Raw genomic sequence first — 56145 nt, forward strand, 5'->3', positions numbered from 1 at the left:
CGTCGGCCTCCGCCCACGAGAACGTCGCCAGACTCATCGGCGAACCATGATCAGTCCAGTTCACCATGTCCGCCGACGAGAACACCCGCCAGTCCCTCATCGTGAAATACGTGGACCCGTCCTCGTCGTGGCCGGTGTAGAGGTACACCCGGCCGTTGTGAACGATCGGGGCGGGGTCGGCGGTGTAGATCGTCTGCACGATCGGGTTGTCCGCCCGCGCCGGAGCGGCGAACAGCGTCGAGACGCAGAGCAGGATCGCGACCCAGGCGACGCCGCGCCTGATCCGGGTACGGGTCGCGGGTGGACGTGCGGCTGTCATCGTCATCTCCTGGTGGTGGTGTGACGGGCCGTCGACGGGTCGGAACCCGACCCGAACAACTGTGAGCGATAACATAGGCGACAGTCAAGATTTAACTACGCGGATACGAGGCAACCCACCGAGCGGGCATTGATATGACGTCTTCGCGCCGCCAGGGCCGCCCAACCATGGGCCGGGCACGACAGACGTGCCGAACAACGGACATAGCGATCATTGACGTTACGCGCAGGAAACCTTTAACGTCTGATGTCTCACCGTGCTGGGCGCCACCACACCACCACCGCCCGCTCCGCCTCTGGAGGGAGCTTCATGTCCCGTCCCTCGATCTCCCGACGTTCGCTGCTGGCCGCCCTGGGCGTCACCGGCGCCGCCGCCGGCGGCCTGATCCGCCCCTCCCCCGCCTCCGCCGTCATCCCCGGCCCGGGCAGCTACGCCGAGAGCTGGGCCTCGGTCGGCCAGCACCCGGCCGCAGCCGAGTGGTTCCAGGACGCCAAGTTCGGCATCTACTACCACTGGGGCGTCTTCAGCGTCCCCGCGTTCGCCAACGAGTGGTACCCGCGCAACATGTACAACAACGGCTCCGGCGAGAACAACCACCACAAGAGCGTCTACGGCGATCCGTCGGTGTGGCCGTACCACAACTTCATCAACGGGGCCAACGACAGGTCCGGCCGCTTCGTCCAGTTCGCCCCCAGGCTCAGGTCGGCGGGCGGCAACTTCGACCCCAACGAGTGGGCGCAGTTGTTCGTCGACGCCGGGGCGAGGTTCGCCGGCCCCGTCGCCGAGCACCACGACGGCTTCTCCATGTGGAACAGCCGGGTCAACGAGTGGAACTCCGTGGCCAAGGGCCCCCGCCTCGACCTGCTGAAGCTGCACACCGACGCGATCCGGGCCCGCGGCCTCAAGGTCCTGGTCGCCATGCACCACGCGTTCAACTTCACCGGCTTCTACCAGTGGGCGCCGCAGCAGACCGACGCGAGCCTGCGCAAGCTCTACGGCCAGCTCGGCACCGCGGCCGAGGAGCAGCTCTGGTACGACAAGCTCCGCGAGATCATCGACCAGTCCCAGCCGGACGTCATCTGGCAGGACTTCGACCTGCGCCGCATCAGCGAGGCGCAGCGGCTCAAGTTCCTGGCGTACTACTACAACCGGGCCGTCGCGTGGGACAAGGAGGTCGTCGCCACCTACAAGGACGGCCTGGAACAAGGCGGCGCGGTCTTCGACTACGAGCGCGGCGGGCCGGCCGACCTGCGCAGCCCCTACTGGCTGACCGATGACAGCATCAGCAGTTCGAGCTGGTGCTACACCACGGGGATCGGCTACTACACGCTCCACCAGATGCTGCACTCGCTGATCGACCGGGTCAGCAAGAACGGCACCATGGTGCTCAACATCGCGCCGATGGCCGACGGCACGATCCCGTCCGGGCAGCAGACGATCCTGCGCGGCATCGGCGACTACCTGCGCCGCTTCGGCGAGTCCGTCTACTCCACCCGGGCCTGGACGACGTACGGCGAGGGCCCGACCCAGATGGGCGGCGGCTCCTTTACCGAGCCGCGCGCGGGCACGCCCCAGGACATCCGGTTCACCCGCAGCAAGGACAACCGCGTGCTGTACGCGACGATCCTCGGCTGGCCGGGCAGCTCCGTCACCATCGCCACGCTCGCGTCCAGCCGGATCGACCTCAGCTCGCTGGCCGGCGTGCAGTTGCTCGACACCACCGCCGGCAGCTACGTCAACCTGCCCACCCGCACGCAGGACGCCAACGGGCTGCGGATCACCCTGCCGTCGGCGGGCGCGCCGTTCGGCGCGCCCGCGTACGTGGTGAAGCTGACCTTCAACGGGCCGATCCCGACCCCCGGCGGCGGGCCCACCGTCTCCGCGCCGGTCAGCGTCTACGCCAACACCGGCTACGACACCGGCGTCAACCTGTCGGTCGGCAGCCACACGGCCGCGCAGTTGCAGTCCGCCGGCATCGGGCTGCGGACCATCTCGTCGGTCCGGGTCACCGCCGGCCACCAGCTCGTCGGGTACGCGAACGACAACTTCTCCGGCACCAGCTGGACGTTCACCGGCGACAACGCCGACCTGCGCAACACCGGCAACAACGACGCGATCGCCTCGCTGCGGGTCACGTTCAACCCGGCGACGTACCAGCGGATCACCAACGTCACCAACGGCCTGGCGCTGGACAGCGGCGGCAACGTCGCCGCCGGGTCGCCGCTGAAGCAGTGGAGCTGGGACGGCAGCGCCAACCTGCAGTGGCAGCTCGTGACCTGGGCACCGGCTACCACCGGATCGTCAACCGCACCAACGGCATGGTCGTCGACGGCTTCGGCCTCACCACGAGCGGGGCCGCGGCCCAGCAGGCGGCGTGGAACGGCGGCAACAGCCAGCAGTGGCAGGTCACCGACCAGGGCAACCGGCGGTACCGGATCGCCAACCGGGCGACCGGGCTGGTGCTCGACGGCGGCGGGCAGGTCCCCTCCGGCTCGACCGTCAAGCAGTGGAGCTGGGACGGCAGCACCAACCTGCTCTGGACCATCACCGCCGCCTGATCCCCGCAGCGCACCGCCAGAGAGGCAGAGAACATGATGAACCGAAGGAACCTGGTGGGCACCGGGCTGACGTTGCTGCTCGGCGCGACGGCCGCCCTCACCGCCGGCTGCGGTGGCCAGGCGGGCGACAGCACCGCCTCGGGCGGCGGCAGGCCCCTCGTCGGGGTCGACTACCCGCGCTCGGACACCGACTTCTGGAACTCGTACATCACGTACGTGCCGAAGTCCGCCGAGGAGCTGGGCGTCGAGCTGAAGACCACCAACTCGCAGAACGACATCGCCAACCTCATCTCCAACGCACAGACCTTCATGAGCCAGGGCGTCAAGGGGGTGGTGATGGCCCCGCAGGACACCGCCGCCATCGCGCCGACCCTCGCCCAGCTCGACAGCCGCAAGATCCCGGTAGTCACCATCGACACCCGGCCGGACACCGGCAAGGTGTTCATGGTGGTACGCGCCGACAACCGCGCCTACGGCACCAAGGCGTGCCAGTTCCTGGGCGCCAAGCTGGGCGGCAAGGGCAAGGTCGTCATGCTCCAGGGCGGCCTGGACTCCATCAACGGCCGGGACCGCACCGAGGCGTTCAACGAGTGCATGCGCAAGGACTTCCCCGGCATCACCGTGTTCGGCGAGGCCACCGACTGGAAGGCCGACGTGGCGGCGTCGAAGCTGCAGACCCGCTTCGCGTCGGACCCGGACGTCAAGGGCATCTACATGCAGTCCTCGTTCGCGCTGTCGGGCACCCTGCAGATCCTCAAGCAGCGGGGCCTACAGGTGCCGCCGACCGACCCCAGGCACGTCTTCGTCGTCTCCAACGACGGCATCCCCGAGGAGCTGAAGAACATCGGCGACGGCCTGATCGACGCCACCGTCAGCCAGCCCGCCGACCTGTACGCCCGCTACGGCCTCGAATACGCCAAGGCGGCAATCGAGGGCAAGACGTTCCAGCCGGGCCCCACCGCGCACGGCAGCACCATCATCCAGGTGCGCGACGGCCTGCTGGAGGACCAGCTCCCCGCGCCGCTGGTGACGCTGGACGGCGCGCCGATCGCGGGGCAGCCCACCCTGAAGTTCGACGACGCGTCGCTGTGGGGCCGTAACGCATGAGTGCCGCCCCGCACCGCCCCGGCGACGGGTTGGCCGGCGGCGGCCAGCCCGTCGTCGAGGCCGTGAACATCACCAAGCGCTTCGGGTCCACGCTCGCCCTGTCCGAGGCGGGCATCCTGGTCCGCCGCGGCGAGACGCACGCCCTGGTGGGGCGCAACGGCGCCGGCAAGTCGACGCTGGTGAGCATCCTCACCGGGTTGCAGGCCGCCGACGCCGGCGCGGTGGCCTTCGACGGGCGTCCGGCCCCACCGTTGGGTGACCGCGACGCCTGGCGGCAGCGGGTGGCCTGCGTCTACCAGAAGTCGACGATCATCCCCACCCTCACCGTGGCGGAGAACCTGTTCCTCAACCGGCACGCGCGGGGCCGCGGCGGGCTGATCCGCTGGTCGGGCCTGCGCCGGGAGGCGGAGCAGTTGCTGGCGGCGTGGTCGGTCGACGTCGACGTGCGCCAGCCGGCCTCGACGCTCACCGTCGAGCAGCGGCAGTTCGTGGAGATCGCCCGGGCCCTGTCCTTCGGGGCCCGGTTCATCATCCTCGACGAACCGACCGCCCAGCTCGACGCCGCGGGCATCAGCCGGCTGTTCGCCCGGATCCGGGACCTGCGGGCGCACGGGGTGACGTTCCTGTTCATCAGCCATCACCTCCAGGAGATCTACGAGCTCTGCGACCGGGTGACGGTCTTCCGCGACGCCCGCCACGTCGTCACCGCCGACGTGGCGGGCTTGAGCCGGCAGGCGCTGGTCGCCGCGATGACCGGCGAGGACGTGACGATGCCGGAGGCCGCGCACCGGCGGCTGCCGTCCGGCGCGCCGGTGCTGCTGTCGGTGCGTGACCTGGTCACCTCGTCCGGCGCGCGGCTGTCGCTGGAGGCCAGGGCGGGCGAGGTCGTCGGCATCGCCGGTGGCGGCGGCAGCGGCAAGGTGGAGGTCGCCGAGGCGATCGTCGGCCTGGCCCGCCCGGCGGGCGGCACGGTCGCCGTCGGTGGCCGGGCGCTGCGGCCCGGCAGCGTGCCCGACGCGCTCGACGCCGGCGTCGGGCTGGTGCCACAGGACCGGCACCGGGAGGGCCTGGTGCCGGCGCTGTCCATCGCGGAGAACGTCACGATGACCGTGCCGGAGCGCGTCGGGCGCTACGGCCTCATCTCGTCGGCCCGGCGCGACGCTCTGGCCCGGGACACGATCGCCGGCCTGGCGATCAAGGCGTCCGGCCCGCAGGTGCCGGTGTCCGACCTGTCCGGCGGCAACCAGCAGAAGGTCGTGATGGGCCGGGCGCTGGCCAGCGATCCGCGGGTGCTGGTCCTCATCACGCCGACCGCCGGGGTCGACGTGCGGTCCAAGCAGACCCTGCTCGGCGTCGTGCAGGACGTGCGCGGCCGGGGCAGCACCGTGTTGGTGGTCTCCGACGAGCTCGACGACCTGCGGATCTGCGACCGCGTGCTGGTGATGTTCCAGGGCCGGGTCGTCGGCGAGATGGCCCACGGCTGGAGCGACAACGATCTGGTAGCCGCCATGGAAGGGGTGGACCTCCACCATGTCTGACACGCTGTCCACCGCCAAGGCGTCGTCCCCGGCGCCGCCGCCGTCGCGCCCGTCGTCGCCGTCACGGAGCCTGGTCGTCGCCCGGCTGCGTGACCTGGCGCTGGTGCCGGCGATCATCGCGGTCGCCATCGTCGGGTCGATCGTCAACCCGGTCTTCCTCAGCTCCGACAACATCATCAACGTGCTGCAGAGCATGTCGGAGATCGCCATCCTGGTCCTCGCCCAGACCGTCGTGCTGATCACCGGCAAGATGGACCTGTCGCTGGAGTCCACGTTCGGCCTGGCGCCCGGCATCGCCGCCTGGCTGATCGTCGACCCCGCGCTCACCCGGGGGCTCGGGCTCGGCGTGCTGCCGGAGGGTTGGGCGGTCCCGGTGGTCCTGCTCGTGGGCGCCCTCGTCGGCGCGTTCAACGGGCTGCTCATCGTCCGGTTCGGCCTCAACGGCTTCGTCGTGACGCTGGGCATGCTGATCATCCTGCGCGGGCTGCTCACCGGCATCTCCGGCGGGCAGACCTTCTTCGCGCTGCCCGAGTCGATGACCTACCTGGGCTCGGCGAGCTGGTTCGGGGCGCCGGCGTCGATCTGGGTGTCGCTGCTGCTGTTCGCCGCCGGGATCGTGGTCCTCGGGTACACCCGCGCCGGCCGGGCGTTGTACGCGATCGGCGGCAACGCCGACGCGGCGCGCGCGGCGGGCATCCGCACCGATCGGGTGCTGTGGATCGCGCTGGTCGTGGCCAGCGTGCTCGCGGCGCTCGCCGGCCTGCTGATCAGCGGGCGGCTCGCGGCGGTGCCGTCGGCCCAGGGCAGCGGCGCGATCTTCCAGGTCTTCGCGGCGGCGGTGATCGGCGGCGTCAGCCTCAACGGAGGCAGGGGCACGGTGTTCGGCGCCTTCACCGGCGTGCTCCTGCTCTTTATGATCATCAATGTGCTCACTCTGGCCGGGGTGCCCGCGCAGTGGACGAACTTCCTCAACGGCGCCGTCATCCTGGTGGCCCTGGTGGTCTCCCGCATCACCGGGGGCAAGGCGCAGACGTGAGGAGACCCGGCCCGCCGGTCGGGCCCGTCGCGAGGCAGACCCCACGAGCCGGGCATCCACCGGCCGACGTTCTATCCCCCAGGAGTTCCGGTGACTGAGCGCATCACGTCCGTGGCCACCATCGACGTACGTTTCCCCACCTCCCGGCACCGCGACGGGTCGGACGCGATGAACCCGTTCCCGGACTACTCCGCGGCGTACGTGATCCTGCGGACCTCGGCGGGCGCCACGGGCCACGGCCTCGTCTTCACCGTGGGCCGCGGCACCGAGATCCAGGTCGCGGCCGTGCAGTCGCTCGCCCCGATGGTCGTCGGCCAGCCGGTCGACGAGCTGACCGCCGACCCGGGCGCGCTGGCCCGCCGGCTCGTCGGCGACAGCCAGATCCGTTGGCTGGGCCCGGAGAAGGGCGTTGTGCACATGGCCGCCGGTGGCCTGGTCAACGCCGTGTGGGACCTCGCCGCCCGGCGGGCGGGCAAGCCGCTGTGGAAGCTGCTCGCCGACCTCACCCCGGAGCAGCTCGTCGCGCAGGTCGACTTCCGCTACCTGCGCGACGCCCTCACCGAGGACGAGGCGCTCGCGCTGCTGCGGGGGGCCGCCGCCGGCCGGGCCGAACGCGAGCGCCGGCTGCTCGCCGAGGGCTACCCGGCGTACACCACGACCCCCGGCTGGCTGGGCTACGACGACGAGAAGCTGGCCCGGCTCTGCGCCGAGGCGGTGCGCGACGGGTACGGGCTGATCAAGCTCAAGGTCGGCGGGAACCTGGCCGACGACGTGCGCCGGATGGGCATCGCCCGGCGGGCCGTCGGGCCGGACGTGCGCATCGCGGTCGACGCCAACCAGATCTGGGGCGTGCCGGACGCGATCCGGTGGATGCGCGAGCTCGCCGCGTTCGACCCGTACTGGATCGAGGAGCCGACGTCGCCGGACGACGTGCTCGGGCACGCCGCCGTGCGCAAGGCGCTCGCCCCGGTGAAGGTGGCCACCGGCGAGCACGTGCACAACGCGGTGATGTTCAAGCAGCTCCTCCAGGCCGACGCCGTCGACGTGGTGCAGATCGACGCGTGCCGGGTCGCCGGCGTCAACGAGAACCTGGCGGTCCTGCTGCTCGCCGCGAAGTTCGGGGTGCCGGTCTGCCCGCACGCGGGCGGGGTGGGGCTCTGCGAGCTGGTGCAGCACCTGGCCATGTTCGACTTCGTCGCGCTCAGCGGCAGCACCGACGACCGGTCCATCGAGTACGTCGACCACCTGCACGAGCACTTCGTGGACCCGGTGCGGGTCACCGGTGGGCGGTACCTGGCGCCGACCGCGCCGGGGATGAGCGCGGAGATCGTCGCGGCGTCCGTGACCGACTTCCGCTACCCGGACGGCCCGCAGTGGACGCGCCGGCCGGCAGCGGCGGGAGCGCGGACGGCATGATCATCGACGCGCACCACCACCTGTGGCGGCCGGAACGCGGCTACGCCTGGCTCGACGCGCCCGAACTGGCGACCATCCGCCGGCCGTTCACCCCGGCGGACCTGACCGCCGAGCTCGCCGCGGCCGGCGTCGACGGCACCGTGCTGGTGGAGGGGGGCCGCTGCCACCCCGACGAGGCGGCCGAGTTCCTCGGCTACGCCGCCGACACCTCGGCGATCCTCGCGGTCGTGGCCTGGCTCGACGTCGCGGCCGGCGACGTCGCCGCCACCGTCGCGCGCTACCGCGGGCTGCGGGGCGGCGAATACCTGGCCGGGGTGCGCTCGCAGGTGCAGGGCGAGGCGGACCCCGACTACCTCGACCGGCCCGACGTGCGGCGCGGGCTCGCCGAGCTCGCCGCCGCCGGGCTCGTGTTCGACCTGGTGATCCGCGCCGACCAGCTGCCGGCGGCGGCCCGGGCGGCCCGGGCGGTGCCGCAGCTGCGGTTCGTCCTCGACCACCTCGGCAAGCCCCGCATCGACGAGGGCGGGGCGGGCCTGCGCCGCTGGCGCGGGCCGCTGGCCGACCTGGCCGCCTGTCCCAACGTCACCGCCAAGCTGTCCGGCCTGGTCACCGAGGCCGGGCCGGACTGGACGCCGGACCAGCTACGCCCGTTCGTCGAGGTGGCGGTCGAGGAGTTCGGGCCGCAGCGGCTGATGTTCGGCTCGGACTGGCCGGTCTGCCTGCTCAGGTCGGACTACGCGGGCGTCGGCCGGGCGTTGGCGGCGGCGCTGCCCCCGCTGTCGGCCGCGCAGCGGCACGAGATCCTCGCCGGCACCGCCGTGCGCGCCTACGACCTGGCGCGGCGGATCGGGCAGCTCCCCCCGACGCCGGCCGGCGAACCACACTCGACCGGAAGGGCATGACGTGCGACGCTACGGCTGGGTGATCCGGCTGCGACCGGATCACCGCGAAACCTACCTGCGGCTGCACGCCGCCGTCTGGCCCGGCGTCGAGCGGCGGCTGCGCGAGGCGAACATCCGCAACTACAGCATCTTCCTGCACCAGGACCTGCTGTTCGGCTACTACGAGTACGTCGGCGAGGACCACGACGCCGACCAGCGCCGCATCGCCGAGGACCCGCAGACGCGGGCCTGGTGGAAGCTGACCGATCCGTGCCAGGAATCGCTCGCCGAGCCCGGCTCGGGGCACTGGTGGGCCCCGATGCGCGAGGTCTGGCACCTGACCGAGGAGGCGTCGTGAACCGCAGCGCGCAGTACGTCGGCGACAACACCTTCGTCGTCGCCGAGACCGACCCCGTGCCGCCCGGCCCCGGCGAGGTGCGCCTCGACGTCGCGTACACCGGGATCTGCGGCACGGACCTGCACGTCGCGCACGGCGCGATGGACCGGCGGGTCCGGGTGCCCGCGGTGATCGGCCACGAGATGGCCGGCCGCGTCGCCGAGGTCGGCGCGGGCGTCGAGGGCCACCGGGTGGGCGACCCGGTGACCGTCATGCCGCTGGACTGGTGCGGCGAGTGCCCGGCCTGCCGCGCGGGTCACCGCCACATCTGTCACCGGCTCAACTTCGTCGGCATCGACTCGCCGGGCTCGATGCAGCGCTCCTGGACGGTGCCCGCCCGGCTGCTGGTGCCGCTGCCCGGGGACCTGCCCCTGACCCACGCCGCGCTGGTCGAACCGACCGCGGTCGCCGTGCACGACGTGCGGCGCTCCCGGCTCGCCGCCGGCGAACACGCGGTGGTCATCGGGGCCGGCCCGGTCGGGCTGCTCATCGGCACGGTCGCCAGGGCGGTCGGCGCCGAGGTGACGGTGCTCGAACTCGACCCGCACCGCCGCGAGCTGGCCGCCGAGCTCGGCCTGCGCACCCTGGACCCGGCGGCGGTCGACGTCGTGCGGCACGTCCACGAGGCGACCGGCGGGGCCGGCGCCGCCGTGGTGTTCGAGGTGTCCGGCTCCGCCGCCGGGGTCCGCACCGCGACCGACCTGCTCGCCGTGCGCGGCCGGCTGGTGGTCGTGGCGATCCACCCCACCCCGCCGCCGGTGGACCTGCACCGCGTCTTCTGGCGCGAGCTGGAGCTGATCGGCGTGCGGGTGTACGAGCGCGACGACTACGTCGAGGCGGTCCGGCTGGTGCACGGCGGGCAGGTGCCTGCCGCGCGGCTCATCACCCGGATCGTGCCGTTGACCGAGGTGGCCGAGGCGTTCCGGGCGCTCGCCGCCGGCGGCGAGGTGAAGGTCCTCGTGGACTGTGGAGGTGCGGCGTGAACCCGTTCGACCTGAGCGGCCGGCTGGCCGTGGTGACCGGCTGTCGGCGCGGGATCGGCCTGGCCATGGCGGAGGCCCTGGCCGCGGCCGGCGCGGACATCGTCGGCGTCAGCGCGGCGCTGGAGGAGTCCGGCAGCGAGGCTGGCCGGCGGGTGGCGGCCCACGGCCGGTCGTTCGAGGCGTACCGGACGGACCTGTCCGACCGCGCCGCCGTCCGCGCGCTCGCCGAGCGGCTCGGGCAGTTGCCCCGGCCGGTCGACATCCTGGTCAACAACGCCGGCACGATCCGCCGCGCCCCCGCCGCCGAGCACTCCGAGCAGGACTGGGACCACGTGCTGGAGGTCAACCTGTCCGCACCGTTCCTGCTCGCCCGGGAGGTCGGCCGGGAGATGGTCCGGCGCGGCAGCGGGAAGATCATCTTCACGGCGTCGATGCTGAGCTTCCAGGGCGGCGTGACCGTGCCGGGCTACGCGGCGGCGAAGTCGGCGATCGCCGGGCTGACCCGGGCGCTGGCCAACGAGTGGGCCCCGCACGGGGTCAACGTCAACGCGATCGCGCCGGGCTACATCGACACGGACAACACCCGGGCGCTGCGCGAGCAGCCGGAGCGCAACCGGGCGATCCTGGAGCGGATCCCGGCCGGTCGCTGGGGTCGGCCCGACGACCTCGCCGGGGCCACCGTCTTCCTCGCCTCCGACGCGGCGACGTACGTCAACGGGGCCGTCATCCCGGTCGACGGGGGCTGGCTCGCGCGCTGAGCCGCCAGGGGCCGGCAGGCCGTGCGCCGGGCCGGGGGCGTCGCCCCCGGCCCGGCGTCGGTCACGGGGTGGTCAGGTCGAACCGGCGGACGGTGACCGCGCCGCCGAGCGCCTGGGTGGCGTAGTTGAAGACCGCGAAGCGGTAGCCCATGAAGAACTGCCAGGCGTTGTTCAACGTCAGCGCGTTGCCCAGCGGGACGAAGTTCACCCCGTCGGTGCTGTAGGAGAAGGACGCCTGCCGCCCGCTGCCCGGCCTGATGTCGGCCTTCGCCCGCAGCCAGATCCGGCCGCCGCTGACCGCCGCGCTGGCGATCTCGGTGCCGGTGCTGGTGGTCCGCCAACTGCCGTCCATGGTCAGGCCGTTGGTCATCACCACCCGGGTGGCCCCGTTGTCCCGGCGCACGCCGATCCAGGCCGACGAGTCGCGGAGCATGGCCAGCCCGGAGCGGTCGCCGTCGCGCATGGTCGAGTAGTCCAGCTCGATGGTGGCAGTGGAGGTGGGCCCCTGGATGCGCCGGGTCGCGGTGTTGCGGGCGCTGTAGAGGTCGTTGGTGACGGTGGCCGTCTGCAGGCGCAGCCCGCTGCCGGTCGACCACTTCGTGTTGTCCGGGTTGTGGTTCCACTCCCACTGCGGGCTCAGGGTCGTGCCGGTGAAGGTGTCCGCGCCGGTCATCGGCGCGACCGGCCGGGCCGGCAGCGGCGACGGGTAGCTGCTGCCCCAGGCGCCGTTGACGGTCTGGATCTGCGGCCAGCCGTCGGAGGTCCAGGTGATCGGTGCCAGCGCCGGCACCCGGCCACCGGGGTACGCGTCGACGAAGGCCATGTAGTACCACTGGCCGTTCTGGGTCTGCACCAGGCCGCCCTGGTGTGGCACGCCGCCGCCGGAGATCGGGCCGGGCATGTTCAGCAGCACCTGCCGCGTCTCGTAAGGGCCCCAGGGGCTGGTCGAGCGCAGGATGTACTGCCCGTTGGCCGGCCTGGTGACAAAGATGTAGTAGTAGCCGTTGCGCTTGTAGAACCGCGAGCCCTCCAGCGTGCCGATGCTCGACGGCGTGGTGTAGACCTGCTGCGTGCGCACCTGGCTCAGCCCGTCCGCCGACAGCTGCGCCACGTGCAGGGTGCTGTTGCCGTAGGCGACGTACATCGTGTCGTTGTCGTCGATCAGCAGCCCCGCGTCGTAGTAGCAGTTGTTGATCTCCGAGCGCTTCTGCCAGGTGCCGCTGACCGAGGTCGACGTGTAGACGTACGACTTGGCGAAGTCGATGCAGCCGATCCAGTAGAACGTGCCGTTGCTGGCGCGGTAGTTGAGCGTCGACGCCCAGATGCCGTTGACGTAGGCGCGGGAGGTGGAGCTGGGCAGGTCGTACTTGGTGCCGAAGTCCAGCCGGGGCACCGAGTGACCGACGAACTCCCAGTTGACCAGGTCGTACGAGCGCAGCACGGGCGCGCCCGGGGAGTAGTGCATGGTGGACGAGGAGAGGTAGTAGGCGTCGCCGACGCGGATGATGTCGACGTCGGCGAAGTCCTGCCAGACGACCGGGTTGGTGTACGTGGAGCCGCCCGGGTTGCCGCCGTCGCCGACGCGGACGAGCTGCCACTGCTGGTTGTTGCCGCCCCAGTCGGCGTACTGGACCACGTTCCCGCCGTCGGCGGTGGAGGCGTTCTGGATCTCCACGGCCTTGGTGGAGTGCCGGGCGATCAGCCGCACGTACCCGCCCGCGGAGTCCGCCAGGCGGAACTGCTGGTTGGCGCCGTTGGTGTCCGACCACTGCACCACCGCCGCGCCGTCGGCGGTCGACGCGCCGGAGACGTCCAGCACCTTGCCCGAGTGGCGCGACTTCAGCCGGTAGTAGCCGCCACCGGAGTCGACGAACTGCCACTGCTGCCACGCGCCGTCGTTGCGCGTCCACTGGGTGATCCGCGCCCCGTCGTTGGTCGCCTGGTTGTACAGGTCCAACGCCTTGCCGCTGTTGCGGTTCACCAACACGTACCACGCGGTGGTGTCCACCGTCGCGGCCACGGCCGCCGACGGCACCACCGCGACGATCCCCGCGCCGAGCAGCATCGCCAGCATGGCGGCGGCGACCCGGGACAGCCGGCCGCGCCGTCGCGCGCCCGGCACGACCTGTCCGATGAGTGCCATGTCCCTCCTTCGTGGACGGTCGATGAACGGGCCGAGGCCCCGCCATCAGATCCTGTTAGCGCTCACATCGAGCAGATTGACTGTGAGCGATAACACGGCGGACGTCAAGGCGTAACCTTCACGTGCCCTGGCCGGCGAGGAGGCGCGGGTACGCCCGGCACCGGGAGCCCGCCTCGCGCGTCCCGGGGAACCCGGAAGGGCGCGGGTGGCACACGGCCAGACCGTCTCCCGCCGGGCGGTCACCGGAGAGTTCGGGCTCGTTCGCCGTCGGCAGCGGGCGGACGCCCCGGCGTAGTGCTGATCATCGCGGTGCCGGGACGGCCGCCCGCCGCCCGTCAGCATCCACCAGTTGCCAATACTTTGCAACAACCACCTTGCGGCAGGAGCTGTCGCCGGGATCGCGGGCGGGCGAGGGCCGCGGGCGCGGCCGTTTACCCCCGCGACACCCGCAGGCATTGACATCGATTGCGCATCCCGGCAGGCTTTGGGAAACCGTCTGGGGGCAGGCGGCGAACCGGTTTGTTCGAGTTGCTCCGAGTAACGCCGATTTGATGTTTCCCTCAGCGACGAGGGAAAACGCGTAGCGCTTCGTAGTAGTGCCTGGACGTCGACGGTCCTTTCGCCTGCCGGGCGTTTATCGCCCGTCCGGCGGGCGGAGCCCTGCCGTTCGTGCGTCTCCTTTCGATGGATCGGAGATCTGATGCGCGTTGCCCTGCTCACCACGACTCAGCACGGTCACCTGAACCCGTATGTTCCGGTGGTCAATGCGCTGCAAACTGCTGGCAGTGAGGTGGCGCTGTTGCTGTTGTCCGCCGACGGTGGCGCGCTCGACGAGCAGCGTCGCCGGGCCCTGGGCAAGGCGCAGGTCCACGGGGTCGGGCAGGTCGAGATGGCGCCGTGGAGCGGCGATCCGGCGAAGATCGGCCCGATGCTCCGGTCGTCGCCGGTGGCGGACCAGACAACCGAGGCGATCCGTGCGGCCGAGCCGGACTTCGTGCTCGTCGACTCGCTGCCGGTCACGGCGGCGGCCATGGTCGGCGCACACGCCTCCGGCGTGCCGTACGGAATGATCTGGGCCAACCTCGGCGGAGTGTGCCCGGCCGAGCACCGACGGGGCCGCTGGGCGTACGACGAGCAGGTCGGCGGCTATCTGACCGGGCACGGGGTGCAGTGGTCGACCCGGACCCACTCCGCGCGGTCGCCGATCCTCAACCTGATGCCGACGATCCCCGCTCTCGTCGGGGCCGACGCGGTCACCGACGACGGTGTGCAGCTGGTCGGGTTGCCGGGCGCGGCGGGAGCCCGCGGCGACGAGGTCGCCTTCTCGGGCCTGGACCGGCTCGACCCCGACCGCCCGGTGGTGTTCGTCTCCTTCGGCACCATCTTCTACCGGCGGCCGGACCTGCTGCGCACGGTGATCCTCGGTGCGGCGGCGACCGGCGCGCAGGTGATCGCCGCGGTGGGCGACCTCGCCGCGGAGCTGGCGCTGCCCGACGACGTGCTCACCGCCCCGTACCTGCCGCAACGTGAGGTGCTCGAACGCGCCGACGTGTTCGTCACCCACGGCGGCTACAACTCGGTGGCGGAGTCGATCCGGGCGGCGACACCGATGCTGGTGATCCCGCTGGCGGTGGACCAGCCCATCCAGGCGCACTTCGTGGGTCGCGCGGGCTTCGGCACGGCGTTGGAGCCGGCCGGCGTCACCGGGGAGACGGTCGCCTCCGCCGTCGCCGACCTGCTCGATCCCGCCCGGGACTACCGGGCCCGGCTACGCGCCGCGCAGCCGGAGTGCGGCGACTCCGCCGCACGCACTGCCGAGCTGGTCGTCAGCACGGTCGAGACGCTGCGACGGCAGGTGGCCCGGTGACCATCGAGCTGCAACGGCCGGTGCACGACCCGATCGTGCTCGACGAACCCGAGCGCCTCTCCTTCCGGGTGGACCGCCGCGCCTACACCGACGAGGACGTGGCCGCCCGGGAGCTGACCAGGATCTTCGACCGCTGCTGGCTGTACGTCGGGCACGAGTCGGAGGTGCCCGGGCCGGGCTCGTACGTGGCCCGTGACGTCGGCGGGCGTCCGGTGGTGATGGCGCGCGGATCCGACGGGGTGATCCGGGTGTTCGCGAACAGTTGCACCCACCGCGGGGCCCTGATCTGCTCCCAGCCGGCCGGGCAGGTCAAATCGTTTCGGTGCCCGTACCACGACTGGACGTTCTCCAACCGGGGCGACCTGGTCGGGGTCCCGATCCCCGACGGTTACGGGCCGGGCTTCCGAAAAGCGGACTTCGGCCTCGCGCGGCACCGCAGCGACAGTTACCGCGGATTCGTGTTCGTCACCTTCGATCCGCAGCAGCCCCGCACCCTGACCGAATACCTGGCGGGCGCGACGGAATACCTCGACCTGATCGACGACCAGTCCGAGGTCGGGATGGAGGTGATCCAAGGCGCGCAACTGCACGGGGCCCGGGCCAACTGGAAGCTCATGATGGAAAACAGCGTCGACATCTACCACTTCCGGGCCCTGCACAAGCGGTACGTCAGCTACATGGAGTCGCTGGGATCGGTGCCACCACGACGACGGGGCGGCTTCGGCCGCGCCCTCGGGCTGGGGCACGGGGCCAACGAGCTGCCACCGGCGGCGGCCCGCCCGCTCGCCTACTGGACGCCGATGTTCGGTGCCGAGGTCCGGCCCCGGATCGAGGCGACGGCCGCCCGGTTCGTCGACCGGTTCGGCCCCGAACGCGCCCAACGGATCACCGGCACCAACCGCGCGCTGCTGGTCTTCCCCAACCTGATGATCATCGACGCGATCGCCATCACGATCCGCAAGATCGACCCGGTCGGCGCCGACCGGATGGCCATCACCTCGGTCGCCCTGGCCCCCAAGGACGAGGACCCGGACATCCGGGAGCTCCGCAAGAGCCACTACCTGACGTTCCTCGGCCCCGCCGGCTTCGCCACCCCCGACGACATCGAGATCATCGAGTCGTGCCAGCGCGGCTACCTCAACCGCACGGTCCGCTACTCGGACCTGTCCCGGGGCATGAACAAGGAGGTCCCGGAGACGACCGACGAGCTTCCCGCCCGCGAGTTCTGGCGGCAGTGGGACAGGCTGATGCACGGCGACGACGGCCACCACGAGGCCGCCGCCCGGGCCGCGACGCAGGGGACGGGACCGCGATGACCATCGAGCTGACCGTCGACGAGGCGGCCCAGGTGCGGTTGTGGCACCGGGTGAACCAGTTCCTGTTCCGCGAGGCGCGGCTGCTCGACGAGTGGCGGCTGCGCGAGTGGTACGACGAGATGCTGACCGACGACATCCGCTACCGGGTGCCGGCCACCGACGTCCGCGACGCGACGGCCGACGCGCTCGGGCTCGTCGACGACGACGCCGCCCGGCTGCGCCAGCGCATCGAACAGCTCCTCAACGACGAGGTGTGGTGCGAGAACCCCCGGTCGCGCACCAACCGGATGATCGGCAACGTGGAGATCCTGGCCGATCGGGGCACCCACCTCGACGTGGCGGCGAACGTCGTCGTGCACCGGTTCGGGCACGGGCGCTCCGACGCGTACGTCGGGAAGTACCGGTTCGAGCTGGTCGTCGAGGGCGAGTCGTTCCGGGTCCGGCGGCGGGTCGTGGTGCTCGACCACGAGACGTTGTACGAGCACGGAAAGCTCAGCATCATCCTGTGACCGAGCAGTGACGACGGCCGGCACCGGCAGCGTCCCATCCGCTGCCACCGCCCAGCCGGGTCTCCCCCGCGAGGTCTACGTCCTCAGTGTCGTCGGTGGCTGCGTCATGCTCGGCCTGGGGCTGGTGCTCCCGGTGCTCCCGGTGTACGCGGCGACGTTCGGGGCCGGGCCCACCCAGATCGGCGTGCTCGTGGCCCTGTTCGCGTTGCTGCGGCTGGCCGCGAGCCCGTTCTGCGGCCGGCTCGGCGTCCGGTTCGGGGAGCGGCGGGTCCTGGTCGCCGGCCTGCTGCTGTGCGCCGCCTCCTCGGCCCTCACGGCGTTCGCCGGTTCCTACGGGCAGCTGCTCGTGTTCCGTGGCCTCGGCGGCGTCGGCTCGGTGCTGTTCTCGGTGTCCGCCCTGGCGATGCTCCTGGCGATCGCGCCGGCCGACCAGCGGGGCCGGGCCAGCGCCGTGTTCGAGGCGGGCTTCCTGCTCGGCGGGGTCTGCGGGCCGGCGCTGGGCGGGTTGCTCGCCCTCGTCGACCTGTCCACGCCGTTCCTGGCGTACGCCGCGCTGTTGCTGGCCGCCGCGGCGCTGACCCTGGCGGTGCTGCGCGCCGGCCGCGCCGCCGGGGCGGAGCCCGGCCGGGACGCCGTCGGGCTGTCGGTCCTGCTGCGGGACCGCCGCTACGTGGTGGCGTGCCTCGCGGCGTTGGCGCAGGGCTGGGTCCTGTTCGGGCTGCGCAGCGCGCTCGTCCCCACGGTGGTGGTGGCGTGGCGGCACGACGTGACGTGGGTCGGGTGGGCGTTCACGACGTCCGCGGTCGTCCAGGCGCTGCTGATCGTGCCGGCCGGCCGGGTCGTCGACGGGGCCGGCCGGCGGCCCGCCATGGTCGCCGGCACCGGGGTGGCCGCGGCGGCGATCGCCGCCCTGGTGTTCGTGGGCAGCTATGCCTGGCTCGTCGTCCTGCTCTGTGTGTACGCGGCGGGATCGGCGCTGCTCAACGCCGCGCCGGCGGCGCTGGTCGGTGACGTCGTCGCGGGCCGCGCCGGCAGTGGTGTCGCCGTCTTCTCGATGTGCACCGACGTCGGCGCCGTGGTCGGGCCGGTCGTGGTCGGGCTCGTCGCCGAGCGGGTCGGTGTTCCGGCCGCCTTCGGCAGCGGCGCGGCGCTGCTGGTCGCCGCCTTCGTGGCGTCGTGGGCGTTGCCAACTGTTCGGCCTATCCGAAGGAGTTGATCGATGAGTCAGCCGGATGTCCGCCACGAGCGGGGCGTGGCCATGTTCCAGCAGGTCTTCGGCCGTGAACCGCGTCCGGGCTCCTACCCGGAGTTCCTGCGGATCACCGTCGACCACCTGTTCGGCGAGATCTGGACCCGCCCGCACCTCAGCGTCGAGGAGCGCGAGCTGGTCGCGCTGACCGCGGTCGCGCTGGCCCGGACCGACTGGGAGCTGCGCGGCCACATCGGCGCCGCCCTGCACCTCGGCATGTCGCGGGAGAAGATCGTCGAGGTCATCATCCAGCTCGCCTACTACGGTGGCTGGCCGGTGGCCAACAACGGGCTGCGCGTCGCCCAGGAGGTCTTCGCCGAGCTGGACGCCGCCGCCGGGAAGGACGCGGACCGTGACCGGTGAGCCGTCCCCCCTCGACCCGGCAGAGAAGGTCGACCTGTGGCGTCAGCGGTTCTTCGAGGCCCAGGCCGCCGCGGAGGAGTTCGTCCTGGGTGAGCACGGCGAAGCCGGCCTGGCCGCGTGGATCCAGGCGAACTCCCGGATCACCGCGGAGCTGCTGCGGGCGCAACGGCCCGCCGGGGTGTCCGCCACCGACCACTTCATGACCCGGCTGCGCAACCAGCTGCTGCTGTACGACTCGGCGGTGACCAGCGAGCCCGAGCCCTCGGGCACCGTCCTGCGCAACGCCGACTGCGGGATCCTCCGGTACCGCAAGCGGGCCGCCCGCGCGGGCGTCGTGCTGACGTTCTCGTCGCCGTGCGCGTACTGCCAGGAACTCAACACCGCCATCGCCGCCCGGTACGTGGAACCGGACGTCACGGTGTCGTGCGAGCAGGAGGGCGACGGGTGCACCTGGCGCGCGGAGTCCCCTCACCCCCCGGGGGGTGAGGCGGCCGGGTCACCGCAGCGGGGACGGGCCGCCGGCTGAACCACCGGCAGCGCCGTGCGGCCCGGGGCCGGCGGCCGGCTGGCGTCGAGCGTCATGCCGAGTTGCCGGCCCACGGCCACGCACAGGTCGACCGCCGCGGTGCGGGTCAGGTCCTGGTGCTCGTTCTGGGTGACGCACGCCGACGCCACGTTCCTGTTCCGCAGGCGCAGGTACCACGGGAACAACGAGCCCAGCGCGGGCTCGGTCAGCATCGTGCGCGAGTGGACGATCGTGCCCACCAGCAGGTTCCCGAACGGGCGTTGCGGGGCGTTCATGAAGCTCTTCAGGCGCTCCTGGAAGATCTTCAGCACGGCGGGCACGTTGCCCGCGTACACCGGCATGGCCAGCAGCATCGCCTGCGCGCCCTCGGCCAGGTCGACGACCTGCGCGAAGTCGTCGTCGAGCGTGCACCGGCCCACCTCGGGATCGAGGCAGGTGTCCTCTCCCTCGCACATCGCGATGCGGTGGTCGATCAGCCGGATGCGTTGGATCTGCGCGTCGCCGACCTCCCGGACGACGCCGGTGATCGCCGCTTCGAGCAGCGCGTCGGTCACCGACGGGAGACGTTTCTGCGTGCACGACAATGCGACGATCTTCATTCGAGGGGCCTCCCCTGTCCGCTCGACGCCGCCGGAGGACCGGCCACCTGACGAAGCCCCGTGGCCGCCACGCCGAGGCAGCCCCAACCTACCGACAGTGGGTCCACAGTGGAAGCGGGCGCACGGCGTGCGGCCACGACCAGCCCGGCCATCGCCGCCCGTGTCAGTGCAGCCGGCGCTGCCAGTCCTCGGGCACCCGGCCCGCCGGACCGGGGGCGGGCTGGTCGAGTGGGCGCGAACGCGGCTCGGCCAGTTCCGGCCCGGCGGCGTAGAACTGGTCGTCGGAGTAGTCCCAGAACCACGACTCCCCGGGTTCGAAACTCTGCACGACCGGATGCCCCGTCGTGGCCGCGTGCGCGGTCGCGTGCTGGCTCGGCGAGGAGTCGCAGCAGCCGACATGGCCGCAGGCCGCGCAGCGGCGCAGGTGGAACCACCATCCGCCGGCGGACTCGCACTCGACGCAGCCCGGGCCGCTCGGTGGCACCGCCGGGCTGATCGCCGCCGCGATCATGGGTGGTGGCTTCGGTTGGTCATCCACGACGCGCTCCTGTTCGACTCACGGCCGCGGCGGCCGGACCGGTCCGCCGCTGTCCTGCCGCGTCACCCGGCCTCGCAGTCTGGCACCCGCGAGCCTCGCCCGCACCCTCCGGTCCTCGTCGCGTCGTCAACGCCGGCAGCTCCGCCACCGCGCACCTCGACGGCCCCCGCCGAGCTTCGCCGCACGCGTCGATCTGACCGTTCCAGGGGCCGGAACTGGGCCTCCCTGCTCCTGGAACGGCGGGTGCGGGGTCACGGGGTGAAACTGGCGTAGTAGGAGGCGGCCATGTCCTTCCCGCCGTGTCCCTGCGCCGCCGCGCGCCGGAACCGCTCCGCGCCGGCGGCCACCACGTCGAGGCGTACGCCGTGTTCCTCGCCCGCCTCGACGATCAGCCGGGCGTCCTTCTCGGCGGTCTCCACCGCGAAGCTCGCCGGCGACAGCCGGCCCTGCCGCACGAGGTCGGCCTTGGCGTGCAGGTAGCCCATGTCGAGCGGGCCGCCCCCGATCACCTCGAAGAAGCTGTCGGGGTCGACGCCGAGCGCCCCGGCCAACGCGAGCAGCTCGGCCGCGCCGTGCGTCACCGTGAGCACCCAACTGTTCGCCACCAGCTTCAACCGGGTGCCGTCGCCCCGCGCGCCGTCCTCGCCCAGCCACACCACCCGCGCGGCGATCGCGTCGAGCACCGGGGCGAGCCGCCCCCGGCCGGCGTGCGGCCCGGCGGCGAGCACCGTCAACTGGCCTGCCTCGGCCGGCTGCCGGGTGCCGAGCACCGGCGCGTCGTAGAAGGCCACCCGGTGCTCGGCGGCGAACTCCGCCAGCCCGGCCACGTCGCCCAGGCTCGCGGTGGTCGTCTGCAACCAGAGCGCGCCCGCCGGCAGCCCCGACGCGGCCTGCCCGATCACGTCGCGCACCGTCCCGCCGTCGTACAGCATCGTGATGATCACGTCGGCGTCGCGCACGGCGTCGGCCGGCGAGGCCGCCACGGTCGCGCCGGTCTCCGCCGCCTTCTGCGGAGACCGGTTCCACACGCGTACGGCGTGCCCCGCCCTGACAAGGTTGCGGGCCATGGCGGCACCCATGATGCCCGTGCCCAGAACGCTGACGGTCAACTCTTCGGTCATGGGCCCATCCTTGCGTACGGCCGGGCAGTCGGCCGGCCGCGGGATCCGCGCCGGGTCCCGGCAACGGAGACCGGCGTCAGCCCAGCTCGATGACGGGCCGGGTCAGGGCCCCGTCGGCGTACCCGGCGTCGGAGGCGAGCCACTGGCCGAACTGCTCGTCGCGGTAGGCGGTCGCGAGGGTGAGCCACCCGAGGAAGAACCCGCTGCCCCCGCAGGTGGCGCTGCCGCCGTCGCCGCCGCACACGATGGTGCGCTCGGTGGTCACCTCATGCCGGTAGGGGTCCTGCCCGATCGCCAGCCCCCACAGGTTCGCCTCCCGGTGCGGACCTGTCCGGTGGTCGCACGGGTAGCCGTCGTCCGGACTCCGATCGCCCCAGCGGAAGAGCGTCGCCGCGCCCGCCCCGCACGCCCACTCCCACTCGTCCGGCGTCGTCGTACGCAGACCCATGACCGCGAGCCCAGCCAGCGGGTCGCCCGGCGCGAGCGGGACCTCACCCGGGTCGAACGCCTCCACCGCGACCAGCCTCGCGGGAAGCTCGACCGCACGCGCCGGCGACGTCATCGCGTCGACGTACTCCGCCAGCGAGGGAAGCCCGTACTCGTCGGCGCTGTCGGCGAAACTGTCGGCCTGACCGGCAGCGGGCTGGAACCGCCCCGCGTCGTAGCCGAGCGTCGGCCGGCCGCCGGGGACGAGAGCGAACCGCATCCCCGCGCGGTCGAACAGCGCCACCCGATGCGACCGCCCCGCGTACACCGTGCTCCTCAGACCGACCACGGTCAGGTCGAGCCGACCGGCGATCTCCGCAGCGATCCGACGAGCAGCGTCGTCGGACCGCTTGTTCCACTGCTCGAACGTGAGGTCGGCGTACGTCACCGCGCAAGGATAGAGCTGGGGCCGCCACCGCACGCACCGCGTCGACACGGCAACTCGGTGAGCCCTCGCAGACCCGTGCCGCGCCCGCCCGCTGCGGCAACGGCGCGCTAGAAGCCGGCATGGTCGAGAAGCCACGAGGCCACCGCTCGTGCGACACCGGAAACGGCGCCAGCGGTCACCGCCGGGAACACCTTGTTCCGGAGTACGCGATCGCGGTCGTTGGCGGTGTCCGCGGGTGCCTGCGGGTGGCGGGGGTTCGGCGAGGGGTGGCGGGGGTTCGGCGAGGGGAACCTGTTGGTGGGCATGACACCAGCAGGCGCCTCGGGCCATCCGTCCGACAAGACCGGCGACTGCGCTCGGACAGCAGCGCCGTCCGGTGTGCGCCAGGGGCCGCAGGCGGCCATCGCACCGTCGGCGTGTCCGGCCGGACGCCTCACCGGGTGCCAGACACACCGAAGGTCGCCAATACTTTGTCGCATCGAGCCTTCGGGGAGGGATCATGTCCGACCGCAGCATGGCCGCCGAACTCCAGTCGGTGCAGACAACGGAGGCGCTGGCCGGGTGCATCCGAAACCTGCTGTCCCTCAACGGCAATCTGTCCCTGCGGGAACTGGAGTCGTGGGGAATCGCGCACAACCGTCCGATGCCCCGGGCCTCGCTCGGGGAGGCCCGATCCGGAGTCCGGCCGCCCGGCAGGCAACTCCTCCTCAACCTCCTCGTCGCCTGCGACGTCCGCGACGAGCAGGAGGTCTCGGCGTGGCTCGACGCGCTCGACCGCATCCACAAGTCGAAGTCGATCCAGACCCGGCAGCGACGATTCGGTGATCTCCAGCCCGTTTCCGCCAACCGGTTCTTCGTGGAGCAGGACGACCTGATCGAGATCTCCCGCCTGATCCAGGATGCCCAGGACGAGGTGTGGCTGTGGGGCACCACCCTGTCGATGCACATCCCCTTCCTCGACGTCTACCTCGGCCAGGCGCTGGCGCGCGACGTCCGCGTCAAGGTGCTGCTGATCCGCCCCGGCGGAGCGGCAATGTCCATGCTGGCCTTCCGCGCGGGACCGGCTTGGGGCCTGAAGAGGCTGGAGGAACACCTCGCCATCAACCTCGGCCTGCTCGACCGGCGGCTCGGGCAGGGCAACGACCTCGAGGTACGCCTGGTCGACTATCTGCCCCCGTACACGCTCTACGCCTACGACCCCGGTCTGGACGGCGGTTCGATGGACGTTCGCCTCGGTTCCTTCGGCGGCCGACACGAACTGCGGCCCACCTTCAGGCTGATCCGCAAACGCGAGGGCGAATGGTTCGACTACTTCTACGAGCAGTTCACCGGCGTCTGGAACGCCGCCGACCGCTACCGGCGGGGCCAGGCGCCGGAGGCCCCCACCCATAGCCCTGATTCCGCCGGACACAGCGGCCTTCGATAACCCGCCACGGCGGCCCATCGCGGGACCCGGCCGTCTTGGGCGGGTTAGGGTCTCAAGGTCTCGAGGCACAGGATCAGCACTTGGTCGTCCTCGAAAGTCTTCCAGAAGACGTCGTCGGCTGTCGGGGAGCCGGAGCACGCCTCATTGATGACCTTCTCTGTCACCGGGCTCGGCCTTATCTCGCGGTTCACCACTCGCCTGCGCGCAGCCGGATCCTCACAGGTGACGACGCGCGCGTCCTCTGCCGTCTCCCCGGCTACGCAGTCCCCAGTCTCGGCGGAGAACCGCTCTACATCCCGTACGCTGCGGACGAAGCCGAGGACGCAACTGATCACGCCAACAACGGCAAGAATCGCGACCGCGAACGCCCGTAGGCCCGACGCCCGAGATCCCTGTCCAGCAGGCAACGACATCAGCACTCCAGCCAATGTTGGCAGGGTCGATGACACCCAAGGTAGAGCTCGCCGTCAACCACTGCCACGATGCCTGTTGATCCGGGCGTCGCGGGGGTGCCAGGCGGTCTCGTACTCGTTGGGGCGGAGGTAGCCCAGCTCGCGTTGGATGCGGCGGGTGTTGTACCAGCCGTCGATGTAGGTGAAGATCCCGTTCTCGGCCTCGCCGCGGGTTGGTCGTAGGAGTCGCCGACGGAGCCCGTTGACGGCAGGATCCCGTTGTCCTGTAAGCGTTCCGCGAAGCGAAACGAGGTGTAGTTCGACCCGCGGTCTGAGTGGTGGATCAGTTAGCCGTCGCGGACGTCGCGGGACCAGATGCCGTATTCGAGGGCGGCGAGGATCAGGTCGGTGTCGCAGCAGTCGGAGGTCTTCCACCCGACGATCCGGCGGGAGAACACATCCCGGACCGCGCCGCGCCAGAACACGCCCTCACCGCACCGAACCCTGGACAGATGGCTGGCGTCCCATCGGCTTAGATGCGAAGCTATCTATGTAGCGCAAAGTGTGCATGCGGCCACGTTGAGCGATGTGGGTGGTTCCATTGGAACAACTTCCTTTGTGGGGACCAAGCAGCAGCGAACAGCCACCACCGAAGCCGGTACTCACCCGACCAACAACACTCCGCCTCCTGATCACCGTGAAGGCGGCACCCAACCCCTCTGCCCGCTATGGGGAGACCGCCTGCGTCGGCGCACTCGGCCTGGACGCTCCCTGGACGGGCTGGATCCGGCTCTACCCGATCCACTTTCGCGACCTGGTCGACGACAACAAGTTCCGCAAGTACGACGTCGTCCGCCTCGACGCACTGCCGGCCCGGCAGGACCAGCGCCGCGAGAGCTGGAAGCCGATCGTCGGCACCATCACCACCGAGCGACACCTTGCCAACTGGCAGTCTCGCCGCAATCTCCTTGACTCACTCATCGAGGACTCCATGTGCCAGCTCAACAAGCAGGCCCGCGACGACCCGAGCGCACGATCGATCGCGCTGATCCGCGCCGCTGACATCTCGGACCTACAGGTCAGACGGCATCCCGGCTGGTCGACGAAGGACCGCAAGAAGATGGCCGGTTACCTCAACCAACTGGACCTCCTGGAGCCGGCCCAGCGCAGCCCTCTCCAGGAACCACGGTTCACCGGCACCTACCGCTACCGGTGCGCGGGCCACCAGTGCCGAGGGCACCAGCAGACCCTCCTGGACTGGGAGTTCGTCGCCCTACAACGTCACCTGACGCAGCTCACCGACGCCGAGGCCATAGATCAACTCAGGCACAAGTTCCTCACCCAACTCTGCGCCGCCGACCGCGACGTGGCGTTCTACGTCGGCAACCAAGCGGCAAGGCCACAGTCCTTCAGCATCGGTGGTGTCTACGCACCCAAACGACCCACCGAACGGTACCGGCTACGCGTCAACCGATGAACTCGGTCAACACATCCGCGTGGCAGGCATCCTCCACACGACACCAGCACGCCAACTGCTTACCGGCGAGATCCCGCCGCGCCCGCTCGACAAGCTCCGGCTGCCCCATGAGCCACTGTCGATACAGGCGCAGCGCCTCCGCCCGATCATGTTTCCGCATGCTGAACGGATTGGCCCAGGGAGAACGCCGCAACCCGAACCCCTGCCGCCCCACATACACGGCACCGGCCGGCACCACCGGGTGATACAGGTCCCCCTGCACGCGTACCCGTGACTGCGCCACCACCCGATCAGCGTAACCGTCACCGACGGGCTTCAGGTGGCGGCTCGCGTCCATCCAGTCCGGGCAGGCGACCCCGGTCCAACGACTCCCGAGCACCCGCCTCTGAGCAGGGCCGCAACACCCACTGTCTCTCGACGTCTCACACGGGTTTTCGGCCTCAGTGGTGCCGGATCTGTGCCCGATGATCATGCAACGGGTGCCGTCCTGGTCGCCGGTTCAGTGGGGCATCGCCCGGGCGTGGCTCTCGGCCAGGTTCAGGAGGCGCTGCCGGTCACCGTCTGGGTCGAACCCGTCGCGGTTGAGTGAGACGTCCCGGTTGTCCCGTGGGATCGGCCGTCTGAGCGCCGGCACGTTACGGCTACTTCTCTGGACCATCACGAGCGCCGCGGGCAGATACCCCTCAAGCATCGCCGTGAGGATGGGATGGTCCGTCGACAGGTACCGCGCGATCAGGGCGTCCACGAACGCCGCGAAGGCGTCCGGGTCGATCTCGTACTCGTCCCGTCCGATGTCCGGTCCGACGCCTGACGGGCACCCGGCGACCAGCACCATCGCTTCGGTCATGCGGGCGAACAGTTGCGCGACTGTGTTGGACGGATTCCACAGCACAAGATCGCCAACCTGGAAGTACTGACTCACTGCGTCATGATCCCAGGCCGGACATCTGAAGCACGTTCTGAGTCGGCTCTCGTGTCACGGACAGTGCCCTCGGCGGACACCGCCACAGCGGCGCAGTTGACCCGACCTCGCCCGGCATGGACCCGGCTCCTGGGGTCCGAGCCGGCACCCGGCGGCAACCCCTCCCCTTCCCAGGTGAGTGGTCGACCTGACCCCGAGCGGCTCCGAGTCGGCTCCTGGGCGACCGGCGTGCCCCCTGCGGCCACCGCCCCTGTGCTTGGGGCTTGCCGGTCCTCTCAGCCCGACCGGGAGGCCGGACACCAGCCCCCCAACGGCTCGGTGCCGGCGTCGGCTCGCCGGGCGACCTTCACGGGGGGCTGATACTCACGACGAGTCTTCCGTTTCGGCGACCAGCCGAGCGAGGAACGCACGCTGCACATCGTTGAGAACCGTTTCCTGGTACGCGGTGAGCAGCGCTCCGGTTCGCGGATCCACTTCCTTCCACTCGTCGTAGGTCAGACGGGCCAGCGCGCGGTGGGAGTCGGCGACCAACTGGTCGATCTCCTCGTCCGTGGTGTCCGCCCCAAGTACGGCGAATCGGGCGGTCAGCGCGGTGGTGGCCGCGAGAATGTCTGGCTCGGTGACCTGGGTGAGCAGTCCGGCCAGCGCGGCCCTGCCATCCTCGTCCAGGCGGTGGTGCAGCAGCAGCACCACCTCGCGGTCGTACTGGAGCATCTCGGGCGGCAGGTCCGGGCCGGCGCCGCCGCTGGCACCGCTCGCGAGCAGGCCGGCCAGCTCGGGCGGCGTATCCGGGCTGGCTCCGGCTGCGCGTAGCCGGGCGATCACCTCGCGGCGGGCGGCAAGCCGCTCGATCTGTGCGGCCAGTTCCCGGTCGAGCTCGTCGAGCACCACGTCGGCCCGGCCGCTGGTCTTGAGCATCGGCTGGATCTCATCCAGCGGGAGGCCGAGCTCGGTCAGCCGCCGGATGCGCAGCAGCAGCACCAGGTCGCTCACCGTGTAATCGCGGTAGCCGTTCGCCCGCCGGGCCGGCTCGGGCAGCACCCCGACCTGGTGATAGTGGCGCAGGGTGCGGACGCTGACCCCGGCTATTCGGGCAATCTCGGCGCTGTTCATCCGTGCCTCCCGCCGATCAGGCTACGAGTTCCGGCTCGGGCGCCGGCCGTGGGTCCAGGTCGCGCAGCGCCCGTGCGCCGATCGCGGTGACCCCGACGACGAGCCAGACGGCGGCGAGGACGACCGCGCCGGTGCGGGCGCCGGATTCCGCGATCAGCAGCGCAGCACCGCCCATGCCGAGGGCCGGGGCGAGGGTGAGGAGCGAGTTCTGCAGGCTCATCACCCTCCCGCGCAACCCGTCCGGGATCCGCTCGACCATGAGCACGCCGATCAGGCTGCCGAACAGGCCGTTGCCGAGCCCGATCAGGGCTGCGGCGCCGAGCACGATCCATGGGCCCGCCAGCGTCGCCATCGCGCCGAAGCCGGCGATCGTGATCAGCATGCCGGTCAGAAACCAGGCTCGCCGACGGCCCCGGCCGCCCGCCGCGGCGTAGACGCCGCCGCCGATCAGCAGCCCGACAGCGAGCGCGCTGAGTACCAGGCCCAGCATCTCGGGCCGCTGCTGGAGAGTGAAGTAGACCGGCAGGACCAGTGCCTGAAAGCCGGCCAGAACCACGGCCAGGCCGACGCTGAGCAGCGTGATGGTCAGCAGGAACGGGGAGCGGGCCAGGGTGTGCCAGCCGTCGCGCAGCACCACCCGTCGTCCACCGGCCCCACCTGCCGGGACTTCGCCGGCTTCCCGGGGAATGAGCATCGTGACCGCCGCAGCCGCCGCCGAGGTCGCCGCGGTCACCCAGAGCACGGTGACACCGTCGAACGCCGCCAACAGCGCCGCCCCGGCCGCCGGCCCGATCAACATGACCACCGCGCCGAGCGCCTCGCGCAACCCCAGCAACCGCTCGGCGCTCACCCGCCCGACCCGGATCATGCCCGGGATCATCGCCTCCCGGGCGGTCAGCCCCGGCACGTCGCCGAACGAACCGATCACCGCGAACAGCACGAACCACCCCACCGCCAGCCCGACGGCGGCGTCGACCAGGGGCAGCGCGGCGACCGAGAGCGCCGAGATCACGTCGGTGAGCACCGAGGCGGTACGACGGTTGATCCGGTCGATCACCACACCCATGACCAGCCCCGCGAGGGCTGCGGGCAGCGCCGACGCGACGGCGACCGCACCGGTGGCGAGCACACTGCCGGTGATGTGGAGGACAAGCAACGGTAGGACCACTCCGGCGATGGAGTTGCCCAGCATGGACAGGACGTAGGAGGCCAGATACGCCGTCGAGAGGCGGTTCATGCGACCATCGCAAACTATGACGCCGCGTCGGAGTCAACCGGCTGGAGACGCTTCAGCGGTACGACGCGCCGTACGAGCAGGATGTCCCTGCGACACACGGTTGTCGACCGGGGGTCATGGGAAGCACTTTACGGGGCGTTTGTCCGATGGTGGCCCTTTGTGTCCGTAGTCTGGTCGGGTCCGCACCCGACGGCCCGGCGGACACGAAGGAGAAGGCCATGAAGGCGACAGTACGGGAGCTGGTGCGTCACACCCTGTACGCGACATCGCTCGACCACCTGCTGCTGCGGCGGCGGCGGGCGCGCGGACAGGACGTCGGCTACCTGGACGCCCCGGACCGGCGGCAGGTCTTCGCCGAGATCTACGACCGGGGCATCTGGCTGACGGAGGAGAACGCCGACTGCCTCTCCGGCGCCGGTTCGAGTCTCCGCTCGACGGCCCAGCTCCGCGAGGCGCTGCCCGCCCTGCTCACGCGGCTCGGGGCGACGTCCCTGCTCGACCTCGGCTGCGGGGACTTCACCTGGATGCGGCACGTCGACCTCGGCGTGCCGTACGTCGGGGTCGACATCGTCCCAGGGGTCGTCGAGGCCAACCGCCGTCAGCACGCGACGCCGCAGCGCACCTTCCATTGCCTGGACGCGGTCAGCGAGCCCCTGCCCGCCGCCGACGCGGTGCTGTGCCGGGAGGTGCTGTTCCACCTCTCGCTCGCGGACGCACGGCGGGTGCTGGACAACGTCGGGGAGTCGGGAGCCCGGTACCTCATCGCCACCACCGACGAGGCCACCGGGTTCAACTCCGACATCAAGACCGGTGACTTCCGGGTGCTGAATCTGCGGCGGCGGCCCTTCTCGTTCCCCGCCCCGCTGTGCCAGTTCGCCGACGACGCGGTCCAGGCGGGCCGGGTGTTGGGCGTCTGGCGGACGGCCGATCTCTGACCGGCCGGGCCGGTCCGCGTAACCGGGCCCTCGGGGCCCTCGTTGGCCCCACCGTGGCGTTGACGAGGCGAGTGCGCGAGTGACCAGGGTGATGACCGTGGCCGGCACCCGTCCGGAGATCATCCGGTTGTCCCGGGTGATCGGGTTCCTGGCGGTGACCCTGGGCGAGTCGATCGAACGCCCCGAGGCGCTCGACGCCGGGGGGATCGTCATGACCGGCCCGGACCCGGCCGGGGTGGTCGAGGCGGTCCGCCCGTGACCCCGTTCCCGAGGGCCTACCCCCGTCGGCGGATCGCGCTCGTGACGCACGAGTTCGAGGTCAGCGGCGGCCTCCGGACGGTGGCCTGCTGGTTCCGGGACATGCTGACCCGGGCCGGCTACGACGTGGACCTGCACGATCTCGCCACCACCAGCGTCGACGCGGCCAGCCGGCGACTCGTCGCCCCGGGGACCTGGTGGCGGAGGAGCGTCCGGACGCCGATGGCCGCCGCGGCCGGGTGGCACTGGGGCGCGAACGCGGTCGAGGTCGAGTGGATGCGCTACCGGCCGCGCCGGGAACTGTCCAGGGAACTGCGCGGGTACGACCTTGTCCAGGTCGTCTGCGGGACGCCGGCCTGGGCGGGGGCGGTCACCGGACTGGGCCCACCGGTGGTCCTCCAGGTGGCGACCGTCGCGGCCTGGGAGCGTACCGCCCTGTTGGCGCAGGGCACCACGCTGCGCAACCGTTGGCGACGGGTGATGACCACCGGTGTCTCCCGGCTGGAGCGGACCGCGCTGTGTCGGGTCGACGCCGTGCTGGTAGAGAACCCCGGCATGGCCGAGCTCGCCCGGTCGGTCGGACAGGAGCGGGTGCTGCTCGCCCCGCCGGGGGTGGACACCTCGGTCTTCACGCCGGCGGCGGGCGGCCGACGCCGGGACGGCCACCTGCTGTCGCTGTGCCGCCTGGCGGATCCCCGCAAGGGGCTCGACCGGCTGGTCGACGCGTACGCGCTGCTCGTCCGGGCGGATCCCGGCGTACCCGACCTGGTCCTGGCCGGCAGCGGGCGGCTGCCGACAGCGGTCGCCTCCCGGATCGCTGCGCTCGGTGTCGCGGACCGTGTCACCGTCCTGTCCGACGTGCCCGCCAGCGACCTCGTCGGGCTGTACCAGGGCGCGTCGGTGTTCCTCCAGACCTCGTACGAGGAGGGGCTGGGCATGTCGGTGATCGAGGCGATGGCCTGTGGTCTGCCGGTCGTCTCCACCGCCACCGCCGGTGCCGCCGAGACCGTCGTGGACGGGGTGACCGGCCGGCTGGTGCCCCTGGAACCCGCCGACGCGGTGCCCGCCGACGTGGCGGCGCACACCGGGGAACTGCTGCGCGGGGCGGGCGACGGGGCGGGTCGACGTGCCCGGGAACGCGTCCTCGACCGGTTCTCCGACCGGGCCACCGCCCGCACCGTCCTCAAGGTGTACGACGAGTTGCTCGGGGTGCGACCGGCCCGGGAGCCGGTGCTGCCCTGGGCCCGCGCGACCCCGGACGAACCCTGGAGATCCGCCGATGCCGGCAGTTCGCAGCCGGACGTCGACCGGGAGGTGAGCCGACAGTGAACGAGCTGACAGGTGCCGGAACGTCCGCCGGTACGGAGCTGACGCCGGCACCGCGCCGGGTGGCGGCTCCCGCCACGGCCTACCGGATTCTGGCGACCTCGGCGGTGTTCGAGCCGGGCTTCCGGGGCGGCGGCCCGATCCGGTCCCTGGCGTACATCATGGACACCCTGCCGGCGGACATCGACCTCACCCTGGTGACCCGGGACCGGGACCTCGGCTCGGCCACCCGCTATCCGCAACTGTCCGGGCGGCTGGTCCGGCGCAACGGCCGCTCCGCCGTCTTCTACCTCGACCCGGTCGACCCACGGCACTGGCTGCGTCTGGCCCGACACGTCCGGGCGCGCCAGGTCGACCTGCTGTACGTCAACAGCCTGTGGTCGCTGTTCTCGCTGGTGCCGATCCTGGCGGTGGCGCTGCGCCTGGTCCGGGTCCGCGCGATTCTCCTCGCCCCGCGTGGTGAGCTGTCGCCCGGGGCGATCGCCATCAAGGGGCGCAAGAAACGGCTGTTCCTGGCGCTCTGGGCGCCCGTCCTGCGTCGTCTCGGGGTGCGGTGGCACGCGTGCAGCCGGCTGGAGGAGACGCACATCCACGCGGCTGTGCCCGGGGCGCGGGTGATGGTGAACGGCAACGAGAGCCCGATCCCGGACCGCCCGGTCCCGCAGGTCGCGCCGCACGACGGACCGCTACGGCTGGTCTTCGTCAGCCGCATCTCCCCGAAGAAGAACCTCGACGTGGCGTTGGCCGCGGTGGCCGGGACCAGCCGGCCGGTGGACTTCGACATCTACGGTCCGCCGGAGGACGAGCAGTACTGGGCGCGGTGCCGTCTGATGATCACGACGATGCCCGGCCACGTCCGGGTCCGCTACCGTGGCGAACTCGCGGCCGACGAGGTGATGCCGACCTTCGGCGGGTACGACGCGTTCCTCTTCCCGACGCTCGGCGAGAACTACGGGCACGTGATCCTCGAGAGCCTGGCCGCCGCCTGCCCGGTCGTCTGTTCCGACGAGACGCCGTTCAGTGATCTGATCACCGCTGCCGGGGGTGAGGTCGTCCGTCCGTTGACGGTGGCCCGCCTGACCACGGTGCTGGACCGGCTCGCCGCCCGGTCGGCCGGGGAACGCGCCGAGGCCAAGGAGACCGCGGGTCGGCAGTTCCGGCTCTGGCGGCAGCGGACACAGGACCTCAACGTGCTGGACCACGCCCGGCACTTCTGCCGACGCCCGGGTTAGGGAGGCGCCCAGGCCATCGGACTTGGGAGTAATAAACCAATAATAGTCCATTCGCGTGCTAGCGTCCCTTTGCGCCTGATTGGCAGGTGCGCAGCAACCAGGCGATGAACCCCGTGACGGCCGGCCCGCTATCCGCAGGGAACGGGCGGAACGTGTGGGTCGCCGGCCGGGAATGGATGGCAACGGATGGCCCACGAGGTGGCGGATCGGGTCCTCGCCGGCACCGCGCCGGACCTCCGTCGCCGCGTGTCCCGGCTGACCTGGTTGATCCAGCTGCACCCGGTGACCATCCTGGTGCTGGCGCCGTACGCGATCCTGGTCGTCCCGATGGCGGTTGCGCACGACAACCCCGAGACCGGCTTCATCGTCATGCTGCTGGGACTCGCCCTGACCGGCACGATCGTCGGGGAGGTCGTCGTCCGAGGCCGGCGTCGCACACGGGGCCAGTGGCAACGGGAACTGGAGCACGCCAACGCCGGACACCCGCGCCTCTTCCTGCTGGCCCGGCTGGTCGCGGTCGTCAGCATCGCGGCCGACCTCGTCGGCACGCTGTACGGGCGGGGCACGATCTTCACCCAGCTCACCGGGGAGGCGGCGCGGTCGCCGGTGGCCCTGGTGTCGTCCCTGTTCACGGGCTGGCGCTACGTCGCCCTGGCCCTGCTGGTGGCGAGCCTCGTCGGCGGGCACGCCCGCCGATCCGCCTTCTTGCGGTGGACGGCCGCGCTCGTCGGCATCCAGGTGGTCCTCGTCCTGGTGACCGCGATCTCCGAGCCGATGATCGCGTACCTGTCGTTCGTGGTCGCCGTCACCGCGATCTGCGGCGTGCTCCGACCCCGGCACGTCGTCATCGTGGCGGCGGTGCTGTTCCTCGCCTGGCCCACCCTCTACGCCGTCCGCAACGAGATCCGGGCCGACGGCGGCGTGCACGTCGCTGAGGAGGTGACGGCGGCCGAACGGCTCCGCTTCGACCTGCAGGTGACGCTGGCCGCCGACTACGACGTACCGGTCGACCTGAACCAACCCGGCCCCGCCGAGATACTTCGGTACGGGCTGGTTCCCCGACTGCTCGACCCCGGACGCCCCCCGCTCTCGACCGGTGCCGCCATCAACGACTACCTCTTCGGCATCTCGACGTCCTCGTACACCTTCCTCCCGGTCGGGACGGTCTACTTCCTGGACGGCAGGCGGGGCGTCGTGCTGTTCTACGCCTTCTGGGCGATGGTGGTCGGCATCCTGTTGCGCGTCCGGGGCGGGCCCGGTCCGGTCCGGTTGAGTTGCCTGGCGCTCGTGGTCGGTGGACCGCTCGGCTGGACCAGCGCCTACCCGGACGCGATGATCGGGCTCATCCAGCACATGGTCGCCGCGTCGCCGCTGCTGCTGCTGATCCGGCTGACCCGGGGCAGCACAGCCGGTCGTGGTCCGGTGACGGTGGGCCGGCTCCCGGCGTGACCGCACCGACACCGACATCGGCGGGACCCGGCGTCCCGGTCCGCGCCCCGGGCGGCGGGCGGTCGCCCGGCGACGTACGGCGAACCTTCCGGCGTCGCGCGGTCCTGGCCCTGGCCGCGAACGGCCTGTCCAGCCTGGGCAACTTCCTCATGTCGGTGGTCGTCGCGCGCGGCGAGTCGCTCGCCGGGTTGGGACAGTTCGCGCTGGCCTTCTCGCTCTACGTGCTCACCACCGGTCTGATCCGGGCGACGGTCACCGAGGCCGTGCTCGCCGAGGGGCCGGCACCGGCACCGGCGGCGATCAACGCCGGTGTGCGCAGGGCGTGCGCGCTGGGCGCCGCCGCCGCGGGCGTCGTGGTGGCCGCCGGCCTCGCGGTCCGGTCCCCGTACCTGGTGATCCTGGGCATCGCGCTGTGCGGGCTGGTGGTCTACGACTACCTCCGGGCGATCAGCCTGGGGGCGGGTGCCCCCTGGGCCGCCTGCGTCCAGGACGTCCTGTGGACGGGCGTGACCGCGGTGGTGGCGATGGCGGTCCTGCTCGGGCACCTCGCCCCCGTCCTGGTCTTCGCCGGGTGGGCGACCTCCGGGGCGGTCGTCGGTCTCCTCGTCGCCGTCCGGCAGGGGTGCCGGCCGCTGCCCGGCTGGGGACTGGGCCGCGCGGCCAACCGCAGCACCGTCCACTTCGGCCTCCAGTTCCTGGTGACGTCCGGGTCCGCGCAGTTGGCCCTGACCTGTCTGGCCGCGACGGCGGGTGTCGGCGTCGTCGGCGCGCTCGGCGCCGCGCAGACCGTGTTCGGCCCGGTGGCCCTGTTGACCGCCACCCTCTCGGCCCTGGTCGTCCCGTACCTCGGCCACGCCGGGGCGACCACCGGCCGGGCCCGCGTCCGGACCGCCGGCCCGCTCGTCCTGGTGGCGGTCGGGCTCGTCGCGCCGGCGGCGCTCGCGGTCTGCCTGTTGCCCGGCGAGGTCGGTCGGACCGTCCTCGGCGGCAACTGGGCCGCCGCGCGGCCGTTGCTGCCGTTGCTCGCGGTGGAGGCCGTACTCGTGCCGGCGGCTCTCGTCGCGTTCGCCGGCCACCGGGTCCACCGGGCCGGGAAGCGGGCCCTGCTGCTCGGCGCCCTGCTCGGGCCCGTCCGGGTGATGGTCGTGGTGTCCGGCGGGGTGCTCCTCGGGCCCACCGGGGCCGCCGGGGCGCTAGCCGTCATGGCGGTCGTCAGCGCGAGCTGCTGGTGGCTCAGTTACGTGTCGTTGAGAGACGAGGAGGAACCGTGGCGCAATCCAGTGTCGGCATGATCTGTCTCGGTGAGGCGGGCAACTTCGGCGACGACCTGATCCTGGTCGCCGGGGTGGCCGCGGTCGCCGCCGCGCACGACGACGTCGAGGTGCGGTACCTGAGTTTCGGCAGTTCCGTCGGCTGGGCCGAGGTCGCCACCCGGCTGGGTGTCCGTCTCGATCCCCGTCCGGTGCGCTACCGGCGGGACATCCCCGGCTCCCGCCGCAGCCAGCTGGCCTTCGGTGGGTGCGACGCGGTGCTGGTCGGTGGCGGAGGGCTCTTCCAGACCAGTCACCATCCGCACACGCCGTACCTGTGGCTGAGCCACCTGCCGGCCCACCTGCCGACGGTGCCGGTGCTCGGCGTGGGGCTCGGCCTGGGACCGCTCAGCGACGACTGGAGTCGCCGGTTGCGCCGGCTCGGTTCCCCGTTCGACGAGTGCCACCTGCGGGACGCGGACTCCGTCGTCCTCGCCGAGGAACGGTTGGGGTGGCGGGTCGAGCGGTGCCGGGACTTCGTGGACGACGTCTTCCTCCGGCAGCTGGGGATCCGCCGACCGCACGGGCCGGGCGGACCGGGGCCGCTCGGGGTGGCGCTGCGCCGCTGGCCGGGGCTGGAGGTCGGCCCCACCGCCCGGCACATCGCCCGGATCGCCGAGTCCCGGGGAAGCGACACGATCCGCCTCTTCGTGCTGGAGGTCGGGCCGCACTGCCCGGACGTCTCGTTCAGCGAAGCGGTGGGCCGGGAACTCGGGCGGGACGCCGAGGTGGTGCCGTACCACGGGGCCGACCTGGTGGCCTTCGCCGAGGCGATGGCCCGGTGCACGGTCGCGGTGTCGATGAAACTGCACTCCAGCGCCCTCTGGGCGGCGCTGGGAGTGCCGATCTACCCCATCTCGTACGCGCCGAAGACGGCGGCGTTCTTCGGGCAGCCGTACCACGGGTTGACGGTCTACGACCGGATCCTGCCGCCCGCCGTCGACCACGACACGGTCCCCCGGGCGGCCGACGTGGTGAAACCGTGGGTCGGGCGGGCGCTGGCCGGCGCGGTCCGGCCGGCGCGGGCCGTGTTGCCGAGGGGACAGCGGTTGCGGCTCCAGACCTCGAGCGCCGCCGTGAACGCGTACCGGCGGCTGGGACGGGAGCTGAGGAGCGGTCCGGTCCGCACCTGACCGGGCGCGGTGGCGGGTCACCGCGGCGGCGCGGTGGCCTCCGCCGAGCCTGCGACGACAGCGTCCAGCGCCTGGCGTACCCGCTCGCTGACCACCTTGACGTCCGTGGCGGTCAGCTCCGCGTGGGTGGGCAGGTTGATGCCGCGTCGGGCCAGGTCCACGCTGGTCGGACAGTCGTCGACGGCGCCCGCGTACGGTGGCAGGTGCGGGATCGGCACGAAGAAGGGCCGGGTCTCCACGCCGAGCCGGTCCAGCACACCGGCCAGGTCGTCCCGCGTGCGCCCGGCGCCCGGCGGGCCCACCAGGAAGGACGTCATCCACGGTGCCCGCCGCACCCCGGCGGCCACCGGCTGCGGGGTGAGCAGGGGCAGGCCGGCCAGTTCGTGCTCGTAGCCGTGCAGCACCTCGTCCCGGCGGGCGATGATCCCGTCGGCGCGGGCCAACTGGGCGCAGAGCAGCGCGGCGCACAGGTTGGTCATCCGGTAGTTGAAGCCGACCTCGGGGAAGAAGTAGCGCCGCTGCGGGTCCATGCCCTGGTTGCGCAACAGGCGCATCCGATCGGCCAGCGCCGGGTCGGACGTCGTCACGCAGCCACCCTCGCCCGAGGAAATGATCTTGTTGCCGAAGAAGGAGAACGTGGTCGCGTCGGCCAGCGATCCGGTCGGCCGGCCGTGCAGGGTGGCACCGAAGGACTCGGCCGCGTCCGCCACCAGCAACAGGCCGTACCGGTCGCAGACCGTCCGCAGGGCCGGGTAGTCGGCCGGGTGGCCGTACAGGTCGACGGCGATCACGGCCCGGGTACGCGGCCCGACGGCCGCCCGAACCCGGTCCGGGTCGACGCACCAGGTCCGGGGCGACACGTCCACACAGACGGGCCGGGCACCGCAGTAGGTCACCGCGTTCGCGGTCGCCACGTAGGTCAGGGCGGGGACGATCACCTCGTCGCCCGGACCGATCCCGGCGGCGGCGAGGACGAGGTGCAACGCCACCGTCCCGTTGCTCGTCGCCAGGGCGGTGGCCGCGCCCACCCGGTCGGCGAACTCCGCCTCGAACCGGCGCAGGTACGGCCCCTGCGAGGAGATCCAGCCGCTGCGTACCGCGTCGAGCACGTACCGTTCCTCAAGCGGCGAGAGGCTGGGCCGGGCGACCGGGAAGCGTTCGGGCGTCATCGTGTCCCCCCGGCCAGCGTGGCGGCGAAGGGCGACCGGGGCATCGGTCCCGGTCGACCGGCGGCCACCCACTCCAGCAGCGTCCCGTAGTCCCGGCCGGTGTCGGCCCAGGTGCGCCCGGCGAGGCGGGCGTTCGCCCGTCGGGACGCCTCGGCGTAGCGGTCCCGGTCGCGCAGCAGCCGACGGATCGCGTCGGCGCACGCCTGCGCGTTCCGCGCCTCGAACACGGCGGCCTCGGCCCCGGTGAACTCCAACTGCGCCAACAGCGGTTCGGCGTCGCTACAGGCGACCGGCAGACCCCAACTGAACGCCTCGAGCACCGCCCCGCTGGCCGCCTCCCACAGCGAGGGGACCACGACCGCGTCGGCCCGCGCGTAGAGCCGGTGCAGCTCGTCCAGCGGCACGAAACCGGGGAACGACACCCGACCGCGCAGGTCCGGGCGGGCGGCCCGGGCAAGCAGCCGGGACGCCTCCGGTTCGACAAGCGGGCCGGGGCACACCAGCCGGCACTCCGGCAGCAGCGTCAGCGCCTCCAGCAGCGTGGCGTGGTTCTTCAGGGTGCCCGTCGAGGACGGGTAGAGCAGCAGGCCCGACTCGGGGCGGGCCCGTGCGCGGTCGGGCGCCGGTTGCAGGGTCGGCGGCGGGATGAGCGTGATCCGGTCCGTGGCCTCGGGGAACATCGCCAGTGCCTCCCGGTACGGGTGCGGCCAGCAGAACACCACGGCCGAGGCGCGTGCCACGTTCTCCCGGATGACCGTCTCGAAGCCGGGCGCCCGGAAGCCTGCGTGCAGGTACCGCAGGTCGTGCAGCACGATGACCGCGGGCCGGGCCCGCACCGGGACGAAGGCGAACGGGTAGAGGGTCACCGCGCTGTCGTCGTCGCGGTCGCCTGAGTGGCCGCGTACCGCGTCGAGGGCGCGTCGGACGGCCAGCGACTCCCGGACCCGGTCCGGGGTCCAGCGCCGCAGGACCTGGCCGAGGCGGTTGTCCGTGCGCAGGGGCATGCCGACCTCGGTCCAGTCGACGCGCTGGTCCGGAACCTGCTGCCGCCACTCGTCGACCGTGCCGGCCAGGACGGCGACCCGCAGGTCGTGGTCGATGCCGGTGCTCAGGCCGTTCAGCAGTCCGTAGGTGAACGTCTCCAGCCCCGCAGCGTGTCGTGGGCGGATCGGGGAGGCGTCGACGCTGATCCTCATCGGTCCACCCGGACGAGTCGTCCCATCCGCTCGTCCTCCAGCAGTTGCCGGTCGGCGTCCACCATGATCCGCACCAGGTCGGCGAAGAGGGTCTTCGGCGCCCAGCCGAGCACCTGCCGGGCCCTGGTGTAGTCGCCGATCAGCGCGTCGACCTCGGCCGGCCGGAAGTACCGGGGGTCGACCACCACGTGGTCCTGCCAGTCGAGCCCGACGTGGTCGAACGCGGCCTCGACGAACTCGCGGACCGTGTGCCCCTCGCCGGTGGCGACGACGTAGTCCCCGGGTCGGTCCTGCTGGAGCGCCAGCCACATCGCCTCCACGTACTCCGGCGCGTAGCCCCAGTCCCGGACGGCGTCGAGGTTCCCCAGGTGCAGCCGGTCCTGGATGCCGGCCTCGATCCGGGCCACCGCCCGGGTGATCTTGCGGGTGACGAAGTTCTCGCCGCGCCGAGGGCTCTCGTGGTTGAACAGGATGCCGTTGACGCAGTACATGCCGTACGACTCCCGGTAGTTCACGGCCGACCAGTAGGCGTAGACCTTGGCACACGCGTACGGGCTGCGCGGGTGGAACGGGCTGGTCTCCCGCTGCGGGGGCGGCGTGGAGCCGAACATCTCGGAGGACGACGCCTGGTAGAACCGGCACCCGACATCGGCGGCCCGGGCCGCCTCCAGCAGGCGCAGCGCGCCGAGCCCGGTGACGTCGGCCGTGTACCCCGGGATGTCGAAGGACACCCGTACGTGGCTCTGCGCACCCAGGTTGTAGACCTCGTCCGGGTTGACCTCGCGGATCAGACTGGTCAGGGAGGCCGGGTCGGCAAGATCGGCGTAGTGCAGGAACAGCCGTGCGTCGCGGTGCCGCGGATGGAGGTCGATCCGGTCGATCCGTTCGGTGTTGAACGTGGACGCCCGCCTTTTGAGGCCGTGCACCACGTAGCCCTTGTCGAGCAGCAGTTCCGACAGGTAGCTGCCGTCCTGGCCGGTGATCCCGGTGATCAACGCTACACGCGGCATGGGTCCTTCTCTCGGTGTTGGTCGCGGCGCCTGTCTCCGCCTGCCGGTCGGAGGACCTGGAGCTTTCCGGCGGCCAGTGAAACGCCCAGTCCGGTATACCAACGACAAAATGCAAGCCATGGCAAAAAGGGATGAAAAGCCCCAAAAGGGTAAAGGTGCCGGCCGGGGTTCGGTCAGGGGACGGCCGGAACGGCCGCCCGGGCCGGCGGGAGGCCCTGCGACACGGCGGCGCGGCGCAGCCCGGCGACCGTGTCCGGCCAGTCGGGTGCCCGCTGGCGGTCAGTACGCACCAGGCCCGCCATGGTCGACCCATTCGACCGCGCGGCGCGGCCGGGCCGGGACGCCCGTGACCACCATCGAGGCCGGGACGTCCCGGGTGACGCAGGCTCCCGCCCCGACCACGGTGTCCCGTCCCACGCGCACCCGGGGCACCAGCGCCGCCGTGGTGCCGACCAGGACGCCCTCGTCGAGCCGGCAGTGGCCGGACACCGCCGCCAGTGGACTGACCGACACGAAGTCGCCCAGCATGCTGTCGTGCCCGATCGTGCAGTTGTGGTTGAGATGGACGTGCCGGCCCAGCACGACGTTGGTGGTGAGCCGGACCCCGCCGGCAGCCACCAGCCCCTCGGCGAAGACGCAGTCCGCACCGATGTTCGCGTCGGGGTGGACGACGGTGGCGTACGGCAGGCCGTACCGCCGGACCGTCCGGTCCGTCTCCCGGCGGAGGTGGGGCCGCCCCACGCCCAGCGCGACGTGCGTGCCCGGGGGGACGTCCGCCAGCTGCCCGGTCGAGCCAAGGAAGGGCACGCCCAGGCGGTTGACCAGCTTCTCGGAGTCCTCGGTGGGGTAGTCGTCGACGAACCCGAGGACCCGCCAGCGGAAGTCGCCCGTGGCCCGACTGTTGATCGCCTGGACGATGCCGTGGAGATCCCGTCCCTCGCCGCCGGTGCCCACGATCACCAGGTCGGTCGGCCGGCTCATGCCGGCCAACCGGCGAACTCGACACCCCGGGTCGCCTTGACCATGGCGTCGGCGTCGCGGACGGTCGTCGTCTGTCCGAACGAGCCGGCGCCCCCGGTGATCAAGAAGCGTCTGTGCGCCAGCGAGGACGGCACGGGTCCACCCTTCTTCCCCGGTCGGACGGGGAGATCGATCCGACTATCGATTCGGACAGTACGCCGCGAATCACGTTCCATCGACCAAACGGGGCGATAAGGGCAAGATAGGGTTTCTCGGATCGCCCGTCGGTCGTTGACGCCCTGGTGGCACCTGGTCAACGAAGGGGACGACGGATGCGGATCGGCCTGCTCACCCAGTGGTACGAACCGGAGCCCGGCCCGGCGAGCCTGCCCGGGGTTCTCGCCCGAGGGCTGGCCGCACGGGGACACGACGTCCGGGTGGTGACCGGCTTCCCCAACTATCCGACCGGCCGGGTGATGCCCGGTTACCGGATCTCGCGCCGGCTGGACGAGGTGACCGACGGGGTGCGCGTACGGCGGGTGGCCCTCTACCCCAGCCACGACTCGTCGGCCCCGCGGCGGCTGGCGAACTATGGTTCGTTCGCGCTGTCCGCGCTGCTCTCCGGGACCGACGTGCTCCGCGACGTCGACGTGCTCTGGGTCTACAACTCGCCGATCACGGTGGCGCTGCCGATGTGGTACGTCCGGCACGTGCGGAGGGTGCCGGTGGTCCTGCACGTGGCCGACCTGTGGCCGGACTCGGTGACCGCGAGCGGGTTCCTTGAGGGCTGGCCCGGCCGGGCGGCGGTCGAGCGCGCCATGCACGGCTGGTGCCGGGGGATGTACCGGTCGGCCGAGCGGGTGGCCCACCTCTCCCCGGGGGCCGCCGGACTCCTGCGTCGGCGCGGGGTGCCGGCCGAGAAGCTGGTCCACATCCCGATGTGGGGGGACGAGCCCCCGCCCGGCCGGCCCACCGACCTCCGGGCCGAGCTGGGCCTCGATTCCGACCACGTCGTCCTCGTGTACGCCGGGGCGCTGGGCGAGGCCCAGGGCCTGGAGGCGCTGGTGGACGCCTGCGCCCTGGTGGAGGATCCGCGGCTGGTGTGCCTGATCGCCGGGTCCGGGGTCACCGAGGACCGGCTACGGGACCGGGTGGCGCGGTCGGGCGTGGGCAACGTCCGCTTCCTGGGGCGCCTACCGCGGGAACGGATGCCGGCCCTGCTGGCGACCGGCGACGCCCACGTCGTCAGTCTCCGACCGACCCCGATGGCGCCGTACACGATGCCGAGCAAGGTACAGACGATCCTCGCCGCCGGCCGGGCCCTGCTGGTCGCCGCCGAGGGGGACGCCGCCGCGGTGGCGCGGGAGAGCGGCGCCGGGCTGACCGCCCGTCCGGGCGACCCGGAGTCCATCGCCGAGGCGGTACGGGAACTGTGCCGGCTGGGTCGGGAGAAACTCCATCTGCTGGGCAGGACCGGACGCGACTACTACGACCGGACGTTCACCGTCGCGCTCGGCGTGGCGCGGGTCGAGGCCGCCCTCCGGGAGGCGATGGCGGCAGGGCACCGGCGGAAAGCACCCCGCCGGTCGGAGAAAACGACTACAAAGAGCTGAACGCGCTTTTTGTCCCTGTCTGAGCCTGATGTAGGTGACGCATGACGTACGACGTTGCCCGGTCCGAGAGGGTGGAGAACCGGGCCCTTCCGGGAGAACGCACCGCACTGGAGCCACGCCCCTACGACCGGGTCAAGCGGGTGCTGGACGTGCTCGGCGCGGTCGTGGCGCTGACCGTCGCCGCACCGGTGATGGCCGTGGTGGCGCTGGTGGTGCTGGTGGCCTTCGGTCGCCCCGTGCTCTTCCGGCACACCCGTCCGGGCCGCGGCGGCCGGTTGTTCGACATGGTCAAGTTCCGCACCATGCGGCCGGTCGACCCGGCGCGGGGTCTGGTGACCGACGCCGATCGGCTCACCCCGGTCGGTCGGTGGCTCCGCTCCACCAGCCTCGACGAGCTGCCCGGCTTCTGGAACGTCCTCCGTGGCGAGATGAGCATCGTCGGCCCCCGTCCGCACCTGGTCAGTTACCTCGACCGCTACACCCCCCGGCAGGCCCGCCGGCACGAGGTCCGGCCCGGCATCACCGGGCTCGCCCAGGTACGGGGACGGAACACGCTGAGCTGGGAGGAGAAGTTCGAGTACGACGTGGAGTACGTCGACCGGCGGTCCCTCCTGCTGGACCTGAGGATCCTGCTGGCCACGGTCCGGGTGGTCCTGCGGCGGGAGGGGATCTCCGCGCCCGGAGCGGCCACCTGGCACGAGTTCACCGGCACCCGGCCCGCCAGCGATCCGCTCGCCGCCCCGCCGGGGCCGGCCACGGCCCGAGTCAACGGACCCCACCCGTGACCACGGTCCTCCTGCTCGGCGCGACCGGCTTCCTCGGCCGGCACATCCTGGCCCGGCTCGACCGGCACCTGACCGTCCGGGCCCCCACCCGGCGGGAGTGCGACCTGGTGGCGACCGACGTGGCGGCGCTGGCCGCGCTGCTGCGCCGCGAGCAGCCGGACGTCGTGGTCAACGCGGCCGGCCGGATCGTCGGCTCGGCGGCCGACCACCTGCGGGCCCACGCGCTGGCCACCGCCACGCTCATCGAGGCCATGACGCTCGCCGTGCCGTCCTCCCGGCTGATCCGGATCGGATCGGCGGCGGAGTACGGCCGGGTACCCCACGGCATTGCCGTCGGCGAGGAGCACCCGGCCGTGCCGGTGAGCGAGTACGGGACGAGCCACCTCGCCGCGACCCGGCTGGCGGTCCTCGCCGCCAGCACCGGTCGGCTCGACACGATGGTGCTCCGGGTCTTCAACCCGATCGGCTCGGGGATGCCCGTGGAGAACATGCTCGGACGGGTCTCGGCGCTGCTCCGTACGGCGACCCAGCGGGGCGAGCGGAGCGTGTCGCTCGGCCTGCACGACACCTACCGTGACTTCGTCGACGCACGGGACGTGGCGGACGCGGTCTGGGCGGCGATCTCCGTACGCCGCCCGCAGGCCCACGTGTTCAACGTGGGCAGCGGTCGGGCCGTGCCGGTCCGCGCGGCCGTCCGACTGCTCGCCGACGCCGCCGGGTTCACCGGCACGGTCACCGACGGTTCCTTCCCACCGGACGCGGCCCGCTCCGCCGCCGTCCCCTGGATGTGCGCCGATATCGGCCGCTCGGCACGGCTGCTCGGCTGGTCGCCGCGGCACAGCCTGGCCGAGGCCGTCGCGGCCCTGTGGACCGAGCAGGCGCCCGTCCCCAGGGCCGGACAGGTGGGGGTCGGCAGCCGGTAGAGTGCGGCGGCCGGCGGCAGGTGGGCCGCCCGACCGCAGGGCCCTCCGTGCTGCGCTTGAGGATCGTCGCGCCGGCCGACCGGTCCACGACGGTCGCGGATCTGCTCCTCGCCGACCCGGCAGCGGCCCACCTGGCCGTGTCACCGGGGGCGGCCCGTCAACCGTTCGGCGACCTCATCCTCTGCGACGTGGCGCGGGAGAGCGCCGACCAGGTGCTGCGCCGCCTTCAGGAACCCGGCGTGGAGGCTCGGGGCGGGGTCAGCGCCCTGGCGTACGGGGTATGGCACGAGGCGGGCGGTTCCGCGCTCCGAGTCGTCGGGTGAGCAGGTCCCGCAGCGGGACCGATTCGCCGTCCCGGCCGGCCGCCCCGGTCAACAGATGAAATTGTGCGGTGCGGTCGGCCTTGCTGCTGTGCTGACCTGGTGTGGTGTCGTGCGGGCTTTGGTTCGGCTGGTCATCTGGTCTCGGCTGGGCAGTTCGAGCAGGGTGGCTATTGCGGCAAGGGCATGTTCGGCCGCTCTTCCGTCTCCGAAGGGGGACGGTCGGGTGGGGGTCGTGGGTCGGCTGAGGAGGGTGAGGGCGGCCCTGGTGATCTGTCGGGGGTCGGTGCCGACGAGTTGGCCGTGGCCGCTTTCGACGGCTTCGGGGCGTTCGGTGGTGTTGCGGGTGACCAGGAGAGGCACGCCGAGGGTCGCGGCTTCCTCCTGGAGGCCGCCGGAGTCGGTGATGACGAGGCGAGCTGCCCGGAGGAGTCCGATCATCTTGGGGTAGGGCAGCGGCGGGATGAGGGTGGCGTTGGGCGTCCCGGTGAGTTGGGCGCTCATTTCCTCCCGTAGTCGCGGGTTCGGGTGCGCGACGGCAACGATGTGTACGTCGGGCCGCATCCGGGCGATCCGTCGGAGTCCTTCGAGGCTGTCGCGGATGCCGTCGCCCCAGTTCTCCCTGCGGTGCATCGTGGCCACCACGATCGGGCCGCGCATCGCGGTGACCTCGGCAGGCGGTGTGGCCAGGCCGTTGTCGACGAGCGTGTGCAGGGCGTCGACGACAGTGTTGCCGGTGACGACCACGGTGCCGGGACGGACGCCTTCGTCGAGCAGGTTCTGCCGCGCCGCGGGGGTGGGGGCCAGGTGCAGGGCGGCGAAACGCGCGAGCATCGACCGGTTCGCTTCCTCTGGGAACGGCTGGTCGACGTCCCACGTGCGCAGACCGGCCTCCAGGTGGACGACGGGGATGCGGTGCCAGAACGCGACCAGGCCCCCGACCAGGACAGTCGTGGTGTCACCCTGCACCACGACCGTCGCCGGTCGTTCCCTGGCGAGGAGTGCATCGATCTTGGTAATCAAGGCGGCCGCGAGCTCTGACAGTGTTCCGGTCGGGCGGTCGAGGCGCAGAGTGATGTCGGCGGCCAACCCGAACGGCGCGAGGGCCTCGTGCACCCGTCCGGGTTGCTGGCCCGTGTCGACCGCCGTGGCGGTGAACCGCGAGTCGCGACAGAGCAGGAGTGCCAGCGGTGCGGTCTTGACTGCTTCCGGACGCGTACCCATCAACATCATGACGTGCTTGGCGGCTGCTCTGTCGCGACCCATGGCTCCGTCAGGCCCTCGCGTCCGCGCGCCGTCGACGCAGCAGCACGATCCCGCCGCCGATGCCTGAGGCGAGGGCGCCGAGACCGAGGGCGACCGGCATTCCGGCCAGTGGGATGACCGACACCGGCGGCGCGATCGCGTTCGGCCCGCAACTGGAGAGGCCGATGGTGACCGACGCCAGCGTCCCGGCGAGGGCCGAGAGGTCCAGCGCGGTCACGCTGAGCTGTCCGGTGGTGGAACTGGTCTGCTCGTTCAGCGTGATGTCCAGAACGTTAGGGACACCGAGTGTGGTGTTCGGCGCGGGGTTCGCCGGCAGGCTGAGAAGCGTCGTCGTCACCCCGGCGACCGTGGACGTGATGCGAGCGTTGGACAGCACGGTGGTGCCGGTCGCTGACGGGCTGCTGGTAGCCGTGCAGGACGAGTAGATTTCCTCGGCCTCGATGGCGATCGTTGCCGGACCGCTGAGGCCGAGGGTCAGCACCACGCTGCCGGACGGCGTCACCAGACAGCTCCCGCCGGCACCGATGGTGATCGCGCCGCCGGCTCCGACGACGCCTGCGCAGGCGGCTGACGTTCCGTCGTTGAAGGCGTGGACGGCCTGGCCCAGCACACCGGCGGTGATGACCGACTGGCTGCCCAGGACGCTCAGCGGCGGGTTGGTGTTGCCGGAGATCGACTCGGTGGTGCCGTCGTTGGTGGCGGTGGCGGTGCCGGAACTCGCGAGTCCCCCGCCGACCAGCGAGATCCGTAGGGCGGAGGCGGATGCCTGGGAGGTGTCCGCCATGGCGGGTGACGCGGCGAGCACGACCAGTGCCACGCCGCCGGCCAGGACGCCCGACGCTCGGGCGATGCCAGATTTGACTCGTGTCATTGACCTCTTCCTTCTACTGCTTGCTGTGGGTGAGCTGGGGGTGGCGGCGGTGGGGAGGGAGGGCAGCACTGCGCCCGGCGGCGAGGGGAGGTGGGTCGGCGGCCCTGGCGGTCTTCTGCCAGTCGGAGCGGGCACGGATGAGCCGGCCGAAGGCGACCCACACGGCGATGGACTGCAGATAGCTGTAGAGCCAGTGGCACAGGCCCAGACCGATCGCGGTGGGCCAGGTCAGGTGGCGTTCGCAGCGGGCCTTGTAGACCAGGCCCCAGACGGCGAACGGGCCGATACCGAAGATCGCAACCAGTGGGGGAACTCCCCAGCCGCCAGCGTCCCACCAGCCGGCCAGCCCACCCATCGTGTGGTTGATGTACCAGCACATCACCGTCAGGCAGCCAAGGTAGAGGGGGGTGCCGATGAGCTGCAGCCAGGGCGCGGCGAGGAAATGGGCGATCTCCATCGTGGCAGCGTTGCGGATCCGGTCCGAGCGCAGGACCGCGCCGAGATGCCGCCCGCACTGCATGGACCCCTGCGCCCACCGCGCGCGCTGCCGGATCAACGGGCGGATCCTGGTCAGCGCCTCCTGGGCCACCCACGTTTCGGCGCAGTACTCCGTGCGGCCACCAGCGAGCAGGATGTGCAGGCCCAGTTCGAAGTCCTCCAGCAGAGCCCCGTGCCACGGTGTGCCGTGTTCCGCGGCGATCTTGTTGAGCAGGGACAGCCGAGTGAACTGCCCGTTGCCACCCATCGCCACGCTGCCGGTGACCCGACGCAGCGACTGCATCGCGGCGATCGGCGCCCGGAACTCCATGTCCTGCAGCCGGACCAGCAGCCGCGCCCACCGGCCCAACCGGTGATGGCCTCGGTCGCTGCGGGCGCACTGCAACATGCGGACCTCGACCTGCACGGCCGCGACCGACGGGGACCCGAAATACCGGCGACCGGCCAGAGCGGTGCGACACTGCGGGTCCAGATAGCTGTCGGCGTCGAGCACCCCGATGATCACCCGGGACGGGTCGACCGCCGCGGGCAGACGCCGCAGGATCTCCCGCCAGGCGGTGTTCAACGCCGCTCCCTTGCCCTGCACGGCGTCTGGCAGCGTGCGACGCACGACATGCACCCGCGGGTCGGACGCGAAGGCGGCCAACTCCTCGAAGGTGCCGTCGTCGGAGGCGTCGTCGACACACCACACGGTCACGTCCGGCAGATCCCGCAGCAGCCGGCGCAGCGTGCCGCCGATGACCGACGCCTCGTTACGACACGGCACGATGATGTGCCAGTCCAACGACACGGAGTTTCCCGCGCCGGCTCGCCGGGTCCGCAGGTGCAGCACCAGGATGCTCAACACGTAGGCGCAGAAGGCGACGCACATCAGGAACGCGACCGTGTTCAGCACCGCCAGCGAGGTCACCTCATGCGGCATGGCTACCTCGCCTCGTCCGCCCGCCACGGCCGACCAGCACGGCGAACAGGATCGCCACCGCGATCAGCCCGAGCATCGTGATCGCCGAGCCGATCAGCACGTGACTGCGCTGGTAGCCCGCCTCGAAACCCCACGCCTGCATCGCGGCTACCACCGCACCGAAGCGCACCTGGTTGACAGCGGCCAGCAACCCCACCGCAGTCGCCACCGACAGCACCGCCCGCCCCAACCCCACCCGCCGGAACGCCACCAGGAACCCGGCCACCGCAAACGGCGGGATCAGCAGCAGAGCAACGGAGCATCCCGTAGTCACCGTGAAACCCACCCACCGGTGCCCCAACGGGAACGTCACCGCGGCACCGATCGACGTCGCGTCGGCCATCCCCGTCGCCCGCACCAGACGTGCGTTCGTCCACGCTTCCGCACTCGCCACGTCATGCCACCGCCACAACAGGACGGCCGCCGCCAACCCCCCGAAAGCCAACCCAGCGGCAGCCCTCAACCACACACCCGGCCAGCTCATCGCGCCCGACGAACCCGGGTCGCCAACAACAACGACACCCCGAGCACGACAAGACCGACAGCCACCAGCAGCCACGACTGCACCCCGTAGCCGGTCGCGGCAAGCCCACCACCGACACTCGGACCCTTGCTCGGCACCCCGTACATCTCCCACCCGTTCCTTCACGCGCCTCGACTACCTACCGCGCACGAAAACGGACTATACGGGCACAAACTGGCCATAGAGCGACAAACGGCGAACCGGGAAGCGCCGATCATCAGGGCCTCGGCACATGTCACGGTGGGGATGGCCACTGGAAGTGAAGGTGATCCGCGTGCGCTCGTCGGAGCGGCCGATCAACCAGGTCGCGCGTGGGCTGGGGTTGGGGTCCGAGCTGAGGTTTCCCCGGTGGCGCGAACGAGGGCGTGGGGCTGCGGCTGCGCCCTCTCAGGTCACCGACAACGGCCGGCCGAAGGCCGGTTCTGCCGACTACTGGCCGGCCGCGACCGGCTGGAGCAGCCGGTTGCGTGCAATCATCGCGTCCCGGGTGGGCGGAACGAGGAGGGCACCACCGTCTTCGACCGTGGCCTGGGCGAACTCCACATAGGGCCGTTGACGGGCCTCGTAGCGTGGGAATGCCGAGGCGTGATCTCCGTCCGTTCGCTCGAGTTCCTCGGCGAGGAACTGAGCCCCGGTCATCGCCAGCGACGTCCCTCGGCCGGCAAGAGGCGATGCGCAGTGGGCGGCGTCGCCCACGAGCGCGACCCGGCCCCGATGCCAGCTGGGCATGTGGATCTGGCTGACCGAATCGAAGTAGATGCTGGGATCGGCGCGCACCGCGTCGAGGATCTTCTGAACCTTCCACACACGACGGTCCGTGAAGCGGTCGTACAGAATGCTCTTCTGCGCTTCGACGTCGCGGTAGTCGTAGCTGATCGGCTCTGACGCGAACATCAGGATGCCGATCGCCTTGTCCTTGAACCGGGCGATGCCGGCCAGGTGCCCGGGGTAGCTGTACATCGGATTGATCCGCTCCGCTTCGGCGTCGGCCTCGCCGGGCATGTCGGTGATGGCGACGTAGAGACCGAGATGCCGGATCAAGCTCTGCTCCGGGCCGAACACGAGCCGCCGCACCGCGGAGTGTATGCCGTCGGCGCCGAGGACCAGATCGAAGCTCTCGGCGTCGCCGGACGCGAAGTCGACATCCACCCGGTCGTCACACTGGGCGATCGAGTCCACCGACTCGCGCAGGCGCAGGTCCACGATGTCGGGCAGCGCGTCGGCCAGGATCCGGCAGAGATCCTCGCGGGCAATCTCGATGTCGTCGGGCGAATCGCCGATGTCGTCGGGCAGCCGGCCGATGGCGGCGCCGTTCTCGTCGACGAAATGCACCTGCTCGGTCATGCGGATACGCGCACCGCGGATCGCGGACAGAATGCCCATCTTGTCGGCCACCTCGATCGCGTCCCCGCGGACGTCGACGGGCGAACCGTTGGCCCGCAGCCGACCGGCCCGCTCGACGATCGTGACGTGATGACCTCGCATACCGAGGTCCCGTCCGAGGGAGAGGCCGGCGACGCCCGCGCCGGAAACCAGGATCTTCATGCGTACTCCAATAGACAGTGACGAGGAGCCGGGAGCCCTACTGCGACCGGTGAGCGAGCACGGAATCGCGCAGCGGCCGGGCCGTTTCGGCGGCGGATAAGGCCGCGGGCGTCCGCAGGCCCGAGGCGTCGGAGAGGGTGACGCCGACCGTCAGCGACTGCACGACGTCGGGCACCGACACCGCGACTTGCAGGGCGATGAAGCCCCCGGCGCAGTCCTCGGCCAGATCGGGGATGCCGTACGGGCCGGGCGGGTTGACCGACGCGCCCGATGTCGCCCGCCTTCACCGTTTGCAGTGCGGTGCCGTCCGGGGCGCTCCGAGAAGGGGGCCTCATGACACCCAGCTCCTTAAAGAGTCAATCTGTCGCTATAAGCTAGCCGGCGAGCCATCTGGGTGTCCACCGAGAGGTAGGTGTGACAATCAAGACGTGCCGGAGGACGGGAAGACCGCGGGAACCAAGCGCGCCGGCGCGCGACCGGGCGGTCGTAACGCCCAGGTGCGGTCGCGGATCCTCGCGGCGACGACCGAGCTCGTTGCCCGGCACGGGGTGGCTGGCCTGCGCTACGAAGAAATCGCCGAGATCGCCGGAGTCAACAAGAACAGCGTCTACCGCAACTGGCCCGACCGCGCCGAGCTCGTCAGCGCGGCGCTGCTGCAACACGCCGAGGGCTCCGCTCCCCTCCGCGACTCCGGCAACCTTCGCCGGGATCTGGTCGACTTCCTGCTGGCGTTCTCGGAGCGACTATCCCGCCCGACCGACCGAGCGCTGCTGCAGGCCACCATGGCGGCGCCCGCGAACACGGATCTCGACGAGGCCGTCCGGGCCGCTTACGACCAACGGCTCGCCGCCGCACGCCAGCGATTCGACAGCGCCGCCGAGAAGGGAGAAATCCCACCGGTGGACACCTACCTCCTCACCGAGCTGCTGTCCGGGCCGGTGTTCCTGTACGTCAACCGACGCCGCCACCCCTTCACCCGCGGGGTCGCCGAAAAGATCGTCGACGTCGTCCTGGCCGGACTTCAAGCAACCGCGCCGTCAGAGGCCCGGGCGAACCGGCCGCACGCCCGCGTCACCGCAGCAGCTGCTCCGGACAGCTCCCGCGGGCTCGACGACAGCAACGCGCCGTCACCCGGGTGATCCGGGTCGCGCGCCGGTGCCAATGGGGTCCGTCAAGGCTGAGTGATGGGCAGTGCTGGTTCGGGTGATGTGTGTCTGCGCGAGTTTTGTGAAGGCCACGAGCAGGCGGTTGGTGTCGTTGGCGCGGGTGGCGAGTACGACTCTGCTCGGCTCGATGCCGTCGATCGGCATGAGGGTGAGATCTGGCCGGAAGCCGCCGACGCCTGCTGGGACGATGGCGACTGCCTGGCCGGACGCGACAGCCTCGAACTTGTCCTCGATGTTCTCGACGTGGGCGCCGTCGGGGACGGGGTGTCCGTCGGGGCGGGGTTCGACGCGCCAGAAGGCGTGCCATTCGGCTGCGAAGTCCTTGACGCGCAGCATGGGTTCGCCGGCGAGGTCGGCCAGGGTGACGGATGGTTTGCCGGACAGTCGGTGCCCTCGTGGCAGGAGCAGTGCGCGAGGTTCGTCGTAGAGGATGGTCACCCGCAGGCCGTCGGTCGGGAACGGCAGCCTGGTGACAACCGCGTCCGCTCGGTGTTCGAGCAGGACGGTTCGCGGGTCGTCCCAGCCGGTGTGCTGGACGCGGACGTCGGCGTCTGGGTGGTGGTGGCGTAGCTCGCGGACGGCGGATGTGACGATCAGGCCGGACAGGTAGCCGATGGTGATGCGGGTTGGCTGGGCCGCGGCCTGTGTCGTGGTAATGGCTTGGCTCGCGGAGCGCAGGACCTTCTTCCCCAGCGGCAAGAAGACCTCGCCTGCCTGAGTGAGCCGGCTGCCTTGCGGGCTGCGGTCGAGCAGGCGCGCGCCGAGCTGCCGCTCAAGGCTGCGGATCTGGCGACTCAGCGACGGTTGGGTGGTGCGCAGCACTTCAGCTGCGCGGCCGAAGTGCCGATGTTCGGCGACGACTGTGAAGGCCCACACCAGCCGTAGGTCGAGGTCGACGGAATGTTGTGACGGCTCAGCCATACGCCAAGCGTAACTCAGCCCAATCACAGCTCTGGCGACAAACAATGCCTTGACCTGCATAAATACGTGGACCGTATTGCGCGTTGCACGCTTTTCATTGGACGCCAAACCGATCCGGCCCGAACACTCGTGACGTGTTCGTTGGTGACGGAAGGTTGAGCAAATGACAGTGGCGAAGCGACCCGGCCTGGCCGCCCGGCTGTACGACCGGGCGACGGCCCGGCAGCAGCGCCTGCCCAAGGCACGCTGCGACATCCGCGTGGAACACGGCCTCGCGGTCCCGGCGCGGGACGGGGTCACGTTGGTGACGGACCACTACTTCCCGGTCGGGCAACAGGGTCGGGGAACGGTGCTGATTCGCACGCCGTACGGACGTGGCGTGCCGATCAACGCCGATGCGCGGCTGTTCGCGGGGCAGGGCTATCACGTGGTTGTGCAGAGCTGCCGGGGCACGTTCGGCTCCGGTGGCCGGTTCATGGGGTTGGCCAACGAGATGGATGACGGGCAGGACGCCGTGGCGTGGTTGCGCCGGCAGCCCTGGTTCGACGGGCGATTGGCCACGTACGGCGCTTCCGCCGTCGGCTGGACGCAGTGGGCCCTGCTGATGGATCCGCCGCCGGAGTTGCGTACGTCGATCATCATCGCCGGGATGCACGATGTGAGCCGATTCGTCTGGCCGGCGGGTGCGATGCGGGCCCACGACGTCCTGACCTGGGCAAGGGCGATCGGCGTCCAGGAGCGGTTCGGGGTGCTGGGGGTCCTGGCGGTCTTCTCCCTCGCCGCCAGGCTCAATGCGCCGGCCCTGGCGGGGCTGCCGTTCGCCGCGGCAGCCGAGCGCTCGCTCAGGAACCGGGCGCCGTGGTTCGGGGACATGTTGTCCCATCCGGACCTGTCTGATCCGTTCTGGGAGCCTTACAACGCCTGCGCAGCGCTGGAGAAGGTGCAGGTGCCGGTTCGGCTGGTTGCCGGCTGGCAGGACGTGATGCTTCCGCAGACCATGCGCCAGTACGCGGTGCTGCGTGAACGTGGGCTCGACGTGTCGCTCACCGTCGGTCCCTGGATCCATCAGGTGACCGTCGTCGGCGGCAACGGCGAACTGGCCGGGGAGAATCTTGATTGGCTCGCCGAGCATCTCGCCGGTGCGCCGGTGACACGCCGACGTCAGGCGGTCCGTATCCAGGTCACCGGCACTGGCGAATGGCGTGAACACGCGGCCTGGCCACCCCCGAGCACCGAGCAGGTGCACTTCCTGCATCCCGGTGGCCTGCTCACCGAAAGCCAGGTCCCGCAGGGCGACTCCTCCTTCGTCTACGACCCCGGCAACCCGACGCCGACCGTCGGCGGGCCACTGCTCGACCGCAGCGCCGGTGTACACGACAACCGCAGCCTGGAACAACGCGCAGATGTACTGACCTTCACCACTGCGCCGATCGTCGACGAACTGGAGATCATCGGCACGCCGGTCGTCGAACTCGACCACGTCACGGACAACCCGCATGCCGACCTGTTCGTCCGGCTCTGCGACGTCGATCCGAAGGGCCGCTCGTACAACTTCACCGAGGCGTTTCTCCGCCTGGAGCCGACCGAGAACGGGCCGGTCCGGCTGGAACTCGACCCCTGCGCGCACCGGCTCGCCCCCGGACACCGGCTGAGGTTGCAGGTCTCCGGCGGCTCGTTCCCGCACTACCTGCGCAACGAAGGCACAGGCGCACATCCAGGCACCGGCGCCCGGCTGGCCCCGTGCACCCACACGGTCCACCACGGTAGGTCCCGCGTCGTCCTTCCCGTCGCGCAGCCGGTAGCAGGACCGTGACCGCCGCCCATTCCCGAAGGAGAAGGTGTCAACGATGAGCACGTACGAGGGCAAGACCGTGGTGATCACGGGAGGCGGCAGCGGAATCGGCCTGGCCACCGCGCGGCTGCTGGTGGACAAGGGAGCACGCGTCCTGATCACCGGGCGCGACCACGCGACCTTGGACGCCGCCCGTGATCAGCTCGGCGAGAACGCAATGGCCGTACGCAGTGACGCGGGATCGGTACCGGATATCGAGGCACTGGCCGGCCGGGTTAGGGCGGAGTTCGGCACCGTGGACGCCCTGTTCGTCAACGCCGGCATCAACGGCTTCGCGCCGTTCGAGTCGACCAGCGAGAAACTGTTCGACCAGCTCCTCGCCGTCAACGCCAAAGGCCCGTACTTCACGGTGCAGAAGCTCGCTCCACTCATGCCCGACGGCAGCGGGGTGGTGCTGACCACGTCCGTCGCGAACGTTCTGGGCCTGCCCACGCTCAGCGCCTACGCGGCCACCAAGGCCGCGGTGCGCTCGATGACGCGCAGCCTGGCGCGCGAATTGCTTCCGAGGAAGATCCGCGTCAACGCGGTCAGCCCCGGCCCCATCGACTCCGGCATCCTGGCCAAGTCGATGCCGGCGGAGATGGCCGAGCAGACGAAAGCGCAGATGGCCGCGGACAACCCGATGCTGCGGATGGGAACGCCGGCCGAAGTCGCCAGGGCAGTGGCGTTCCTCGCCTTCGACGCCACCTACACCACCGGCGCCGAACTCACGGTCGACGGCGGAGGCTCCCAGCTCTGACGAAGCACGCCGACAACATGGGCTGTCACCCCTCGTGCCACTACCATCGGCAAGCAGGCGAACAGCCCCCTATCGGGGAGGACATGCGATGACACTCCGGTAACGACCTGGACCGGCCGGGAGGCGACCGCGCTGCGCCAGGCGTTGCGGATGAGCGTCACCGCCTTCGCCGAACACCTCGGCGTAGCTCGACGGACGGTGGCCAAGTGGAGCAGCCAGGGCGACAGGGTCCTCCCACGCGCCGACATGCAGGCCGCGCTGGACACCGTGCTGACTCGCGCCACATCCGACGTCCGGCAACGCTTCGAAGCCCTACGTTCAACCGGCACCAACGGTGCACCCGCGTGCATCACACCGGCGCGCCCCGGCTCAGAGACCGATACTGGAGACGACAGGCACAGCGGCTCGGGCTCGGGTGGGGACGTGCGACGGAGAGACCTTCTACGCGCGACTGCGGCCGGCGTTGCCGCCGGGCCAGGTGTCACGCCGTTGCTCGACGCGCTTGTCTCACCACGGCATCCACCTGGGGCGCTGCTGTCCGTCCAGCAGCTCAGCCACGCGGTCGCCGCGTTGAAACGCGACTACCAGGCCTGCCGGTACACACGCGTCCTCGACGACCTCGTCGCGCTGCTACCAGCCCTCGAACCCGCCAGAGCCAACGCCGAAGACGAGCAGCGCGCACAGGCCGACATCCTGGCCACTGACCTTTATCACGTCGTCGGCAGTGTCCTGCTCAAGGTGGGCGACCGAGGGATGGCCCTGGTCGCGGCCGAGCGGAGCACCCGCGCCGCGACAGCGAGTCAGGATCCGGTGGCCGTCGCCACGAGCGCACGGATCATGACCCATGCCCTCATGAGCAACGGCCACGACGACCAGGCCGTGGCCCTCTCCGGGCACGCCGCCGACGCCCTCGACCGAGACACCCGCCTCGACTCCACCGACGCGGTCGCCGTGTACGGCGCCCTCGTCCTCCGAGGCGCCGTCGCCGCGGCCCGCAAGGACGACCGGGACACCGCACACGCCATGCTCGACGAGGCGACCCGCGCCGCCGCCCGACTCGGCTACGACGGCAACGACCGGTGGACCGGCTTCGGCGCCACCAACGTCCTGCTGCACCGCGTCAACATCGCCCTGGCCCTCGGGGACGCGGGAAACCGCCATCACGCTCGCCCGCACGGTGCCCCTGGGCAAGGTCACGCTCGCCGAACGCAGAGCCTCGCTGTACGTCGACGTCGCCCGCGCCTACACCCAGTGGGGCCGCCACGAACAGGGCCTCCACGCGCTGCGCGCCGCCTACGACGTGGCACCCGAGGAGATCCGCTGCCGCCCAACCGTCCAGCGCATCGCCAGCGACCTCGCCCTCCTCGCCAGAGGCCAGGTCCGCACCGCCGTCGTCGACTTCGCCCATACCGCTGGGATCCCGCTGTGAACAACGGCCACCTACAGATCGTCGTCTGCGGTGCCGGACCCGCTGCCGACGTGACCAAACTGATCAGCACCGCCCTGGCCCGGTCGTGGA

The 56145-nt window shown here is 71.4% G+C and carries 55 protein-coding genes and 3 pseudogenes (1 of these 58 only partly in view); 34 read left to right on the forward strand and 24 right to left on the reverse strand.

What is annotated here, in order from left to right; translation table 11 throughout:
* Positions 1 to 319: pseudogene (locus ACFYWL_RS20735) on the reverse strand (glycoside hydrolase); the annotation flags it as partial.
* A gap of 309 nt (positions 320 to 628) precedes the next feature.
* On the opposite strand from ACFYWL_RS20735, the pseudogene ACFYWL_RS20740 reads away from it, so the two are divergent.
* From ACFYWL_RS20740 to kduD, 10 genes and pseudogenes are all read left to right on the forward strand, one after another.
* Positions 629 to 1786, forward strand: a pseudogene (locus ACFYWL_RS20740) (alpha-L-fucosidase); the annotation flags it as partial.
* An 851-nt stretch (positions 1787 to 2637) separates the two neighbouring features.
* The gene (locus ACFYWL_RS20745) at positions 2638 to 2877 is read left to right on the forward strand and encodes an RICIN domain-containing protein (protein ID WP_386975351.1); all 240 of its coding nucleotides are present in this window, start codon (positions 2638 to 2640) and stop codon (positions 2875 to 2877) included.
* Between the two features lie 33 nt (positions 2878 to 2910).
* On the forward strand, positions 2911 to 3984 hold the full coding sequence (locus ACFYWL_RS20750) for a sugar ABC transporter substrate-binding protein (RefSeq protein ID WP_386975037.1): 1074 nt from the start codon (positions 2911 to 2913) through the stop codon (positions 3982 to 3984).
* Positions 3981 to 5522 (forward strand): sugar ABC transporter ATP-binding protein, encoded by a 1542-nt coding sequence (locus ACFYWL_RS20755; RefSeq protein ID WP_386975039.1) that lies wholly within the window; start codon positions 3981 to 3983, stop codon positions 5520 to 5522. Before ACFYWL_RS20750 ends, ACFYWL_RS20755 begins: the two co-directional genes overlap by 4 nt.
* Positions 5515 to 6558: an ABC transporter permease gene (locus tag ACFYWL_RS20760; RefSeq protein ID WP_386975041.1), complete on the forward strand. Its 1044-nt coding sequence runs from the start codon at positions 5515 to 5517 to the stop codon at positions 6556 to 6558. Before ACFYWL_RS20755 ends, ACFYWL_RS20760 begins: the two co-directional genes overlap by 8 nt.
* A 90-nt stretch (positions 6559 to 6648) precedes the next feature.
* Entirely contained in the window at positions 6649 to 7974 is a 1326-nt protein-coding gene (locus ACFYWL_RS20765) for an enolase C-terminal domain-like protein (protein ID WP_386975043.1), read from the forward strand.
* Positions 7971 to 8876, forward strand: coding sequence for an amidohydrolase family protein (locus tag ACFYWL_RS20770; RefSeq protein WP_386975045.1), 906 nt, complete (start codon positions 7971 to 7973; stop codon positions 8874 to 8876). Before ACFYWL_RS20765 ends, ACFYWL_RS20770 begins: the two co-directional genes overlap by 4 nt.
* Position 8877: 1 nt before the next feature.
* The gene (locus tag ACFYWL_RS20775) at positions 8878 to 9213 is read left to right on the forward strand and encodes an L-rhamnose mutarotase (RefSeq protein ID WP_386975047.1); all 336 of its coding nucleotides are present in this window, start codon (positions 8878 to 8880) and stop codon (positions 9211 to 9213) included.
* Positions 9210 to 10235 carry a zinc-binding dehydrogenase gene (locus ACFYWL_RS20780; RefSeq protein WP_386975049.1) on the forward strand — a complete coding sequence of 342 codons (1026 nt, stop codon included), beginning with the start codon at positions 9210 to 9212 and terminating at the stop codon, positions 10233 to 10235. Before ACFYWL_RS20775 ends, ACFYWL_RS20780 begins: the two co-directional genes overlap by 4 nt.
* On the forward strand, positions 10232 to 10993 hold the full coding sequence (kduD, locus tag ACFYWL_RS20785; RefSeq protein ID WP_386975051.1) for a 2-dehydro-3-deoxy-D-gluconate 5-dehydrogenase KduD: 762 nt from the start codon (positions 10232 to 10234) through the stop codon (positions 10991 to 10993). Before ACFYWL_RS20780 ends, kduD begins: the two co-directional genes overlap by 4 nt.
* A gap of 61 nt (positions 10994 to 11054) precedes the next feature.
* Here the strand turns inward: kduD and ACFYWL_RS20790 are convergent, their stop codons facing one another.
* Positions 11055 to 13136 carry an RICIN domain-containing protein gene (locus ACFYWL_RS20790; protein WP_386975053.1) on the reverse strand — a complete coding sequence of 694 codons (2082 nt, stop codon included), beginning with the start codon at positions 13134 to 13136 and terminating at the stop codon, positions 11055 to 11057.
* Between the two features lie 700 nt (positions 13137 to 13836).
* Here ACFYWL_RS20790 and ACFYWL_RS20795 point away from each other — a divergent pair.
* Genes ACFYWL_RS20795 through ACFYWL_RS20820 form a run of 6 tightly spaced genes read left to right on the forward strand, consistent with a single transcriptional unit; the run spans position 13837 to position 18966 of the window.
* A complete protein-coding gene (locus ACFYWL_RS20795; RefSeq protein WP_386975055.1) occupies positions 13837 to 15003 on the forward strand; it encodes a glycosyltransferase in 1167 nt (388 codons plus the stop codon).
* The gene (locus ACFYWL_RS20800) at positions 15000 to 16319 is read left to right on the forward strand and encodes an aromatic ring-hydroxylating dioxygenase subunit alpha (RefSeq protein ID WP_386975057.1); all 1320 of its coding nucleotides are present in this window, start codon (positions 15000 to 15002) and stop codon (positions 16317 to 16319) included. The genes ACFYWL_RS20795 and ACFYWL_RS20800 overlap by 4 nt, the downstream gene beginning before the upstream one ends.
* Positions 16316 to 16828, forward strand: coding sequence for an aromatic-ring-hydroxylating dioxygenase subunit beta (locus tag ACFYWL_RS20805; RefSeq protein WP_386975059.1), 513 nt, complete (start codon positions 16316 to 16318; stop codon positions 16826 to 16828). Before ACFYWL_RS20800 ends, ACFYWL_RS20805 begins: the two co-directional genes overlap by 4 nt.
* Before the next feature lie 7 nt (positions 16829 to 16835).
* Positions 16836 to 18044: an MFS transporter gene (locus tag ACFYWL_RS20810; RefSeq protein WP_386975061.1), complete on the forward strand. Its 1209-nt coding sequence runs from the start codon at positions 16836 to 16838 to the stop codon at positions 18042 to 18044.
* A 3-nt stretch (positions 18045 to 18047) separates the two neighbouring features.
* Positions 18048 to 18440 (forward strand): carboxymuconolactone decarboxylase family protein, encoded by a 393-nt coding sequence (locus tag ACFYWL_RS20815; protein ID WP_386975063.1) that lies wholly within the window; start codon positions 18048 to 18050, stop codon positions 18438 to 18440.
* On the forward strand, positions 18430 to 18966 hold the full coding sequence (locus ACFYWL_RS20820) for a hypothetical protein (protein ID WP_386975065.1): 537 nt from the start codon (positions 18430 to 18432) through the stop codon (positions 18964 to 18966). The genes ACFYWL_RS20815 and ACFYWL_RS20820 overlap by 11 nt, the downstream gene beginning before the upstream one ends.
* Here the strand turns inward: ACFYWL_RS20820 and ACFYWL_RS20825 are convergent.
* The 4 genes from ACFYWL_RS20825 to ACFYWL_RS20840 form a co-directional block, all read right to left on the reverse strand.
* Positions 18909 to 19565 (reverse strand): flavodoxin family protein, encoded by a 657-nt coding sequence (locus tag ACFYWL_RS20825; protein WP_386975067.1) that lies wholly within the window; start codon positions 19563 to 19565, stop codon positions 18909 to 18911. The two genes, ACFYWL_RS20820 and ACFYWL_RS20825, sit on opposite strands and share 58 nt — an antisense overlap.
* A 163-nt stretch (positions 19566 to 19728) precedes the next feature.
* On the reverse strand, positions 19729 to 20103 hold the full coding sequence (locus tag ACFYWL_RS20830) for a UBP-type zinc finger domain-containing protein (RefSeq protein ID WP_386975069.1): 375 nt from the start codon (positions 20101 to 20103) through the stop codon (positions 19729 to 19731).
* Positions 20104 to 20354: 251 nt separating this feature from the next.
* A complete protein-coding gene (locus ACFYWL_RS20835; protein WP_386975070.1) occupies positions 20355 to 21224 on the reverse strand; it encodes an NAD(P)-dependent oxidoreductase in 870 nt (289 codons plus the stop codon).
* 76 nt (positions 21225 to 21300) lie between these two features.
* Entirely contained in the window at positions 21301 to 22098 is a 798-nt protein-coding gene (locus tag ACFYWL_RS20840; RefSeq protein WP_386975072.1) for a hypothetical protein, read from the reverse strand.
* Between the two features lie 499 nt (positions 22099 to 22597).
* Between ACFYWL_RS20840 and ACFYWL_RS20845 the strand changes: the two genes are divergently transcribed.
* Complete coding sequence (locus ACFYWL_RS20845; protein WP_386975074.1) at positions 22598 to 23524, forward strand: hypothetical protein; 927 nt, start codon at positions 22598 to 22600, stop codon at positions 23522 to 23524.
* A gap of 44 nt (positions 23525 to 23568) precedes the next feature.
* Here ACFYWL_RS20845 and ACFYWL_RS20850 read toward each other — a convergent pair whose 3' ends face one another.
* From ACFYWL_RS20850 to ACFYWL_RS20860, 3 genes are read right to left on the reverse strand one after another with little or no spacing between them, the layout of a single operon-like run.
* On the reverse strand, positions 23569 to 23943 hold the full coding sequence (locus tag ACFYWL_RS20850) for a hypothetical protein (RefSeq protein WP_386975076.1): 375 nt from the start codon (positions 23941 to 23943) through the stop codon (positions 23569 to 23571).
* Positions 23944 to 23991: 48 nt separating this feature from the next.
* A complete protein-coding gene (locus tag ACFYWL_RS20855) occupies positions 23992 to 24300 on the reverse strand; it encodes an IS3 family transposase (RefSeq protein WP_386975353.1) in 309 nt (102 codons plus the stop codon).
* Positions 24264 to 24401 carry a hypothetical protein gene (locus tag ACFYWL_RS20860; protein ID WP_386975357.1) on the reverse strand — a complete coding sequence of 46 codons (138 nt, stop codon included), beginning with the start codon at positions 24399 to 24401 and terminating at the stop codon, positions 24264 to 24266. The genes ACFYWL_RS20855 and ACFYWL_RS20860 overlap by 37 nt, the downstream gene beginning before the upstream one ends.
* A 101-nt stretch (positions 24402 to 24502) precedes the next feature.
* Between ACFYWL_RS20860 and ACFYWL_RS20865 the strand changes: the two genes are divergently transcribed.
* The gene (locus ACFYWL_RS20865) at positions 24503 to 25393 is read left to right on the forward strand and encodes a hypothetical protein (RefSeq protein WP_386975078.1); all 891 of its coding nucleotides are present in this window, start codon (positions 24503 to 24505) and stop codon (positions 25391 to 25393) included.
* Here the strand turns inward: ACFYWL_RS20865 and ACFYWL_RS20870 are convergent.
* The 4 genes from ACFYWL_RS20870 to ACFYWL_RS20885 all read right to left on the reverse strand — a co-directional run bounded on the left by ACFYWL_RS20870 (position 25383) and on the right by ACFYWL_RS20885 (position 28665).
* Positions 25383 to 25679 carry a DUF4326 domain-containing protein gene (locus tag ACFYWL_RS20870; protein WP_386975080.1) on the reverse strand — a complete coding sequence of 99 codons (297 nt, stop codon included), beginning with the start codon at positions 25677 to 25679 and terminating at the stop codon, positions 25383 to 25385. The two genes, ACFYWL_RS20865 and ACFYWL_RS20870, sit on opposite strands and share 11 nt — an antisense overlap.
* Positions 25680 to 25892: 213 nt before the next feature.
* Positions 25893 to 26315, reverse strand: coding sequence for a DUF6086 family protein (locus tag ACFYWL_RS20875; protein WP_386975081.1), 423 nt, complete (start codon positions 26313 to 26315; stop codon positions 25893 to 25895).
* Between the two features lie 363 nt (positions 26316 to 26678).
* A complete protein-coding gene (locus ACFYWL_RS20880; protein ID WP_386975083.1) occupies positions 26679 to 27428 on the reverse strand; it encodes a MerR family transcriptional regulator in 750 nt (249 codons plus the stop codon).
* A gap of 16 nt (positions 27429 to 27444) precedes the next feature.
* A complete protein-coding gene (locus ACFYWL_RS20885; RefSeq protein WP_386975085.1) occupies positions 27445 to 28665 on the reverse strand; it encodes an MFS transporter in 1221 nt (406 codons plus the stop codon).
* Positions 28666 to 28883: 218 nt separating this feature from the next.
* Here ACFYWL_RS20885 and ACFYWL_RS20890 point away from each other — a divergent pair, with 218 nt between their 5' ends.
* The 7 genes from ACFYWL_RS20890 (at position 28884) to ACFYWL_RS20920 (ending at position 36308) form a co-directional block, all read left to right on the forward strand.
* On the forward strand, positions 28884 to 29600 hold the full coding sequence (locus ACFYWL_RS20890; RefSeq protein ID WP_386975087.1) for a methyltransferase: 717 nt from the start codon (positions 28884 to 28886) through the stop codon (positions 29598 to 29600).
* A gap of 97 nt (positions 29601 to 29697) precedes the next feature.
* Positions 29698 to 29859: a hypothetical protein gene (locus ACFYWL_RS20895; RefSeq protein ID WP_386975089.1), complete on the forward strand. Its 162-nt coding sequence runs from the start codon at positions 29698 to 29700 to the stop codon at positions 29857 to 29859.
* Between the two features lie 41 nt (positions 29860 to 29900).
* Entirely contained in the window at positions 29901 to 31187 is a 1287-nt protein-coding gene (locus ACFYWL_RS20900; protein ID WP_386975091.1) for a glycosyltransferase family 4 protein, read from the forward strand.
* A complete protein-coding gene (locus ACFYWL_RS20905) occupies positions 31184 to 32416 on the forward strand; it encodes a glycosyltransferase (protein ID WP_386975093.1) in 1233 nt (410 codons plus the stop codon). Before ACFYWL_RS20900 ends, ACFYWL_RS20905 begins: the two co-directional genes overlap by 4 nt.
* A 186-nt stretch (positions 32417 to 32602) precedes the next feature.
* Positions 32603 to 33865, forward strand: a complete 1263-nt coding sequence (locus tag ACFYWL_RS20910; RefSeq protein ID WP_386975095.1) for a hypothetical protein — start codon at positions 32603 to 32605, stop codon at positions 33863 to 33865.
* On the forward strand, positions 33862 to 35157 hold the full coding sequence (locus ACFYWL_RS20915) for a hypothetical protein (RefSeq protein ID WP_386975097.1): 1296 nt from the start codon (positions 33862 to 33864) through the stop codon (positions 35155 to 35157). The genes ACFYWL_RS20910 and ACFYWL_RS20915 overlap by 4 nt, the downstream gene beginning before the upstream one ends.
* Positions 35133 to 36308, forward strand: a complete 1176-nt coding sequence (locus tag ACFYWL_RS20920; protein ID WP_386975099.1) for a polysaccharide pyruvyl transferase family protein — start codon at positions 35133 to 35135, stop codon at positions 36306 to 36308. The genes ACFYWL_RS20915 and ACFYWL_RS20920 overlap by 25 nt, the downstream gene beginning before the upstream one ends.
* 17 nt (positions 36309 to 36325) lie before the next feature.
* Here the strand turns inward: ACFYWL_RS20920 and ACFYWL_RS20925 are convergent, their stop codons facing one another.
* From ACFYWL_RS20925 to ACFYWL_RS20940, 4 genes are all read right to left on the reverse strand, one after another.
* Positions 36326 to 37477 (reverse strand): DegT/DnrJ/EryC1/StrS family aminotransferase, encoded by a 1152-nt coding sequence (locus ACFYWL_RS20925; protein ID WP_386975101.1) that lies wholly within the window; start codon positions 37475 to 37477, stop codon positions 36326 to 36328.
* Complete coding sequence (locus ACFYWL_RS20930; protein ID WP_386975102.1) at positions 37474 to 38673, reverse strand: glycosyltransferase; 1200 nt, start codon at positions 38671 to 38673, stop codon at positions 37474 to 37476. The genes ACFYWL_RS20925 and ACFYWL_RS20930 overlap by 4 nt, the downstream gene beginning before the upstream one ends.
* A complete protein-coding gene (gene gmd / locus ACFYWL_RS20935; protein ID WP_386975104.1) occupies positions 38670 to 39683 on the reverse strand; it encodes a GDP-mannose 4,6-dehydratase in 1014 nt (337 codons plus the stop codon). Before gmd ends, ACFYWL_RS20930 begins: the two co-directional genes overlap by 4 nt.
* Before the next feature lie 279 nt (positions 39684 to 39962).
* Positions 39963 to 40664, reverse strand: coding sequence for a NeuD/PglB/VioB family sugar acetyltransferase (locus ACFYWL_RS20940; protein WP_386975106.1), 702 nt, complete (start codon positions 40662 to 40664; stop codon positions 39963 to 39965).
* Positions 40665 to 40975: 311 nt separating this feature from the next.
* Here ACFYWL_RS20940 and ACFYWL_RS20945 point away from each other — a divergent pair, with 311 nt between their 5' ends.
* From ACFYWL_RS20945 to ACFYWL_RS20960, 4 genes are read left to right on the forward strand one after another with little or no spacing between them, the layout of a single operon-like run.
* Positions 40976 to 42256 carry a glycosyltransferase family 4 protein gene (locus ACFYWL_RS20945; protein ID WP_386975108.1) on the forward strand — a complete coding sequence of 427 codons (1281 nt, stop codon included), beginning with the start codon at positions 40976 to 40978 and terminating at the stop codon, positions 42254 to 42256.
* Between the two features lie 41 nt (positions 42257 to 42297).
* Complete coding sequence (locus ACFYWL_RS20950) at positions 42298 to 43041, forward strand: sugar transferase (RefSeq protein ID WP_386975110.1); 744 nt, start codon at positions 42298 to 42300, stop codon at positions 43039 to 43041.
* Entirely contained in the window at positions 43038 to 43964 is a 927-nt protein-coding gene (locus ACFYWL_RS20955) for an NAD-dependent epimerase/dehydratase family protein (protein WP_386975112.1), read from the forward strand. Before ACFYWL_RS20950 ends, ACFYWL_RS20955 begins: the two co-directional genes overlap by 4 nt.
* Positions 43965 to 44020: 56 nt before the next feature.
* Entirely contained in the window at positions 44021 to 44287 is a 267-nt protein-coding gene (locus ACFYWL_RS20960; RefSeq protein WP_386975114.1) for a hypothetical protein, read from the forward strand.
* A 48-nt stretch (positions 44288 to 44335) separates the two neighbouring features.
* On the opposite strand, the gene wecB is transcribed toward ACFYWL_RS20960, so the two are convergent.
* The 6 genes from wecB to ACFYWL_RS20990 all read right to left on the reverse strand — a co-directional run bounded on the left by wecB (position 44336) and on the right by ACFYWL_RS20990 (position 49948).
* Positions 44336 to 45550 (reverse strand): non-hydrolyzing UDP-N-acetylglucosamine 2-epimerase, encoded by a 1215-nt coding sequence (gene wecB, locus ACFYWL_RS20965; RefSeq protein WP_386975115.1) that lies wholly within the window; start codon positions 45548 to 45550, stop codon positions 44336 to 44338.
* A gap of 7 nt (positions 45551 to 45557) precedes the next feature.
* A complete protein-coding gene (locus ACFYWL_RS20970; protein WP_386975117.1) occupies positions 45558 to 46367 on the reverse strand; it encodes a choice-of-anchor P family protein in 810 nt (269 codons plus the stop codon).
* Positions 46368 to 46434: 67 nt separating this feature from the next.
* Positions 46435 to 47841, reverse strand: a complete 1407-nt coding sequence (locus ACFYWL_RS20975) for a glycosyltransferase (protein WP_386975119.1) — start codon at positions 47839 to 47841, stop codon at positions 46435 to 46437.
* A complete protein-coding gene (locus ACFYWL_RS20980; protein ID WP_386975121.1) occupies positions 47831 to 48274 on the reverse strand; it encodes a hypothetical protein in 444 nt (147 codons plus the stop codon). The genes ACFYWL_RS20975 and ACFYWL_RS20980 overlap by 11 nt, the downstream gene beginning before the upstream one ends.
* Positions 48275 to 48360: 86 nt before the next feature.
* Positions 48361 to 48510: an LPXTG cell wall anchor domain-containing protein gene (locus tag ACFYWL_RS20985; RefSeq protein WP_386975123.1), complete on the reverse strand. Its 150-nt coding sequence runs from the start codon at positions 48508 to 48510 to the stop codon at positions 48361 to 48363.
* A gap of 322 nt (positions 48511 to 48832) precedes the next feature.
* Positions 48833 to 49948, reverse strand: a complete 1116-nt coding sequence (locus ACFYWL_RS20990) for an FAD-dependent monooxygenase (protein WP_386975125.1) — start codon at positions 49946 to 49948, stop codon at positions 48833 to 48835.
* A gap of 428 nt (positions 49949 to 50376) precedes the next feature.
* Here ACFYWL_RS20990 and ACFYWL_RS20995 point away from each other — a divergent pair, with 428 nt between their 5' ends.
* Positions 50377 to 51087 (forward strand): TetR/AcrR family transcriptional regulator, encoded by a 711-nt coding sequence (locus ACFYWL_RS20995; protein ID WP_386975127.1) that lies wholly within the window; start codon positions 50377 to 50379, stop codon positions 51085 to 51087.
* Here ACFYWL_RS20995 and ACFYWL_RS21000 read toward each other — a convergent pair.
* On the reverse strand, positions 51076 to 52035 hold the full coding sequence (locus ACFYWL_RS21000) for a LysR substrate-binding domain-containing protein (RefSeq protein WP_386975129.1): 960 nt from the start codon (positions 52033 to 52035) through the stop codon (positions 51076 to 51078). The genes ACFYWL_RS20995 and ACFYWL_RS21000 overlap by 12 nt on opposite strands.
* A 163-nt stretch (positions 52036 to 52198) precedes the next feature.
* On the opposite strand from ACFYWL_RS21000, the gene ACFYWL_RS21005 reads away from it, so the two are divergent.
* From ACFYWL_RS21005 to ACFYWL_RS21020, 4 genes and pseudogenes are all read left to right on the forward strand, one after another.
* On the forward strand, positions 52199 to 53848 hold the full coding sequence (locus ACFYWL_RS21005) for a CocE/NonD family hydrolase (protein ID WP_386975131.1): 1650 nt from the start codon (positions 52199 to 52201) through the stop codon (positions 53846 to 53848).
* Between the two features lie 34 nt (positions 53849 to 53882).
* On the forward strand, positions 53883 to 54626 hold the full coding sequence (locus ACFYWL_RS21010; RefSeq protein ID WP_386975133.1) for an SDR family oxidoreductase: 744 nt from the start codon (positions 53883 to 53885) through the stop codon (positions 54624 to 54626).
* A 150-nt stretch (positions 54627 to 54776) separates the two neighbouring features.
* Positions 54777 to 56055, forward strand: a pseudogene (locus tag ACFYWL_RS21015) (hypothetical protein).
* Positions 56052 to 56145, forward strand: the start of a protein-coding gene (locus ACFYWL_RS21020; protein ID WP_386975135.1) for a flavoprotein. The gene runs 479 nt beyond the window's last position; only the first 94 of its 573 coding nucleotides appear in the window; the start codon lies at positions 56052 to 56054; its stop codon lies beyond the right edge, outside the window. The pseudogene ACFYWL_RS21015 and the gene ACFYWL_RS21020 overlap by 4 nt, the downstream one beginning before the upstream one ends.

The sequence above is a fragment of the Micromonospora sp. NPDC002575 genome (assembly GCF_042889525.1).
Lineage (GTDB): Bacteria > Actinomycetota > Actinomycetes > Mycobacteriales > Micromonosporaceae > Micromonospora > Micromonospora carbonacea.

What these genes read in the sequence shown, in the direction of transcription:
- ACFYWL_RS20750 (WP_386975037.1), top strand. Translation starts at nt 2,911, where the DNA reads ATGATGAACCGAAGGAACCTGGTGGGCACCGGGCTGACGTTGCTGCTC.
- ACFYWL_RS20975 (WP_386975119.1), bottom strand. Translation starts at nt 47,841, where the DNA reads ATGCCGCATGAGGTGACCTCGCTGGCGGTGCTGAACACGGTCGCGTTC.
- ACFYWL_RS20815 (WP_386975063.1), top strand. Translation starts at nt 18,048, where the DNA reads ATGAGTCAGCCGGATGTCCGCCACGAGCGGGGCGTGGCCATGTTCCAG.
- ACFYWL_RS20835 (WP_386975070.1), bottom strand. Translation starts at nt 21,224, where the DNA reads ATGACCGAAGAGTTGACCGTCAGCGTTCTGGGCACGGGCATCATGGGT.
- ACFYWL_RS20865 (WP_386975078.1), top strand. Translation starts at nt 24,503, where the DNA reads ATGTGGGTGGTTCCATTGGAACAACTTCCTTTGTGGGGACCAAGCAGC.
- ACFYWL_RS21010 (WP_386975133.1), top strand. Translation starts at nt 53,883, where the DNA reads ATGAGCACGTACGAGGGCAAGACCGTGGTGATCACGGGAGGCGGCAGC.
- ACFYWL_RS21005 (WP_386975131.1), top strand. Translation starts at nt 52,199, where the DNA reads ATGACAGTGGCGAAGCGACCCGGCCTGGCCGCCCGGCTGTACGACCGG.
- ACFYWL_RS20985 (WP_386975123.1), bottom strand. Translation starts at nt 48,510, where the DNA reads ATGTACGGGGTGCCGAGCAAGGGTCCGAGTGTCGGTGGTGGGCTTGCC.
- ACFYWL_RS20755 (WP_386975039.1), top strand. Translation starts at nt 3,981, where the DNA reads ATGAGTGCCGCCCCGCACCGCCCCGGCGACGGGTTGGCCGGCGGCGGC.
- ACFYWL_RS20890 (WP_386975087.1), top strand. Translation starts at nt 28,884, where the DNA reads ATGAAGGCGACAGTACGGGAGCTGGTGCGTCACACCCTGTACGCGACA.
- wecB (WP_386975115.1), bottom strand. Translation starts at nt 45,550, where the DNA reads ATGGGTCGCGACAGAGCAGCCGCCAAGCACGTCATGATGTTGATGGGT.
- ACFYWL_RS20795 (WP_386975055.1), top strand. Translation starts at nt 13,837, where the DNA reads ATGCGCGTTGCCCTGCTCACCACGACTCAGCACGGTCACCTGAACCCG.
- ACFYWL_RS20910 (WP_386975095.1), top strand. Translation starts at nt 32,603, where the DNA reads ATGGCCCACGAGGTGGCGGATCGGGTCCTCGCCGGCACCGCGCCGGAC.
- ACFYWL_RS20825 (WP_386975067.1), bottom strand. Translation starts at nt 19,565, where the DNA reads ATGAAGATCGTCGCATTGTCGTGCACGCAGAAACGTCTCCCGTCGGTG.
- ACFYWL_RS20790 (WP_386975053.1), bottom strand. Translation starts at nt 13,136, where the DNA reads ATGGCACTCATCGGACAGGTCGTGCCGGGCGCGCGACGGCGCGGCCGG.
- ACFYWL_RS20805 (WP_386975059.1), top strand. Translation starts at nt 16,316, where the DNA reads ATGACCATCGAGCTGACCGTCGACGAGGCGGCCCAGGTGCGGTTGTGG.
- ACFYWL_RS20930 (WP_386975102.1), bottom strand. Translation starts at nt 38,673, where the DNA reads ATGAGGATCAGCGTCGACGCCTCCCCGATCCGCCCACGACACGCTGCG.
- ACFYWL_RS20880 (WP_386975083.1), bottom strand. Translation starts at nt 27,428, where the DNA reads ATGAACAGCGCCGAGATTGCCCGAATAGCCGGGGTCAGCGTCCGCACC.
- ACFYWL_RS20845 (WP_386975074.1), top strand. Translation starts at nt 22,598, where the DNA reads ATGTCCGACCGCAGCATGGCCGCCGAACTCCAGTCGGTGCAGACAACG.
- ACFYWL_RS20945 (WP_386975108.1), top strand. Translation starts at nt 40,976, where the DNA reads ATGCGGATCGGCCTGCTCACCCAGTGGTACGAACCGGAGCCCGGCCCG.
- ACFYWL_RS20770 (WP_386975045.1), top strand. Translation starts at nt 7,971, where the DNA reads ATGATCATCGACGCGCACCACCACCTGTGGCGGCCGGAACGCGGCTAC.
- gmd (WP_386975104.1), bottom strand. Translation starts at nt 39,683, where the DNA reads ATGCCGCGTGTAGCGTTGATCACCGGGATCACCGGCCAGGACGGCAGC.
- ACFYWL_RS20940 (WP_386975106.1), bottom strand. Translation starts at nt 40,664, where the DNA reads ATGAGCCGGCCGACCGACCTGGTGATCGTGGGCACCGGCGGCGAGGGA.
- ACFYWL_RS20990 (WP_386975125.1), bottom strand. Translation starts at nt 49,948, where the DNA reads ATGAAGATCCTGGTTTCCGGCGCGGGCGTCGCCGGCCTCTCCCTCGGA.
- ACFYWL_RS20925 (WP_386975101.1), bottom strand. Translation starts at nt 37,477, where the DNA reads ATGACGCCCGAACGCTTCCCGGTCGCCCGGCCCAGCCTCTCGCCGCTT.
- ACFYWL_RS20885 (WP_386975085.1), bottom strand. Translation starts at nt 28,665, where the DNA reads ATGAACCGCCTCTCGACGGCGTATCTGGCCTCCTACGTCCTGTCCATG.
- ACFYWL_RS20950 (WP_386975110.1), top strand. Translation starts at nt 42,298, where the DNA reads ATGACGTACGACGTTGCCCGGTCCGAGAGGGTGGAGAACCGGGCCCTT.
- ACFYWL_RS20760 (WP_386975041.1), top strand. Translation starts at nt 5,515, where the DNA reads ATGTCTGACACGCTGTCCACCGCCAAGGCGTCGTCCCCGGCGCCGCCG.
- ACFYWL_RS20745 (WP_386975351.1), top strand. Translation starts at nt 2,638, where the DNA reads ATGGTCGTCGACGGCTTCGGCCTCACCACGAGCGGGGCCGCGGCCCAG.
- ACFYWL_RS21000 (WP_386975129.1), bottom strand. Translation starts at nt 52,035, where the DNA reads ATGGCTGAGCCGTCACAACATTCCGTCGACCTCGACCTACGGCTGGTG.